Below are 57,671 nucleotides of genomic sequence, written 5' to 3'. Positions count from 1 at the left end.
GGCGCTAAAAGATGAAGGTCGTTACGAACGCTTAACCGCGGGCTACCTTCCTGAAGCGGAAATCGTTTTTCTCGATGAGATCTGGAAAGCCGGTCCGGCAATCCTCAATACCTTGCTGACCGCCATTAACGAACGTCATTTTCGCAACGGCGCGCACGAAGAGAAAATCCCTATGCGTCTGCTGGTGGCGGCCTCCAACGAACTGCCGGAAGCAGACAGCAGCCTGGAAGCGCTGTACGACCGTATGCTGATCCGCCTCTGGTTGGACAAAGTGCAGGATAAAGCCAACTTTCGTTCCCTGCTGATCGGCCAACATAACGAAAGCGAAAACCCGGTTCCCGCCTCGCTACAGGTGAGCGATGAAGAGTATTACCGGTGGCAGAAGGACATTGGCGCCATTACGCTGCCCGATCATGTTTTTGAGCTGATTTTTACACTGCGCCAGCAACTGGATAATCTGCCGAATGCGCCCTACGTCTCAGACCGCCGCTGGAAAAAAGCCATTCGTCTGTTACAGGCCAGCGCTTTCTTTAGCGGACGCGACGCTGTCGCCCCTATTGATCTCATCCTGCTGAAGGATTGCCTGTGGTATGACGCCCAGAGCCTGAACCTGATGCAACAGCAGCTCGAAATATTGATGACCGGGCACGCCTGGCAACAGCAGGCAATGCTGACGCGCCTCGGCGGTATCGTTCAGCGACGCATTCAGTTGCAGCAGCAGCAAAGCGATAAAACCGCTTTTACGGTGCTGCGTCAGGGGGGCATGTTCAGTCGCCGTCCGCATTACGATTTGCCAGCCGAGGTTACCGCAGCAAACCTGACGCTGCTCCTGCAAAAACCGCTGAAACTGCACGATATGGAAGTGATCCATATCGCTTTTGAACGCAGTGCGCTGGAGCAATGGCTGGCGAAAGGGGGCGAGATCCGCGGCAAACTCAACGGGATCGGATTTGCCCAGACGTTGAATATGGAAGTCGATAGCGCCCAGCATCTGGTGGTACGTGATGTCAGTTTACAGGGCACGCGACTGGCACTTCCTGGTTCATCGGAAGAGGCCATGCCAGGCGAGATTAAGCAGCAACTGGAAGAGCTGGAAAACGACTGGCGTCAGCAGCATACCCGCTTTAGCGAGCAACAAAAGTGCCTGTTTATTCATAGCGACTGGTTAGGTCGTATCGAGGCCAGCCTTCAGGATGTGGGTGAGCAGATCCGCCAGGCGCAACAATGCTGACACTGGATACGCTCAATGTCATGTTAGCCGTCAGTGAAGAGGGGATGATCGAAGAGATGATCCTCGCGCTGCTGGCCTCGCCACAGCTGGCGGTTTTTTTTGAAAAATTCCCCCGCCTGAAAGCGGCAATCACCAACGATCTACCGCGCTGGCGCGAAGCGCTACGCAGTCGGTTAAAGGACGCGCGCGTTCCGCCGGAGCTGACGGAAGAGGTGATGTGTTATCAGCAAAGCCAGCTCCTCTCCACCCCGCAGTTTATCGTCCAGCTACCACAAATACTGACACTTTTGCACCGCCTGCACTCACCGTATGGCGGACAGGCACAGCAACTGGTGGACAGCAACGCCATATTCACTCCCGCCCTGCACACGCTCTTTTTGCAGCGCTGGCGCTTAAGTCTGGTGGTGCAGGCCACCACGCTCAATCAACAGTTGCTTGAAGAAGAACGTGAGCAACTGCTCAGTGAAGTTCAGGAACGAATGACCCTGAGCGGTCAACTGGATCCGGTTCTGGCGGAAAACGAGACCGCTGCAGGTCGGCTGTGGGATATGAGCGCAGGCCAGCTCAGACGGGGTGATTATCAGTTGATCGTGAAGTACGGTGATTTCCTGAGCGAACAGCCAGAGCTGATGCGGCTGGCTGAGCAACTGGGCCGCTCCAGAGAAGCCAAATCCGTCCCGCGAAAAGATGCACCGATGGAGACCTTTCGCACGCTGGTGCGCGAGCCTGCAACGGTACCCGAGCAGGTTGACGGTATACAGCAGAGTGACGATATTTTACGTCTGTTGCCGCCGGAACTGGCCACGCTCGGCATAACGGAACTGGAGTATGAGTTCTACCGGCGGCTGGTGGAAAAGCAGTTGCTCACTTATCGTCTACACGGTGAAGCCTGGCGCGAGAAGGTAACCGAGCGACCTGTAATTCATCAGGATTTCGACGAACAGCCACGCGGACCGTTCATTGTGTGTGTAGACGCCTCCGGTTCGATGGGCGGCTTTAATGAACAGTGCGCGAAGGCCTTTTGCCTGGCCTTAATGCGCATCGCCCTTGCCGATAACCGTCGCTGCTTCATTATGTTGTTTTCCACGGAAGTGGTGCGCTACGAGCTTTCCGGTCCGCAAGGTATTGAGCAAGCTATCCGCTTTCTGAGCCAACGATTTCGCGGCGGTACGGACATCGCCAGCTGTTTTCGCGCCATTATTGAACGCATGCAGGGACGGGAATGGTTTGATGCTGATGCGGTGGTGATTTCAGATTTTATCGCCCAGCGCTTGCCTGACGACGTGGTAAGTAAAGTCGGGGAGTTACAGCGTGTCCATCAGCATCGCTTTCATGCGGTGGCAATGTCAGCACATGGCAAACCCGGCATCATGCGCATTTTCGATCATATCTGGCGCTTTGATACCGGGATGCGAAGCCGCCTGCTCAGACGCTGGCGGCGATAAGATTACAGCAAAGAGGCAACGCTTTCACGAACCTGTGCGGGCCATACGCCGCACTGAACCTGGCCAATGTGCGGCAGTTGCAGCAGCAGCATGGTTAAACGCGACTGGCCAATGCCACCGCCAATAGTCTGCGGCATTTCACCACGCAGCAGCGCCTGGTGCCATTCCAGACTCAGGCGATCTTCATCACCGGTCAGCCGAAGTTGATGTTTCAGCGCATCGGCATCGACACGGATCCCCATGGAAGAAAGCTCGAACGCATCTTCCAGCACCGGGTTCCAGACCAGGATGTCGCCGTTCAGACCGGCATACCCCAGTTCGGATGCAGAACTCCAGTCATCATAGTCCGGCGCACGAACGTCATGGCGGTGACCGTCGCTGAGCTTGCCGCCAATCCCCACCAGGAAGACCGCACCTAACTCTTTGGCGATCGCACGTTCACGACCTTTTGCATCAAGACCCGGATAACGGCTCAGTAATTTCTGGCTGTGAACAAAGTGGATCTGCTCTGGCAGGAACGGTGCCAGACCAAATTCTTTGCTTACCGCCGCTTCGGTCGCTTTAATTCCCGCCCAGATAGCCTCTACCGTGCTTTTCAGAGTGGAGAATTGACGCTCGCCGTCGCCCATCACGCGTTCCCAGTCCCACTGATCGACATAGACCGAGTGGAGCGGAGAGAGACGATCTTCATCCGGGCGCAGGGCTTTCATGTGCGTGTAGAGCCCTTCGCCCGCGCTGAAGTCGTGTTGTCCCAGAGTTTGACGTTTCCATTTAGCCAGTGAATGAACTACTTCAAACTGGGCATCTGGCAGCGCTTTCACTTTCACCTGCACCGCTTTTTCACAGCCCGACAAGTTATCCTGCGTGCCATCCCCTACACGGCTAAGGATCGGTGCCTGGACTTCAATCAGACCCAGACGCTCCTCCAGTTGACGAGAGAAGTGAGATTTCACGAAGCTAATTTGGCGTTGTTTGGCAATGTAAGCGGTTTTCATTTGTATTACTCCTGCGTCCTGTTGCCTATGATTAAGCAACAGAATGGGGGCAATATTCAATAATCTACAAACAAAAAGCCGCATTCGATTTTGATTCGTTAAAATAAACCGCTAAAATAGAGTGAATCATTAATACACATAAGAAAAACCTATGGAAAATTATCAGATCGACAATCTGGACCGCGGCATTCTGGATGCCTTAATGGAAAATGCCCGTACCGCCTACGCCGAACTGGCGAAACAGTTTGGCGTCAGTCCGGGGACCATTCACGTCCGTGTAGAAAAAATGAAGCAGGCGGGGATCATTACCGGCGCGCGTATTGATGTCAGTCCGAAGCAACTTGGTTACGACGTCGGCTGCTTTATCGGCATCATCCTCAAAAGCGCCAAAGACTACCCTTCGGCGCTGGCCAGACTGGAGAGTCTGGATGAAGTCACCGAGGCGTACTACACCACCGGCCACTACAGCATCTTTATCAAGGTCATGTGTCGGTCGATCGATGCGCTCCAGCATGTACTTATCAACAAGATCCAAACAATTGATGAAATTCAGTCCACCGAGACGTTGATCGTCCTGCAAAACCCTATCATGCGTACCATCAGGCCGTGATCGCCAATTTTAATCCCACATTTTTCCACAGGTAGATCCCAGCTCGTTCACAGCGTACAATGCAGCCTCGTAAGCCTATCCCAGTAGGCGTAGTTGTTGAAATCAGTTTGGCTGCGGCCAGCGCACAGAAACCGGAGCGTACTACAGTACGTGAGGATTTCGAGCACTGCCCGGAGCCAAAATGACGAATAAAATAGCCTAATGGGATAGGCTTTTAAAAGGATGGGCTCGTATGGCTGACATTACTCTTATTAGCGGCAGCACCCTCGGCGGCGCTGAATATGTTGCAGAACACCTGGCTGAAAAGCTGGAAGATGCCGGTTTTTCAACCGAAACACTGCACGGTCCGCTGTTAGACTCTCTGTCTGCAACGGGGATCTGGCTGGTCATTAGCTCCACGCACGGCGCGGGGGACATTCCGGATAACCTTGTTCCTTTATATGAAGATCTTCAGTCGCAAAAACCGGATCTGTCGCAGGTTCGTTTTGGCGCGATCGGTATCGGCAGTCGTGAATATGACACCTTCTGTGGCGCTATCGAGAAGATCGAAGCTGAACTGAAGCTTTCAGGCGCCAAACAGATTGGCGAAACGCTGAAGATCAACATCCTTGAACACGATATTCCGGAAGATCCGGCAGAAGCCTGGCTGGGATCCTGGATTAATTTACTCAAATAAGTGTAAAGATCGTGCGATTAAGTGTGGATAACTCTGTCAGGAACCTTGGATTAACCGGTAGTTATCCAAAGAATAACCGTTGTTCAGTTTTTGAGTTGTGTATAACCCTTCATTTTGATCCCAGCTTATACGGACCAGGATCACCGATCATTCACAGCTAATGATCCTTACCAACGTATTGATCTTAATGCCCGGATCCGGCTTATCCACAGCGAGTGGCGATCCTAATAAGAGATCACAATAGAACAGATCTCTAAATAAAAAGATCTTCTTTTTAATACCCAGGATCCCGGGGTCTTTCTCAAGCCGACAAAGTTGAGTAGAATCCACCGCCCGGGCTTCAATCCATTTTCACACCGCGTTATGCGAGGCAATTACCATGTTTTATCAGGATCCTTTTGACGTCATCATCATTGGCGGGGGTCATGCAGGCACTGAGGCCGCGATGGCCGCAGCGCGTATGGGTCAACAAACCCTGCTTTTGACACACAATATCGACACGTTGGGGCAGATGAGCTGCAACCCGGCGATTGGCGGTATTGGGAAGGGACACCTGGTAAAAGAAGTGGATGCGCTCGGCGGGCTGATGGCAAAAGCGATCGACCAGGCGGGGATCCAGTTTAGGATACTAAACGCGAGCAAAGGGCCCGCGGTCCGCGCCACCCGTGCTCAGGCGGATCGTGTGCTGTATCGTCAGGCGGTGCGTACCGCGCTGGAGAACCAACCGAACCTGATGATTTTCCAGCAGGCGGTTGAAGATCTTATCGTCGAAAACGATCGTGTCGTTGGCGCCGTGACCCAGATGGGGCTGAAGTTCCGCGCCAAAGCCGTGGTGCTGACCGTCGGGACATTCCTCGACGGCAAAATTCATATTGGTCTGGATAATTACAGCGGTGGCCGTGCTGGCGATCCGCCGTCCATTCCACTCTCTCGCCGCCTGCGAGAACTGCCGCTGCGCGTAAGCCGTCTTAAAACCGGCACGCCGCCACGTATCGATGCGCGCACGATTAATTTCAGCGTGCTGGCGCAGCAACATGGCGATAACCCGATGCCGGTCTTCTCGTTCATGGGCAATGCAGCCCAACACCCACAGCAGGTGCCGTGCTATATCACGCACACCAATGAGAAAACCCATGACGTGATCCGCAATAACCTCGATCGTAGCCCGATGTATGCTGGCGTGATCGAAGGGATCGGCCCGCGTTACTGCCCATCGATCGAAGACAAAGTGATGCGCTTTGCCGACAGGAACCAGCACCAGATCTTCCTGGAGCCGGAAGGGCTAACCTCTAACGAAATTTACCCGAACGGGATCTCCACCAGCCTGCCTTTCGACGTGCAGATGCAGATTGTCCGTTCCATGGAAGGGATGGAGAACGCGAAAATCGTCCGTCCGGGTTATGCCATTGAGTACGACTTTTTCGATCCGCGTGACCTGAAACCGACGCTGGAAAGCAAATTCATCCAGGGGCTGTTCTTTGCCGGACAAATTAACGGTACCACTGGCTACGAAGAAGCCGCTGCGCAGGGACTGCTTGCAGGGCTCAACGCTGCACGCCTGTCCGCGGACAAAGAGGGCTGGGCACCGGCGCGTTCTCAGGCCTATCTCGGCGTACTGGTCGACGACTTGTGCACGCTGGGAACCAAAGAGCCGTACCGCATGTTCACCTCGCGCGCTGAATACCGTCTGATGCTGCGTGAAGACAACGCCGATCTGCGTCTGACCGAAATGGGTCGTGAACTGGGGCTGGTGGATGACGCCCGCTGGGCTCGCTTCAACGAGAAGCTGGAGAACATCGAACGTGAACGTCAACGTCTGAAATCCACCTGGGTGACGCCTGCGGCGGAATCAGCCAACGAAGTGAACGCTCACCTTACCGCGCCGCTGTCTCGTGAAGCCAGTGGTGAAGATCTGCTGCGACGTCCGGAAATGACCTATGCGCAGCTCACGACCCTGACCCCTTTTGCACCCGCACTGGAAGACGTGCAGGCCGCTGAGCAGGTAGAAATCCAGGTGAAGTACGAAGGTTATATCGCACGTCAGCAGGATGAGATCGAAAAACAGCTGCGCAATGAAAACACGCTGCTGCCTGCGACGCTGGATTACCGTCAGGTGTCCGGCCTGTCGAACGAAGTGATTGCCAAGCTGAACGATCACAAGCCGGTTTCGATCGGTCAGGCATCGCGTATCTCCGGCGTTACGCCTGCGGCCATCTCCATTCTGCTGGTGTGGCTGAAAAAACAGGGTATGCTGCGCCGCAGCGCTTAATGTGTTGAATATTGCCCGGTAGCGTTTCGCTTACCGGGCTAATTATGTAGAACAGGTAATCACCGTGCTCAACAAACTCTCTCGCCTGCTGGCAGACGCCGGCATTTCACTTACCGATCACCAGAAAAATCAGCTGATTGCGTATGTTGAGATGCTGCACAAATGGAACAAAGCGTACAACCTGACTTCGGTGCGGGATCCCAACGAGATGCTGGTTCGTCACATCCTCGACAGCATTATCGTTGCGCCGCATTTGCAGGGGGAGCGTTTTATTGATGTCGGTACCGGACCGGGATTGCCAGGAATACCGTTGTCCATTGTGCGTCCACAAGCGCATTTCACCCTGCTCGACAGTCTCGGTAAACGCGTGCGTTTCCTGCGTCAGGTCCAGCATGAGCTGAAACTGGATAACATCACGCCGGTACAGAGTCGGGTTGAAGAATTTCCCGCTGAACCGCCGTTTGATGGTGTGATCAGCCGGGCGTTCGCATCACTCAATGACATGGTGAGCTGGTGTCATCACCTGCCAGACGAGAAAGGCCGTTTTTATGCGCTGAAAGGTCAGTTGCCGGAAGATGAGATTGCGTCGCTGCCTGCTGAGTTTTGCGTTGAGGCTGTCATTAAACTCCAGGTACCGCATTTGGAAGGTGAACGCCATTTGGTGGTGATTAAGCCAAACAAAATTTAATATTTATCAAAAAAAATAGAAAAAAATCGGACTTTTTGTTGTTAAAACACTGAGACATTTTTGCTGATATAAGTCGTTACACTTAACGCCACGTTCACTGTCTATTATCAACAGAGCAACGTGGCGTTTTTGGCTAAAGACAAAATTAGTCAACACTGAAAATATCAGGCTGCTAAAAATCCAGGTAGAGAACCACTCCCTGGTGTTGAATTTTTATTAAAAATGTCAATGATTGGTTTTTGAGATGTAATCAGTCGTTTTTAAAAGAGTGAGTGATTTTAGGCTTAAATATCAGAAAGTTGAAAAGGCATCATTTGCCAAGTAAATAAATACCGTCGGGGCGAATATGCTCAATGTGTGATCTGAAGCACGCTTTAACACCAGTGTTTACGCGCTATTTGCAGTTTTGCATGATCGTTCACAGTTTGGCTAAAAGTCATAAATGTGGGCCAGGGAAAAATATTTAAACATTTATTCACCTTTTAGCTACTTATTGTTTGAAATCACGAGGGCGCACCGTATAATTTGACCGCTTTTTGATGCTTGACTCTAAGCCTTAAAGAACGTTTTATACGACACGCGGCATACCTCGAAGGGAGCAGGAGTTAAAAACGTGATGTCTGTGTCGCTCTTGAGTCGAAACGTTGCTCGTAAGCTTCTGTTCATTCAGTTTCTGGCGGTAGTAGCAAGTGGATTGCTGTTCAGCCTCAAAGACCTCTTCTGGGGCACTTCCGCAATATGCGGCGGTATGGCAGTCTTTCTGCCTAACGTGTTGTTTATGATATTTGCCTGGCGTCACCAGGCGCATACACCTGCTAAAGGCCGAGTGGCCTGGACGTTCGCCTTCGGCGAAGCCTTCAAGGTGTTAGCGATGCTGATGTTGCTGGTGGTGGCGCTGGCGGTTTTCAAGGCGGTATTTTTGCCGCTAATAGTTACGTGGGTTTTGGTGCTGGTGGTTCAGATACTGGCGCCGGCTGTAATTAACAACAAAGGGTAAAAGGCATCATGGCTTCAGAAAATATGACGCCGCAGGATTACATAGGACACCACCTGAACAACCTTCAGCTGGACCTGCGTACATTCTCGCTGGTAGATCCGTATAACCCCCCAGCCACCTTCTGGACGATCAATATTGACTCCATGTTTTTCTCGGTGGTGCTGGGTCTGTTGTTCCTGCTTATGTTCCGCAGCGTGGCCAAAAAGGCGACCAGCGGCGTACCAGGTAAGTTTCAGACCGCGATTGAGCTGGTAATCGGCTTTGTGCATGGTAGCGTGAAAGACATGTACCATGGCAAAAGCAAGCTGATTGCACCGCTGGCCCTGACTATCTTCGTCTGGGTATTCCTGATGAACCTGATGGACTTACTGCCAATCGACTTGCTGCCGTACATCGGCGAGCATATCTTCGGTCTGCCTGCACTGCGTGTGGTTCCGTCTGCTGACGTGAACATTACCCTGTCCATGGCGCTCGGCGTATTTATCCTCATTCTGTTCTACAGCATCAAAATGAAAGGCATCGGTGGCTTCACGAAAGAGTTGACGCTGCAGCCGTTCAATCACTGGGCGTTCATCCCTGTCAACTTAATCCTTGAAGGGGTAAGTCTGCTATCTAAACCGGTTTCTCTCGGTCTGCGACTGTTCGGCAACATGTATGCCGGTGAGCTGATTTTCATTCTGATTGCTGGTCTGTTGCCGTGGTGGTCACAGTGGATCCTGAATGTGCCCTGGGCCATTTTCCACATCCTGATTATTACGCTGCAAGCCTTCATCTTCATGGTTCTGACGATTGTCTATCTGTCGATGGCGTCTGAAGAGCATTAATTTACCAACACTACTACGTTTTAACTGAAACAAACTGGAGACTGTCATGGAAAACCTGAATATGGATCTGCTGTACATGGCTGCCGCTGTGATGATGGGTCTGGCGGCAATCGGTGCTGCGATCGGTATCGGCATCCTCGGGGGTAAATTCCTGGAAGGCGCAGCGCGTCAACCTGATCTGATTCCTCTGCTGCGTACTCAGTTCTTTATCGTTATGGGTCTGGTGGATGCTATCCCGATGATCGCTGTAGGTCTGGGTCTGTACGTGATGTTCGCTGTCGCGTAGTAAGCGTTGCTTGAATTAAGAGCAATATCAGAACGTTAACTAAATAGAGGCATTGTGCTGTGAATCTTAACGCAACAATCCTCGGCCAGGCCATCGCGTTTGTCCTGTTTGTTCTGTTCTGCATGAAGTATGTATGGCCGCCGTTAATGGCTGCCATCGAGAAGCGTCAAAAAGAAATTGCTGACGGTCTCGCTTCTGCTGAACGCGCACACAAGGATCTTGACCTTGCAAAGGCCAGCGCGACCGACCAGCTGAAAAAAGCGAAGGCGGAAGCTCAGGTAATCATCGAGCAGGCGAACAAACGTCGCGCTCAGATCCTGGACGAAGCCAAAACGGAAGCAGAGCAGGAACGTACTAAAATCGTGGCCCAGGCGCAGGCGGAAATTGATGCCGAGCGTAAACGTGCCCGTGAAGAGCTGCGTAAGCAAGTTGCTATCCTGGCTGTTGCTGGCGCCGAGAAGATCATCGAACGTTCCGTGGATGAAGCTGCTAACAGCGACATCGTGGATAAACTTGTCGCTGAACTGTAAGGAGGGAGGGGCTGATGTCTGAATTTATTACGGTAGCTCGCCCCTACGCCAAAGCAGCTTTTGACTTTGCCGTTGAACACCAATGTGTAGAGCGCTGGCAGGACATGCTGGCGTTTGCCGCTGAGGTGACTAAGAACGAACAAATGGCAGAGCTTCTCTCTGGCGCGCTGGCGCCGGAAACGCTCGCTAAGTCGTTTATCGCAGTTTGCGGTGAGCAACTGGACGAAAACGGTCAGAACCTGATTAAGGTGATGGCTGAAAATAACCGTCTGAACGCGCTCCCGGATGTTCTTGAGCAGTTTATTCACCTGCGTGCCGCGAGTGAGTCTATCTCTGAGGTAGAAGTCACGTCCGCGAACGAACTGAGTGAAGAACAGCTTGCGAAGATTAGTGCTGCGATGGAAAAACGTCTGTCACGCAAAGTTAAGCTGAATTGCAAAATCGATAAGTCTGTAATGGCGGGCGTAATCATCCGTGCGGGTGATATGGTCATTGATGGCAGCGTACGCGGCCGTCTTGAACGCCTTGCAGACGTCTTGCAGTCTTAAGGGGACTGGAGCATGCAACTGAATTCCACCGAAATCAGCGAACTGATCAAGCAGCGCATTGCTCAGTTCAATGTTGTGAGTGAAGCTCACAACGAAGGTACTATTGTTTCTGTAAGTGACGGTGTTATCCGCATTCACGGCCTGGCCGATTGTATGCAGGGTGAGATGATTTCCCTGCCGGGTAACCGTTACGCTATCGCACTGAACCTGGAGCGCGACTCCGTGGGTGCAGTGGTGATGGGTCCATACGCTGACCTCGCCGAAGGCATGAAGGTTAAGTGTACTGGGCGTATTCTGGAAGTTCCGGTTGGCCGTGGCCTGCTGGGTCGTGTGGTGAACACGCTGGGTTCTCCGATTGACGGTAAAGGTCCGGTTGATAACGATGGCTTCTCGCCAATCGAAGTTATCGCACCGGGCGTAATCGAACGTCAGTCCGTCGATCAGCCGGTGCAGACCGGTTATAAATCCGTTGATGCCATGATCCCAATCGGTCGTGGTCAGCGTGAGTTGATCATCGGTGACCGTCAGACCGGTAAAACCGCGATGGCAATCGATGCCATCATCAACCAGCGTGACTCCGGCATCAAATGTGTGTACGTGGCTATCGGCCAGAAAGCGTCCACTATTTCTAACGTGGTTCGTAAGCTGGAAGAACACGGTGCACTTGCCAACACCATTGTTGTGGTGGCGACCGCGTCTGAATCTGCTGCACTGCAATACCTGGCGCCGTATGCCGGTTGTGCAATGGGCGAATACTTCCGTGACCGCGGTGAAGATGCTCTGATCGTTTATGATGACCTGTCTAAACAGGCTGTTGCTTACCGTCAGGTTTCCCTGCTGCTCCGTCGTCCGCCAGGACGTGAAGCCTTCCCGGGTGACGTATTCTACCTCCACTCCCGTCTGCTGGAGCGCGCATCCCGCGTTAACGCGGAATACGTTGAGAAATTCACCAATGGTGAAGTGAAAGGTAAAACCGGCTCCCTGACCGCTCTGCCGATTATCGAAACCCAGGCGGGTGACGTTTCTGCGTTCGTTCCGACCAACGTAATTTCTATTACCGATGGTCAGATCTTCCTGGAAACCAACCTGTTCAACTCCGGTATTCGTCCGGCTGTTAACCCGGGTATCTCCGTATCTCGTGTAGGTGGCGCAGCGCAGACCAAGATCATCAAGAAACTGTCCGGTGGTATTCGTACCGCGCTGGCACAGTATCGTGAACTGGCAGCGTTTTCTCAGTTCGCTTCCGACCTGGATGAAGCTACTCGTAAGCAGCTGAGCCACGGTCAGAAAGTAACTGAACTGCTGAAGCAGAAACAGTATGCCCCAATGTCTGTTGCACAACAGGGCGTGGTGCTGTTTGCGGCTGAACGCGGTTACCTCGAAGATGTGGAACTGGCGAAAATCGGTAGCTTCGAAGCCGCTCTGCTGGCTTACGTCGACCGTGATCACGCTCCGCTGATGCAAGAGATTAACCAGTCCGGTGGCTATAACGACGAAATCGAAGGCAAGCTGAAAGCTATCCTCGATTCCTTCAAAGCAACCCAGTCCTGGTAACGTCTGGCGGCTTGTCTTAGGACAGGCCGCAAGGCATTGAGGAGAAGCTCATGGCCGGCGCAAAAGAGATACGTAGTAAGATCGCAAGCGTCCAGAACACGCAGAAGATCACTAAAGCGATGGAGATGGTCGCCGCTTCCAAAATGCGTAAATCGCAGGATCGCATGGCGGCCAGCCGTCCTTATGCAGAGACCATGCGCAAAGTGATTGGTCACCTTGCGAATGGTAATCTGGAATATAAGCACCCGTACCTGGAAGAACGCGACGTTAAACGCGTGGGCTACCTGGTGGTGTCGACTGACCGTGGTCTGTGCGGTGGCTTGAACATTAACCTGTTCAAAAAGCTGCTGGCGGATATGAAAACATGGTCCGATAAAGGCGTTCAGTGCGATATCGCAATGATCGGCTCTAAGGGCGTGTCTTTCTTTAATTCCGTTGGTGGTAACGTGGTTGCTCAGGTAACCGGTATGGGGGATAACCCTTCCCTGTCCGAACTGATCGGTCCGGTTAAAGTGATGCTGCAGGCCTACGATGAAGGTCGTCTGGACAGACTGTACGTTGTCAGCAACAAATTTATCAACACCATGTCTCAGGTTCCGACTCTCACTCAACTGCTGCCATTACCGGCATCAGAAGATGAAGAGTTAAAACAAAAAGCCTGGGATTACCTGTATGAACCCGATCCGAAACCGCTGCTGGATACCCTGCTGCGTCGTTACGTTGAGTCTCAGGTTTATCAGGGCGTGGTAGAAAACCTGGCCAGCGAGCAGGCCGCACGTATGGTGGCGATGAAAGCCGCGACCGACAATGGCGGCAGCCTGATTAAAGAGCTGCAGTTGGTATACAACAAAGCTCGTCAGGCCAGCATTACTCAGGAACTCACCGAAATCGTCGGTGGTGCATCCGCGGTATAACCAGGTTAATTCGTAGAGGATTCAAGATGGCTACTGGAAAAATTGTCCAGGTAATCGGCGCCGTGGTTGACGTCGAATTCCCTCAGGATGCCGTACCGCGCGTGTACGATGCTCTTGAGGTTATGAATGGTAAAGAGAGTCTGGTGCTGGAAGTTCAGCAGCAGCTCGGCGGCGGTATCGTACGTACCATCGCAATGGGTTCTTCCGACGGTCTGCGTCGTGGTCTGGAAGTGAAAGACCTCGAGCACCCGATCGAAGTCCCGGTAGGTAAAGCAACCCTGGGTCGTATCATGAACGTCCTGGGTCACCCGATCGACATGAAAGGCGATATCGGTGAAGAAGAGCGTTGGGCTATCCACCGCGCAGCGCCGTCCTATGAAGAGCTGTCCAGCTCTCAGGAACTGCTGGAAACCGGTATCAAAGTTATCGACTTGATGTGTCCGTTTGCGAAGGGCGGTAAAGTCGGTCTGTTCGGTGGTGCGGGTGTAGGTAAAACCGTAAACATGATGGAGCTCATCCGTAACATCGCGATCGAGCACTCCGGTTACTCTGTGTTTGCGGGCGTAGGTGAACGTACTCGTGAGGGTAACGACTTCTACCACGAAATGACCGACTCCAACGTTCTGGATAAAGTATCCCTGGTATATGGCCAGATGAACGAGCCGCCGGGAAACCGTCTGCGCGTTGCGCTGACCGGTCTGACCATGGCAGAGAAATTCCGTGACGAAGGTCGTGACGTACTGCTGTTTGTCGATAACATCTATCGTTACACCCTGGCCGGTACGGAAGTTTCCGCACTGCTGGGCCGTATGCCATCAGCGGTAGGTTACCAGCCGACCCTGGCGGAAGAGATGGGTGTTCTGCAGGAACGTATCACCTCTACCAAAACCGGTTCTATTACCTCCGTTCAGGCGGTATATGTACCTGCGGATGACTTGACTGACCCGTCACCAGCCACCACCTTTGCTCACTTAGATGCAACCGTGGTACTGAGCCGTCAGATCGCGTCTCTGGGTATCTACCCGGCCGTTGACCCGCTGGATTCCACCAGCCGTCAGCTGGATCCACTGGTGGTTGGTCAGGAACACTACGACACCGCGCGTGGCGTACAGTCCCTGCTGCAACGTTATCAGGAACTGAAAGACATCATCGCCATCCTGGGTATGGATGAACTGTCTGAAGAAGACAAACTGGTGGTAGCACGTGCGCGTAAGATCCAGCGCTTCCTGTCCCAGCCGTTCTTCGTTGCGGAAGTATTCACCGGTTCTCCGGGTAAATACGTTTCCCTGAAAGACACCATCCGTGGCTTTAAAGGCATCATGGAAGGCGAGTATGACCACCTGCCAGAGCAGGCGTTCTACATGGTTGGTTCTATCGACGAAGCCGTAGAAAAAGCCAAAAAACTTTAACGCCTTAATCGGAGGGTGATATGGCAATGACTTACCACCTGGACGTCGTCAGCGCAGAGCAACAAATGTTCTCTGGTCTGGTCGAGAAAATCCAGGTAACGGGTAGTGAAGGTGAACTGGGGATTTTCCCTGGGCATGCCCCACTGCTCACCGCCATTAAGCCTGGTATGATCCGCATCGTTAAACAGTTCGGTCATGAAGAGTTTATCTACCTGTCTGGCGGCATTCTCGAAGTGCAACCTGGCAGCGTGACCGTACTGGCTGATACCGCGATTCGCGGGCAGGATCTCGATGAAGCGAGAGCCCTGGAAGCGAAACGTAAGGCTGAAGAGCATATTAAGAGCTCTCATGGTGACGTGGATTACGCTCAGGCATCAGCGGAACTGGCCAAAGCGATCGCGAAACTGCGCGTTATCGAGTTGACCAAAAAAGCGATGTAACACCGGGTTGAAAAACAAAAACCAGTCTGATTTCAGGCTGGTTTTTTTTTGCCTGCTATTTTTGTACTGTTGCGTCATCTTTCTTTATGGATCAAAAAAAGAGCAAAAACATTGGCCTGGCGTGTTAATCACGGTATCAGGTGACTTTTCAGAAGACAAAAGCCGCAGCAATGGACGAAAATGTCTCTATCTCCGTTGGGGAAAACTCGCGATTGTGCGTTTTATCCTCTGCCCATTTCACGATGAAAAAAATGTAGTATTTTCAACGTGAAACGGTATAAATTCGTTCTCAAATTACAGTCAGGACGCGTATGTTGAATAAAGCGATGAGCGTAGTGATCCTTGCCGCAGGCAAAGGCACACGTATGTATTCCGATCTTCCAAAAGTACTGCATACCCTTGCCGGGAAATCGATGGTTCAGCATGTCATTGATGTTGCTAATGAATTAGGTTCATCACAGGTGCACCTCGTTTACGGCCACGGTGGCGAACTGCTTAAAAAAAGCCTGAAAGAAGACAACCTGAACTGGGTGTTGCAGGCGGAGCAGTTGGGCACAGGCCACGCTATGCAGCAGGCAGCGCCTTTCTTTGGCGATGATGAAGACATTTTAATGCTCTACGGCGACGTCCCGCTGATCTCGATTGAAACCTTACAGCGCCTGCGCGATGCTAAACCCCAGGGGGGGATTGGTCTGCTCACGGTTAAGCTGGACGATCCGAGCGGCTATGGTCGTATCACGCGTGAAAATGGCAAAGTGACCGGTATCGTTGAGCATAAAGATGCCAGCGATGAACAGCGTCAGATCCAGGAAATCAATACCGGGATACTGATTGCAAACGGCGCTGACATGAAGCGCTGGCTGTCTAAACTGACCAATAACAATGCACAGGGTGAATACTACATCACCGATATCATTGCGCTGGCTTATCAGGAAGGTCGTGAAATCGCGGCAGTTCATCCCGATCGTCTGAGTGAAGTTGAAGGTGTAAACAACCGTCTGCAACTTTCCCGTCTGGAACGCGTTTATCAGTCCGAGCAAGCGGAAAAACTGCTGCTGGCGGGCGTGATGCTGCGCGATCCGGCGCGTTTTGACCTGCGCGGTACGCTCGCTCACGGGCGAGATGTCGAAATTGATACTAACGTTATCATCGAAGGTCACGTCACGCTTGGTCATCGCGTGAAGATTGGGACGGGTTGCGTCATTAAAAACAGCGTCATTGGCGATGACTGTGAAATCAGTCCGTACAGCGTGGTGGAAGATGCCCATCTGGACGCGGCATGCACTATTGGGCCGTTCGCTCGTTTGCGTCCTGGTGCACAGCTGATGGAAGGTGCTCACGTGGGCAACTTCGTTGAGATGAAGAAAGCGCGTCTCGGTAAAGGCTCGAAAGCCGGTCACCTGACCTATCTGGGCGATGCGGAAATTGGCGATAACGTGAATATTGGCGCAGGTACGATCACCTGCAACTACGATGGCGCGAACAAGTTTAAAACCATCATTGGCGATGATGTGTTTGTCGGATCCGATACCCAGCTGGTGGCACCGGTGACCGTGGGTAATGGGGTGACCATTGCAGCGGGGACCACCGTCACCCGTGACGTCGCTGATAATGAACTGGTCATCAGCCGTGTGCCACAGGTGCATAAGCAGGGCTGGAAGCGTCCGGTGAAGAAAAAGTAACAATAAGGCGGGTGGCGCTACGCTTACCCGCCCTACGATTGAGTAGGCCTGATAAGGCGTAGCCGTCATCAGGCAAACCCGGGAGAGGAAGTAAACATATACCTCCCGCCCAAAAGCAGTACCTATAAAAATAACCCCACTCTCTACAAGGCTCGGGGCGCCCGAAAAACGGGCATACAGGTCGAAAGACAACGACAGGCATAATGCCTTGATTCGGAATAAAAAAATATGTGTGGAATTGTTGGCGCTATCGCGCAACGTGATGTAGCTGAAATCCTTCTTGAAGGTTTACGTCGTCTGGAATACCGCGGTTACGACTCTGCTGGTCTGGCCGTGGTGGACGCAGAAGGGCATATGACCCGTCTGCGTCGTCTGGGTAAAGTACAGATGCTGTCTCAGGCTGCGGAAGAACATCCGCTGCACGGTGGCACCGGTATTGCTCACACCCGTTGGGCTACGCATGGCGAACCTTCGGAAGCAAACGCGCATCCGCATGTTTCTGAACACATTGTGGTGGTGCATAACGGCATCATCGAAAACCATGAACCGCTGCGTGAAGAACTGAAAGCGCGCGGCTATACCTTCGTTTCAGAAACAGACACCGAAGTGATTGCTCACTTAGTGCACTGGGAACTGGAACAGGGCGGTACACTGCGTGATGCCGTGCTGCGCACCATCCCGCAACTGCGCGGTGCGTACGGTACGGTTATCATGGATACCCGTCATCCGGATACGTTGCTGGCTGCGCGTTCGGGTAGTCCGCTGGTTATCGGTCTGGGTATGGGCGAGAACTTTATCGCCTCCGATCAGTTGGCGCTGCTGCCGGTAACCCGTCGCTTTATCTTCCTTGAAGAAGGCGATATTGCGGAAGTGACCCGTCGTTCTGTCGCGATTTTTGATAAAACTGGCGCGGACGTGAAACGTCAGGACATTGAATCTAATCTGCAATATGACGCGGGTGATAAAGGTATCTATCGCCACTACATGCAGAAAGAGATCTACGAACAGCCGAACGCGATTAAAAACACTCTGACCGGGCGCATTAGCCACGGCGAAGTAGATTTAAGCGAACTTGGATCGAAGGCCAACGAGCTGTTGTCTCAGGTTGAGCATATCCAGATCATCGCGTGTGGGACGTCCTATAACTCCGGGATGGTTTCTCGCTACTGGTTTGAATCGCTGGCCGGTATTCCGTGCGACGTTGAAATCGCCTCAGAATTCCGTTACCGCAAATCAGCAGTACGCCGTAACAGCCTGATGATCACCCTGTCTCAGTCTGGCGAAACGGCAGATACGCTGGCTGGCCTGCGTTTGTCGAAAGAGCTGGGCTATCTGGGCTCGCTCGCCATCTGTAACGTTCCGGGATCTTCTCTGGTGCGTGAATCGGATCTGGCGATGATGACCAACGCCGGCACGGAAATCGGCGTGGCGTCAACGAAAGCGTTTACCACTCAGTTAACCGTTCTGCTGATGCTGGTGGCGAAACTGGCGCGCCTGAAAGGTCTGGATGCGTCCATTGAGCATGACATCGTTCATGGTCTGCAGGCGCTGCCGAGCCGTATCGAGCAAATGCTTTCTCAGGACAAGCGCATTGAAGCGTTGGCTGAAGATTTCTCTGACAAACATCACGCTCTGTTCCTGGGCCGTGGCGATCAGTATCCGATCGCGCTGGAAGGCGCGTTGAAGCTGAAAGAGATCTCCTACATTCACGCAGAAGCCTATGCGGCAGGTGAGCTGAAACACGGCCCACTGGCGCTGATTGATGCCGATATGCCGGTTATCGTTGTTGCCCCGAACAACGAACTGCTGGAAAAACTGAAGTCCAACATCGAAGAAGTGCGCGCCCGTGGTGGCCAGCTGTATGTCTTCGCCGATCAGGACGCCGGTTTTGCCAGCAGCGACAATATGCATATCATTGAGATGCCGCATGTAGAAGAGGTGATTGCACCGATCTTCTACACCGTGCCGCTACAACTGCTGGCCTATCACGTGGCGCTGATTAAAGGCACCGACGTAGATCAGCCGCGTAACCTGGCTAAATCGGTTACCGTCGAGTAAAACGTTCATGCCCTGCGAAAGCGGGGCATTTTTTTCACTTCCGCTCTGTTTTTAATCAATTCTCCTGCCGTTTTAATGTGACAAATCGTCATCTTCAGCTACTTTTTTCAGTGTCACAGAAATAAAATTTTCCTGAAAAGCTATTGTCATAGTGTTAGTTAACTTTATGATAAATAGTAAAAAAATGATTTATATTTAACTTAAATTTTCATTGTCATAAAACTGTCATATTTCGTACATTTAACTGTCACCTGTTTGTCCTATTTTGCTCATCGTAGCCACTTAACAATGATTTACGAAAATCTTGCAGGAGACATTATGAAAGTTATGCGTACCACTGTCGCAACTGTTGTCGCCGCGACCTTATCTATGAGCGCTTTCTCTGCGTTAGCAGCAGCAAGTCTGACAGGTGCAGGTGCAACTTTTCCTGCGCCGGTGTATGCCAAATGGGCTGATACTTATCAGAAAGAGACCGGTAGTAAAGTCAACTACCAGGGTATCGGCTCCTCCGGTGGTGTTAAACAAATTACAGCGAATACCGTTGATTTCGGTGCCTCTGATGCGCCGCTGTCTGACGAAAAACTGAATCAGGAAGGCCTGTTCCAGTTCCCGACCGTTATTGGCGGCGTGGTACTGGCGGTGAACATCCCGGGTCTGAAGTCTGGCGAACTGGTGCTGGATGGTAAAACGCTGGGTGACATCTACCTGGGTAAAATTAAGAAGTGGGATGATGAAGCCATCACCAAACTGAACCCGGGCGTGAAATTGCCTTCTCAGAACATCGCCGTCGTGCGTCGTGCTGATGGTTCCGGTACCTCCTTCGTCTTCACCAGCTATCTGGCAAAAGTCAACGAAGAGTGGAAGACCAAAGTGGGCGCAGGCTCTACCGTTAACTGGCCGACAGGCCTCGGCGGTAAAGGTAACGACGGTATCGCCGCGTTCGTACAGCGTCTGCCAGGCTCCATCGGTTACGTTGAATACGCTTACGCTAAGCAGAACAACCTGGCGTATACCAAGCTGATTTCAGCTGATGGCAAACCGGTTAGCCCGACCGAAGAGAACTTCGCCAACGCCGCGAAAGGTGCTGACTGGAGCAAATCCTTCGCGCAGGATCTGACGAACCAGAAAGGTGACGGTGCGTGGCCAATTACTTCCACCACTTTCATCCTGGTTCACAAAGAGCAGAAGAAACCTGAGCAGGGTGCTGAAGTGCTGAAATTCTTCGACTGGGCATACAAAAATGGCGGCAAACAGGCTAATGACCTGGATTACGCCAGCCTGCCGGACAGCGTGGTTGAGCAGATCCGTGCGGCATGGAAGACCAATGTGAAAGACAGCAGCGGTAAAGCGCTGTACTAACAGAATATCTTTGACGAATTGGCGGATGGCGCTACGCTTATCCGCCCTACAGTTGTGAATGTAGGTCCGCTTTGTAGGCCGGATAAGCGTAGCGCCATCCGGCTGGGGCAACTTCGTAAACGCGTTTAATGGAAAGAGTGATTTATGGCTGCAACCAAGCCTGCTTTTAACCCGCCGGGTAAAAAGGGTGACAAAATCTTCAGCGCGCTGGTAAAACTGGCTGCGCTGATTGTGCTATTGATGTTGGGTGGCATTATTGTCTCTCTGATCATCTCCTCCTGGCCCAGCATTGAGAAATTTGGTTTCTCATTCCTCTGGACGAAAGACTGGGACGCGCCAAACGACATCTACGGTGCGCTGGTACCGATCTACGGTACGCTGGTCACCTCCTTTATCGCACTGCTGATCGCCGTTCCGGTGAGCTTCGGCATTGCCCTGTTTTTGACGGAACTTGCGCCTGGCTGGCTGCGTCGCCCGCTGGGCATCGCAATTGAACTGCTGGCGGCTATCCCGAGTATCGTATACGGCATGTGGGGCCTGTTTATCTTTGCGCCGTTGTTTGCGACTTATTTCCAGGAACCGGTCGGGAATATCCTTTCCAACATTCCGTTTGTTGGCGCGCTGTTCTCCGGCCCGGCGTTTGGTATCGGTATTCTGGCGGCAGGGGTGATCCTCGCCATCATGATAATTCCCTACATTGCGGCGGTAATGCGTGATGTGTTCGAACAAACGCCGGTGATGATGAAAGAGTCTGCCTACGGTATCGGCTGCACCACCTGGGAGGTTATCTGGCGCATCGTACTGCCGTTCACCAAAAATGGGGTGATTGGCGGCATCATGCTGGGGCTGGGTCGTGCTCTGGGTGAAACGATGGCGGTCACCTTTATCATCGGTAATACCTACCAGCTCGACAGCGCGTCGCTGTATATGCCTGGTAACAGCATTACCTCGGCGCTGGCGAATGAATTTGCGGAAGCGGAATCCGGTCTGCACGTTGCGGCGTTGATGGAACTGGGGCTGATTCTGTTTGTGATTACCTTCATCGTGCTGGCAGCGTCTAAGTTTATGATTTTGCGCCTTGCGAAGAACGAGGGGGCACGCTAATGGCTACGCTTGAAATGCAAACCACCGCAGCGCTGGCGGAATCCCGCCGCAAAATGCAGGCGCGTCGCCGGATGAAAAACCGTATCGCGCTGACGCTCTCAATGGCGACGATGGCGTTTGGCCTGTTCTGGCTCGTCTGGATACTGATGTCCACGATTACCCGCGGTATCGACGGAATGTCGCTGGCGCTGTTCACCGAAATGACGCCGCCGCCGAACACGACGGGTGGCGGTCTGGCGAATGCCCTGGCGGGCAGTGGTTTGTTGATCCTCTGGGCGACCGTGTTTGGTACGCCGTTGGGCATCATGGCCGGGATTTATCTGGCGGAATATGGTCGTAAATCGTGGCTGGCGGAAGTGATTCGTTTCATCAACGATATTCTGCTTTCCGCCCCGTCTATTGTGGTTGGTCTGTTCGTGTACACCATCGTGGTGGCGCAGATGGAGCATTTCTCCGGCTGGGCGGGCGTAATCGCGCTGGCGCTGCTGCAGGTGCCTATCGTGATTCGAACCACCGAGAACATGTTGAAACTGGTGCCGGACAGCCTGCGTGAAGCGGCTTATGCGCTGGGGACGCCGAAGTGGAAAATGATCTCCGCGATTACGTTGAAAGCGTCTGTTTCCGGGATTATGACCGGTATCCTGCTGGCGATTGCGCGTATCGCGGGTGAAACCGCCCCGCTGCTGTTTACTGCGCTCTCCAACCAGTTCTGGAGTACCGACATGATGCAGCCGATCGCCAACCTGCCGGTCACCATCTTTAAATTTGCGATGAGCCCGTTTGCTGAATGGCAGCAACTGGCGTGGGCCGGGGTGCTGATCATTACGCTGTGCGTACTGCTGCTGAACATTCTGGCACGCGTTATTTTCGCCAAGAGTAAACACGGTTAAAAACTGCCGGATGGCGGCACAAATGCCTTATCCGGCCTACCTCTTCGTAGGCCTGATAAGCGCAGCGCCATCAGGCATGATGAATAAGGAATAGATTGAAATGAGTATGGTTGATACTGCTCCGGGTAAGATTCAGGTTCGTGATTTGAACTTCTACTACGGCAAATTCCATGCCCTGAAGAACATCAACCTGGATATCGCGAAGAATCAGGTGACGGCGTTTATCGGGCCCTCTGGCTGCGGTAAATCGACGCTGCTGCGTACGTTCAACAAGATGTTTGAACTGTATCCGGAACAGCGTGCGGAAGGTGAAATTCTGCTGGATGGTGACAATATCCTCACCAACACCCAGGATATCGCTCTGCTGCGTGCCAAAGTTGGGATGGTATTCCAGAAGCCGACGCCGTTCCCGATGTCTATCTACGACAACATCGCTTTTGGCGTGCGTCTGTTTGAGAAGCTGTCCCGTGCGGATATGGATGAGCGCGTGCAGTGGGCGTTGACCAAGGCCGCACTGTGGAATGAAACCAAAGATAAATTGCACCAGAGCGGGTACTCTCTCTCCGGTGGTCAGCAGCAGCGTCTGTGCATCGCGCGGGGTATCGCCATTCGCCCGGAAGTCTTGCTGCTGGATGAGCCATGTTCAGCGCTGGATCCTATCTCAACGGGTCGTATCGAAGAGCTGATTACTGAGCTGAAACAGGATTACACCGTGGTGATCGTGACCCACAACATGCAGCAGGCTGCGCGTTGTTCCGACCATACGGCGTTTATGTACCTGGGCGAGTTGATTGAGTTCAGCAACACGGACGACCTGTTCACTAAGCCCGCGAAGAAACAAACCGAAGATTACATTACTGGCCGCTACGGTTGATATGCCCGGGCATCTGGAGAAATGATGGACAATTTAAACCTTAATAAACACATTTCCGGTCAGTTCAACGCCGAACTGGAAAGCATCCGCACTCAGGTAATGACGATGGGCGGCATGGTTGAGCAGCAGCTTTCTGATGCTATTACCGCGATGCACAATCAGGACAGCGAGCTGGCGAAACGCGTTGTTGATGGCGATAAGCACGTCAACATGATGGAAGTGGCGATCGATGAAGCCTGTGTTCGCATCATCGCCAAGCGTCAGCCCACGGCGAGCGACCTGCGTCTGGTGATGGCTATCATCAAAACCATCGCCGAGCTGGAGCGTATTGGCGACGTGGCGGATAAAATTTGTCGTACTGCGCTGGAGAAATTCTCCCAGCAGCACCAGCCGCTGTTGGTGAGCCTGGAGTCACTGGGTCGTCATACCATACAGATGCTGCACGACGTGCTGGATGCGTTTGCGCGTATGGATCTGGACGAAGCGGTTCGTATCTACCGTGAAGACAAGAAAGTTGACCAGGAATACGAAGGGATCGTACGTCAACTGATGACCTATATGATGGAAGATTCGCGTACGATTCCCAGCGTGCTGACCGCGTTGTTCTGCGCACGCTCTATTGAGCGTATTGGCGACCGCTGCCAGAATATCTGCGAATACATTTTTTACTTCGTGAAGGGTCAGGATTTCCGCCACGTGGGTGGCGATGAGCTGGATAAGCTGCTGGCGGGTAAAGATCCGAAAGAGTGATTTTTTTGGCGGGTGGCGCTTCGCTTACCCGCCCTACAAAACCATGGATCCTGTAGGCCGGATAAGCGCGAACGCCATCCGGCTTTTTTATTATCGCGTAATATTCCACCCGCGCGCCTTCCACAACGCTGGCAACTGTTCCAGGCTGGTAAAGGTTGTCACTTTCGGATGATCGATCGGTTTGTTATGCGGATCGGCGCAGAAGTAGAACACTTCCATTCCTGCATCAATTCCTGACTGTGCACCCGCAGAAGAGTCGTCTACCAGAATGCAGTTCTGTGCGTTAACGTTCATGGCTTTTGCCGCATGGAACATCAGCGCCGGATCGGGCTTCCAGCGTTGAATATCGTAACCGCTGTACAGCTTGTCCGGGAAATGGTGCAGCATGCCCAGTTTACCCAGCGAGTGCTGCATTTTGCTGACCGGACCGTTAGAGACCACGCACATCGGCACCGTCATGCTGTCCAGCAGTGTATTCGCACCAGGGATCACTTCCAGCTCTGAGTCGAACAGGCGTGCGACCTCGGCGCGGTAGACGGGTTCTAAGTCGGCTTTTGCCAACGTCACCCCATGTTCCTCATTTATGATATCAATGATTTCGTAGAGTTTTACGCCCTTAAAGCGTTTAAAAGTTTCTTCGAGATCGAGGGTGATACCGAATTCCTGGAACATTGCGACATACGCGCGGGAACAGATCACTTCACTGTCGACCAGCGTACCGTCACAGTCGAAAAATACCGCTTCAATTCCGGACATGCCTTTCCCTTTTCACTAGTTTAACGTTTACGTACTGCCTGATTGTGCAACGCAATCGTTGCCGTATAAGCAAATGCAATGAAAAAAACATCTCACAATCACCCCCTATTGTCGCATTTTGGTATAGGATAGCGACGAATTTTCCCTCCTTGTTTGGAAATTGATAATGAGTCAACAACACACAACCCAGACGTCTGGTCAGGGGATGCTGGAACGCGTGTTTAAACTGCGCGAACATGGCACGACGGCACGGACCGAAGTGATAGCCGGTTTTACCACCTTCCTGACGATGGTTTACATCGTTTTTGTTAACCCGCAAATTCTGGGCGTGGCTGGCATGGACACCAGCGCCGTCTTTGTGACCACCTGTCTGATTGCCGCGTTTGGCAGCATTTTGATGGGTCTGTTTGCTAATCTGCCGGTGGCGCTGGCGCCCGCGATGGGGCTGAATGCGTTCTTTGCCTTCGTTGTGGTCGGCGCGATGGGTCTGTCGTGGCAGGTCGGTATGGGGGCGATTTTCTGGGGCGCCGTCGGTCTGCTGCTGCTGACTATCTTCCGCGTGCGTTACTGGATGATTGCCAATATTCCGGTCAGTCTGCGTGTGGGTATTACCAGTGGTATCGGTTTATTCATCGGCATGATGGGTCTGAAAAACGCAGGCGTGATCGTCGCGAATCCTGAAACGCTGGTGAGCATCGGTAATCTGACCTCCCACAGCGTACTGTTGGGCGTGCTCGGTTTCTTTATCATCGCTATCCTGGCGTCACGTAACATTCACGCTGCCGTGCTGGTGTCTATCATCGTCACCACGCTGTTGGGCTGGATGCTGGGTGATGTGCACTATAACGGTATTGTCTCTGCGCCGCCGAGCGTCTCGTCGGTGATTGGGCATGTCGATCTGGCAGGCTCGTTTAACATCGGTCTGGCTGGGGTGATTTTCTCTTTCATGCTGGTTAACCTGTTTGACTCCTCCGGGACACTGATCGGCGTGACTGACAAAGCCGGTCTGGCGGATGAAAAAGGGAAATTCCCGCGCATGAAACAGGCGCTGTTTGTTGATAGCGTCTCCTCCGTGACCGGGGCATTTATCGGTACCTCTTCCGTCACCGCTTATATCGAGTCCTCTTCCGGCGTTTCTGTCGGTGGGCGCACCGGCCTGACCGCTGTGATCGTGGGTTTGCTGTTCCTGTTGGTTATCTTCCTGTCGCCGCTGGCGGGGATGGTGCCGGGCTATGCGGCTGCAGGTGCGCTGATTTACGTTGGCGTGTTAATGACCTCCAGCCTGGCGCGCGTGAAGTGGGATGACCTTACTGAATCTGTGCCGGCGTTTATCACTGCCGTGATGATGCCATTCAGCTTCTCAATTACTGAAGGGATCGCGCTGGGCTTTATCTCTTACTGCGTGATGAAAATTGGTACCGGTCGTCTGCGCGATCTGAGCCCGTGCGTGGTGGTTGTGGCGCTGTTGTTTGTGCTGAAGATTGTGTTTATCGACGCACACTAACTTCTTGCCGTTGCCGTTGCCGTTGCCGGATGACGCTGCGCTTATCCGGCCTATAAATTGCGATCGTAGGCCGGATGGTTTTACGCCTTCACGCGCTGGATGTAGTTTGTGGTGTCAGGTAGCGCTACGCCTACCTGACCTACAGGAGAGTGTCGGCCCGGTAAGCGCTAGCGCCAGCGGGCTTTTTATTAGGCTTTAACCCGCTGGATATAGTCGCCAAACGCGGTGAGCTGGCCAGTCAGATGGTCCAGGGTACTCTGATCGATCACTTCACCCGTCTGCGGGTCCACTTTGTTCTGAATCACACCGCCCATAAATTCGGGCTTGTTCATCACCATCGCATCCAGGAAGACCAGAATCTGGCGCAGGTGATACTGGCAGCGTGCACCGCCAATCGCCCCCATTGAACTGGTCTGGATAAGCACCGGTTTGCCGGAAAGTGGCTGATCGGGCAGGCGCGACAGCCAGTCGATGGCGTTTTTCAGACCACCCGGCACCGAGTAGTTATATTCAGGAGTGACGATAACCACGCCATCGGCATTGCGAATTTGTTCAGCCAGTGCTTCGACGCTTGCCGGAAAACCTTCTTCCTGTTGCACGTCGGCATCGTAAAGTGGGATATCACCGATAGACGGTAACGCACTCACTTCCATCCCCGCCGGGGCTATTTTCGGCAGCGTACGGGCAACCATACCGTTAAATGAACCTTTGCGCAGGCTTCCCAGTAACGTAACAACATTCAACGTTTCAGACATGGTAACTCCATCAGTTATGCGTATAAGACGTCGCAGCAGATAATTGCGCGAATCGCATCAGACGACCCGTTGGCGCATTCGCACGGGTCTGGATATCAGGCAGGCTTTTCCAGCCCTGCTTACCATCAAACTCCCAAAGCTGAAGTTTATCAATGCCTGGTGTAACCGCAACCGACCATACCAGCAGGTCTTCGGCATCACAGATGGCTTCAATCTGGGTAACATGTGCACATTTCAGACGCCCGGCACCCGGTAGTAGCTGCAGCTCGCGCGGATCGTCATTGCGGACGTCCCCCGTCAGTTTCAGGACGCTCTGACGCAAGGTGATCATCTGTGCACGCGCTTCGTCCGGATCGTTTTGCTTGCTGATCCACAGATTTTCAATGCTGGAAAAGGCCGGGACCTCAACGGAATGGGGGCTGATGAATCCTCGGGTAGCGCGCTGGAGTTCCATATCCAGTCCACATTCCCCTTCGGTTGTCAGCGTCACGCCGACCATATTGCCAGCATAGGCGATGGAAAAACTCGGCAAATTTTTATCGCGAAACGCCGGCTTACCTTTGGCTTTGTATACGATTTCCGGTAACTCGAGCGTGCCATACAGCATAAACATCAGCTCGGCGAGAAGGCCTCGGGATGCCAGAAAACGGGTCTGGCGATGTGTTGGCAGTCTTCGTGCTTCATGATGGCAGGATGACGGGAGACGCATAGAAATCAGGTGTCCCTCCGTCAGGATCCCTCTGGCAAAATGGGTCGCCATTTTTCTCTCCATGATTAATGGTCGTTGATAATGACGAGAGTAACATTTACTCGGTTTATAGACAGAGTAAATCGCCAAAAAGTACGACTGAATCAGCCTCCCTTACGCGCATTTACATTTCCTGGTGCATATTGGCTGTTTTTGCGTCAGGACCGGTCGTGATACAGGGCGTTGATGTTCTCTCTTAACCAGATGAATCTCGGGCTATGGCTGCTGCGGTTGTGCCAGAGTGGGGAAAAGGTATCAACCGTTTTTCCAGCACGCGGCATTGAATGGCAGAGGATGGGCGACAAGGGGGGCTTGGTGGAGTTGGTTATGGTGATGACAGTCGTGTGGATCAACTCGTGTTTCGCTAGAGAGGTATCCACAAAGGTGAGGATCACTGACACGTTTCCCCATGGTGAGTGAGAGGTGTCATGCATGGGCGGGCACGTCTCTTTCAAATAGCAATTTCCTGAAAGGACATACCGCCTTGAATGAGGCGGCATGTCAGCCTGGAGATACAGCGAGTTAACTGAATCGGGGTAAGAGGTGGAAGACGTTGCCAAACCAGCAAACAATGACTGCTACGCCGAACAGGATAACGATGGTTGGAATGATGAGGCCGCCCCAGACGGTAAACATTTTATTGGGAAATTTCTTCCGGGCTTTCAGAGCCAGTACCGCAGGGATGATCACCGCCCATATCGTTGCGCACAGCCCTGCACCGCCGATGCCATAGATAAAACCGTTCGGGAAGATTAAGTATAAAAGCGCCGGAGGCAGGAAGGTTAACAAGACGGTTTTAAAACGACCCACTGATGAATTGTCGAATTTGAACAGATCCGCAAGATAGTCAAATAGCCCCAAAGTCACGCCAAAAAAGGAGCTGGCAACGGCCAGGTTTGAAAAAACCAGCAGACAAAATTCGATGATTCCGCTTTGTCTGGTACCGAGGAATGACTTCACTAATGAGTCAACATTACCACCTGAGGCGATGATCTCACTGAAGCTTTCCCGTGAAATGTTACCCATGGTGCAATACAACCAGAATAGATAAATCACCAACGCCAGCAAAGAACCAAAGACAATGCTTTTTATTAATTTATCTTTTCTCTTGCCATAGCAGATGATCAGGCTGGGAATGTTTCCGTGAAAGCCAAATGATGCCAGACATACCGGTAGCGCCATAAAAATATAGGGGAAATAGGAGGCGTCGTTTTGGGCCTGGCCTGCCGTATCCCGCAATATAGAAAAATCGACCTGGAAGAAAAACGATCCAAAAACGATTATAAAAGAGATGATTTTAATTCCCAGGAACAGGGAGGTGATTCGGCTGGCTGCCAGTGAACTGATCCACAGCACGCTGGCGACAAAAATGGCGGTACAGATCCCGACAATTCTGGGGTTAACGCGATATCCCATATTCATTGAGATCGTTTCACTAATGATGGCACCATTTGCAGATATATAGGCGTAAGTGAGAATATAGAGAACAAAGGCGACTGTAAATCCACTCACAATGTTCCATTTATTGCCAATAAGATCTTTGGTGATAGTGTTAAAACTGGATCCGACGGGGTAATTTAAATTTGCCTCTAATAACAAGAGTCCAGAATGCAACATTGAAAACCAGGCGATGATTAAGATAAACGCCCCCCAAAAAAACCATGCACCCGACAAATCAACGGGGAGAGCAAACATCCCCCCGCCAATCACCGTGCCGGCTATAACCATAATTCCCCAAAAGGAGGAATGTTTAGCGTTCGAATTTTCTTCCATGATGCCTCATTAATTATAGTGAGCCTATAACATTTTAATTATGCAACAATGTAAAGGAAGTGGATTTATCGCTGGGGTGGTTATTATCGTATAACCACCCATAATATTTATAATTAAACTTCTTTCAGTTTAGCGGTGAAATGACGTAATACTTTAGGTTCGTAAGTGAAGGTTAGCCCTTTAATGTTCACTGCATTTTCTTTGACATGCTCAAAGGCTTCGATAATGAAGTCCATATGAGATTGGGTATATGTCGCCCTGGGGATAGTTAAACGCAGGAGCTCAGCCGGACAAGGTAGCTGCTTACCAGTTTTAGGATCTCTGCCTAATAAGAATGACCCGATTTCAACGGCCCGAATACCGGCCACTCTATAAAGTTCGCAAGCGAGAGCCTGAGCCGGGAACTGTTCTGCCGGAATGTGCGGCAATAATTTACCCGCATCCACAAATGCCGCATGTCCGCCAGCCTGTTGGCAGGTGACACCAATCGCTTCGAGGCCATCGACCAAATATTGTACCTGTGCGATACGATAGGCCAGCCAGTCCTGATTCATGCCATCAACCAGGCCCACCGCAAGACGCTCCATTGCCCCACCTTCCAGACCACCGTAAGTTGGGAAGCCTTCCTGTACGACGCACAGGGTTCTGCACTCGGTATAAACGTCAAAATAGCGGTCGTCTTTAACGCACAGTAAGCCACCCATCGGCACCATCGCATCTTTTTTCGCGGACATTGCCAGCATATCGGCATATTTGTAGGTTTCGCGGGTAATTTCTTCGATGCTCCAGTCCCTGTATTCTGCTTCGCGTTTCTGGATAAAATAAGCATTCTCGGCAAAACGTGCGGAGTCCATCACCACCGGAATATCATATTTTTTAGCGATATTATACATGGCTTTCAGGTTGGCTAATGAAACAGGTTGCCCACCCGCAGAGTTGCTTGTGATGGTCGCCACAATATACGGTACGTTGTTTGCGCCAACTTCCTGAATGCCGCGCTCTAATCCATCGAGATCAAAATTTCCCTTAAAGTCGTAACGAACGCCGGTATCAAAAGCCTCTTTGATATACACGTTGCGTACGGTGCAGCCGTTGATTTGACTGTGTCCCTGGGTGGTGTCGAAGAAGTAGTTGGAGAATGCCACCATTTTACTTCTGTCTAACCCTTTTTCCTGCTCACGCTTTTTGATTAATACTGGAATATAAATTTGCTCTGCACCGCGGCCCTGATGCGTTGGAATAGTATATTGATAGCCGAAAATGGTTTTCACTGCTTCAGACAGCGCATAATAACTGCGACTGCCGCTGTAAGCTTCATCTCCACGCAACATTGCAGCTTGCATATTCTGTGTCACTGCGCCAGTACCACTATCGGTTAGCAGGTCAATAAAGACATCTTCACTATCCAACAGAAAAGGGTTCATTCCTGATTTAATGATTGCGTTATCCCGATGATCTCTGGTTGTACGTTTTACCGGTTCAATAACACGAATACGGAAGGGTTCTGGTAAATGTTTAAAGTTATCCATGACATAATCCTTTAATTTATTTGACGGTATTGAATCAATACGTCGACATACGGGCATATATATGCCCGGCACAATTCATTCCACATTTATTTCAGCCATGACTGTCTTTTCGTTTTAAAAAACGAACAGGCATACGTGGCGTTGCGATATGCAACCACAATGAGGAATTGAGTTATGTTTGAAATGTGCCAAATGAACAGACTACGAATAGCCTATGCTCTGGCAAAATAAAGGCAGGGAAACTTAAGGGTGGTGATTGACAATTTTATTGTCAACATTAAACCATTTTGAAATGATGTATGAACTTAAGATAATCATGATGAGTTATCCTCTTTAGACACAAGGCTACATTATGGTAATGAAAATATTTGTCTATGAGAGAATAATTTAACTGTGATAAAAATCACAGTTAAATTAAAATCGAATTAATTAAGGATCATTCAATAAAATCCTAATTACAATATTACGTTAACGATTCACCGAACGCGCGATACGCGTATAGGTATGCCTGACGCCACGAATCGCTACGCTATAGGCCAGGATATTTTCTGGCAATGCCATCCCCATATAGCCGGTATCGCCAATATGATGGAGATCTGCCCCCGCCATCTTACTCATCAGGGCTATCTGGCGAATCGTACTGACGTCTGCGCCCTCCTGAGAGGTGCCGATTGCCGTCATTGCCAGCGCACCGTGCGCGTGCGCACACGCGATCAGCGACTCTACCTTTTGCTGGCTCATGCCAGGCACGGTTCCCGGAGCCGGTATGAGCACAATATCTGCGCCTTGCTCCGCAAATGCGGCGACGTCACTTTCGCTGATAATCGCGCTGCCGCTCTCACGCACGATGCCTGCACCGTGCATTTTACCGGTGATGATAATGGCGCGGTCACCCGCGGCTTCGCGGATCGCTTTCACGGCTTTTCCCAGAGAGTGATTGCTGACGCCGTTATTGGGATTTCCCGTCAGTACCAGGATCTTCGCCCCCATCTCGACCAGTTTGCGGGCATTCTCTGCGGTTGCGGCACGGCCTGGCTTCATCTTCCAGATGTCATCATGCGCAATGGCAAACTCAGGATCAACGGCCTCCAGGTTGACGCCAATGATGCGACCGGTCAGGCGCTGCAGTTCATGCAACGTCTGATCCGGTGCAGTACCGGCAGGCATTCCCTGGATCAACGGTGCTTCGCTATCGAACATGTTAATCAGCAGAATGTCCGCCCCCTGCGACGCGGCAAGTTCGGCATTGGTGACGTTATTGAGCAGCGGTTGGGTAATGGCGATAGTTTCACTGACCAGGATGCGGCCTTCACTGGCGCGGATTGCATACAGCAGCGCGGTTTTGTCCATGCACGCGAAATCTGACGCCGTGCAGTCAAGTAAACGTTTATGTTCCATAAAAAGGGATCCTCTTATAAAACGATAACGCCCCGAATTAACCGTCGATTAATTCGGGGCTACGGGATTACTTACCGATACAGAAGCTGGAGAAAATCCGTCCCAGCAGATCGTCGGAGGTAAACTCACCGGTTATCTCACTTAAGCTTTGCTGCGCCAGACGTAGCTCTTCAGCCAGTAGTTCACCCGCCCACGCGCCTAACAGTTGAGCTTTGCCCTGCTGGAGATGCTCAGCGGCTTCTGCCAGCGCCTGCAGGTGACGACGACGGGCCAGGAAACCGCCTTCCATATTGGTATCGAAACCCATGCTCTGTTTGAGATGGTTACGCAGCACGTCCACGCCTTCACCGGTACGTGCCGAAAGGCGAACCAGTGAGTGACCATTCACCTCGCTGATACCCAGCGGCTCGCCGGTGATATCCGCTTTGTTACGTACCACGGTAATCGGCAGTTTTGACGGCAAACGGGCGATGAAGTCCGGCCAGATATCAGTCGGGTCAACGGCATCCGTGGTAGTACCATCCACCATGAACAGTACGCGATCCGCCTGCTCAATTTCCTGCCAGGCACGCTCAATACCGATACGTTCGACTTCGTCGCTGGCCTCTCGCAGACCGGCTGTGTCGATAATGTGCAGTGGCATGCCGTCGATATGGATGTGTTCACGCAGCACGTCGCGCGTGGTACCGGCGATGTCGGTAACAATGGCGGCTTCACGGCCCGCCAGCGCGTTCAGAAGGCTCGATTTTCCGGCATTAGGGCGTCCGGCAATAACCACCTTCATTCCTTCACGCAGTAGGCTCCCCTGACGCGCTTCAGCGCGGACGGCATCGAGGTCGGCAATCACGCCATTCAACTGCGCTTCGATTTTGCCATCGGACAGGAAGTCTATCTCTTCATCCGGAAAGTCGATGGCCGCTTCAACATAGATGCGCAGGTGAGTGAGTGCTTCCACCAGATGGTTAACGCGGGCGGAAAACGCCCCCTGTAACGAGTTCAACGCCGAGCGCGCGGCCTGCTCTGAGCTGGCGTCAATCAGGTCGGCAATTGCCTCCGCCTGGGCTAAGTCGAGCTTATCATTGAGAAACGCGCGTTCAGAGAACTCGCCGGGTCGGGCAATACGCAGACCCGGCAGCGTCAGAATACGTTTTAACAGCAGGTCGAGAATGACCGGCCCGCCGTGTCCCTGCAACTCCAGTACGTCCTCGCCGGTAAACGAGTTAGGGCCGGGAAACCACAGGGCGATCCCCTGGTCCAGCGCAGTACCGTCGGCATCTTTAAACGGCAGATAGTCGGCGTAACGAGGTTTGGGCAGCTTGCCCAGAACGGCTTCGGCTACCTCACGCGCCTTCAGGCCGGAGATACGCAGAATACCAACACCACCGCGTCCCGGTGGGGTTGCCTGGGCGACGATAGTGTCGTTATGGCTCATGATAGTTCTCTTCGTAAATGTAAAAAAGGCGGTCTGATGACCGCCCTTTTTTACTGTTCCTTCCGCCGGGTGGCGCTTCGCTTACCCGGCCTACAACCGAATCAGGATTTTTTCTTCTCGCGGCTATGCAGACCACGTTTTTCCAGACCACGGTAAATCAGCTGCTGCTGAATAATGGTCACCAGGTTGCTGACGATGTAGTACAGCACCAGACCTGACGGGAACCACAGGAAGAACACGGTGAAGATGACCGGCATAAAGGTCATGATCTTCTGCTGCATCGGGTCGGTCACGGTGGTCGGCGACATCTTCTGGATGAAGAACATCGTTACACCCATCAGGATCGGCAGGATGTAGTACGGGTCCTGTGCAGATAAGTCATGGATCCACAAGGCAAACGGCGCATGACGCAGTTCCACGGAGCCCATCAGCATGTAGTACAACGCCAGGAAGATAGGCATCTGGATGATCAGCGGGAAGCAGCCACCCAGTGGGTTAACCTTCTCAGCCTTGTACAGTGCCATCATCTCCTGACTCTGACGCTGTTTGTCATCGCCCAGACGCTCACGCATTGCCTGAATCTTCGGCTGCAGCATACGCATCTTCGCCATGGAGGTGTACTGCGCTTTGGTCAGCGGGTACATGATGCCACGAACGATAAAGGTGATGATGATAATGGAGAAGCCCCAGTTACCGACGAAGCTATGGATCCATTTCAGCAGTTTAAACAGCGGCTGAGAGATGAACCACAACCAACCGTAATCTACGGTCAGATCCAGGTGCGGTGCAACGGCCGCCATTTTATCCTGAATTTCCGGGCCAACCCACAGGGTGCTGGTCATTGCGCCAGACTGGCCTGGCTGAACCAGTACCGGCTGAGATTTATAGCCGATAGCGGCAATGCCGTTGCCCAGGTTCGCGGTGTAGAAGTTGTTGGTACCGTCGTTACGTGGCACCCATGCCGTTGCAAAATACTGTTGCAGCATCGCGACCCAACCGTCTTTCGCATTGACGTTCAGGTTTTCGTTATCCGCGATGGTGTCAAATTTGTATTTTTCATATTTCTCATCTGGCGTGGAGTACGCTGCGCCACGGAAAGTATGCAGTGCGAAGTTGCTGCTTCCGGTGTCACGATGAGACGGCAGATTGATGGATTGCTTCAACTGACCAAAGGTGGCGATCTCCAGCGGTTTCTCGCTGGCGTTCTGCACGCTGTAGTTCACGTTAACCGCATAGTCACCACGTTTGAGGACAAACGTTTTGGTAAAGGTATTACCCGCGGCATCCGTATAGGTCATCGGGATCTGCAGCTCGTTCTGACCATCAGCCAGTACAAAGGCGTCTTTTTCGACGTTGTACAGCGGACGTGGACCGTTAGCCGGGTTATCCGGGCCGTCACGACCTGTCAGACCGCTCTGAGCCTGATAGATAAACTGCGGCGTAGTTTCCAGCAGTTGGAACGGTTCGCTGGAACCGAGTTCTTTCGGGTAAGCTGGCAGCAGGGCCTGTTCCACATCACCACCACGGGTGTTGATGGTCAGATCAAGCACGTCAGTCTTAACCGTAATCAGTTTCCCCTGGCCACTGGCCGGTACGCCCTGGTCGGCGGCGCTACCCGCTGCGGTGGTCGTTGTCTGCGTGGTCTGTTGGGTCTGAGGTTGAGGATTTTTATCCTGCTCCCAGGCTTGCCAGATCATGAAAGACACGAACAGCAAAGCGATGACTAAAAGATTGCGTTGCGAATCCATCGTTAGTGTTCTCTGGTATCAAATGGTCCGGGCGGGACGGGATCGTCACCACCAGGGTGTAAAGGGTGGCATTTTAATACGCGTTTCACCGTCAACCAACTGCCTTTTATCACTCCAAACCTGCGCAATGCCTCAATTCCGTAGCTTGAACACGTTGGAGTGAAACGGCAATGCGGCCCAAGCAGCGGACTGATCAGGCGTTGATAGACCCGGATTAGGGCTATCAGGACCCGCGAGCCAGGCGACAGTGGCGGCGCCATAATTTTTCCAACGCTTCCGAGAGAGCACGGTTATCGAGGTCAGCAACCCCTTTTTTCGCCACCACCACGAAGTCCATTGCTGGCAACTCGTGTTGACGCAGACGAAAGCTTTCACGCGTCAGACGTTTAATCCGATTGCGTTCATGAGCGCGTCGAACGTTTTTCTTGGCGACGGTAAGACCGATACGGGGATGCCCCAGCGAATTCAGGCGGCCGAGGATGGTGATTTGCGGCGTGCCAGCCCGTTGTGGCTGCTGGAAGACGAATGTGAAATGATTGGGAGTTAACAAACGTAACTCCCTGGGAAATGCGAGCTTAACCACTCAGGGGTTAGCTTTATTACTTGGAAACGGTCAGACGAGCGCGGCCTTTAGCACGACGACGTGCCAGAACCTGACGACCATTTTTAGTAGCCATACGAGCACGGAAGCCGTGAGAACGGTTGCGCTTCAGTACAGACGGTTGAAAAGTGCGTTTCATGGCGATTTCTACCTAAACTTGAATAAATTCACTGACTTTTGCGTATACCCGAACGAGTTTCGAACGACTTACGCCACAGTGTGGGTGATTAAAGAGGCCGGATTGTAATAATTGTACACTCCGGAGTCAATTCTCTTTGCTTAAATCCCTGCCTTTTTCCGCACCTTTTCGCGTGAAAATCAGGCAGCGTTGACACCGTGTTACGGGCATCGCGCGACGGGGGAAAGATTATACGGCCTGATGAACAAAGCGCAAGGATCGCTCGGGATCTTTATGAGATCGTTTTAGCAGTATAGCGTCTTTACTCATTAATTTTTCCAATATGCGGGCGAAATCGTGCAGCACTTCTCCAGGATCGTTTACACTTATCCGGTCCTGTGAAGGCCTGTGGATAAATCAGGAAGAATCTGTGAGAAACAGAAGATCTCTTGCTCAGTTTACGCTATGATCCGCGGTCCCGATCGTTTCAAAGGATCCTGATCGGGTTAAAATTGCAGATAGCAATTCGCACGTCACCCTTTGCATAGGGTCTAGTCGATGTGCGTCAACAATCAATGAATGTTTCAGCCTTTGTCATTTATCGACTTTTGTTCGAGTGGAGTCCGCCGTGTCACTTTCGCTTTGGCAGCAGTGTCTTGCCCGATTGCAGGATGAGTTACCAGCCACAGAATTCAGTATGTGGATACGCCCTTTGCAGGCGGAACTGAGCGATAACACGCTGGCTTTGTATGCGCCAAACCGTTTTGTGCTCGATTGGGTAAGAGACAAGTACCTTAACAATATCAATGGGCTGCTGAATAACTTCTGCGGTGCAGATGCTCCGCAGCTGCGTTTTGAGGTCGGGACGAAACCCGTCAGTCAGACGCTGAGGACGCCCGTGCACAACAATGTTTCCGCACCGGCTCAGGTGACGCATCAGGTGCAGCCACAGCGCGCAGCGCCTGTTTCGACGCGTTCGGGCTGGGACAATGTGCCCGCGCCAGCAGAACCGACCTATCGCTCTAACGTCAACGTCAAACACACGTTTGATAATTTCGTTGAAGGTAAATCTAACCAGCTGGCACGCGCTGCGGCGCGTCAGGTGGCGGACAACCCAGGCGGCGCCTATAACCCGCTGTTCCTTTACGGCGGCACCGGTCTGGGTAAAACCCACCTGTTGCACGCGGTGGGAAACGGTATTATGGCGCGCAAGCCCAATGCCAAAGTGGTGTATATGCACTCCGAGCGCTTTGTACAGGACATGGTAAAAGCCCTGCAAAACAACGCGATCGAAGAGTTTAAACGCTATTACCGTTCCGTCGACGCCCTGCTCATCGATGACATCCAGTTCTTTGCCAATAAAGAACGATCCCAGGAAGAGTTTTTCCACACCTTTAACGCCCTTCTCGAAGGCAATCAGCAGATCATTTTGACCTCGGATCGCTATCCAAAAGAGATCAACGGTGTTGAGGATCGTCTGAAATCCCGCTTCGGCTGGGGGCTGACGGTAGCGATCGAACCGCCAGAACTGGAAACCCGTGTGGCGATCCTGATGAAAAAAGCCGACGAGAATGACATTCGTCTGCCGGGGGAAGTGGCCTTCTTTATTGCCAAGCGGCTACGCTCTAACGTGCGTGAGCTGGAAGGGGCGCTGAACCGAGTGATTGCCAACGCTAACTTTACCGGTCGGGCGATTACTATCGACTTCGTTCGCGAAGCGCTGCGCGATCTGCTGGCGTTGCAGGAAAAACTGGTCACTATCGACAATATTCAGAAGACGGTGGCGGAGTATTACAAAATCAAAATTGCGGATTTGCTGTCCAAGCGTCGTTCTCGCTCGGTAGCGCGTCCGCGTCAGATGGCCATGGCACTGGCGAAAGAACTCACTAACCACAGTCTGCCGGAAATTGGCGACGCGTTTGGTGGGCGCGACCACACTACGGTGCTTCATGCCTGCCGTAAGATTGAGCAGTTGCGTGAAGAAAGCCATGATATTAAAGAAGATTTCTCAAACTTAATCAGAACATTATCTTCGTGACGCTATGAAATTTACCGTTGAACGTGAACATTTATTAAAGCCGCTTCAGCAGGTCAGCGGCCCGCTGGGTGGTCGTCCTACACTGCCTATTCTCGGCAACCTGTTGCTGCAGGTAGCTGACGGTGCGCTTTCGCTGACGGGTACCGATCTTGAAATGGAAATGGTGGCCCGCGTTGCGTTGATTCAGCCGCATGAGCCTGGCGCAACCACTGTCCCGGCGCGGAAGTTCTTTGATATCTGCCGTGGCCTGCCGGAAGGCGCAGAAATTGCTGTCCAACTGGAAGGCGATCGCATGCTGGTGCGTTCAGGTCGCAGCCGTTTTTCGCTTTCCACGCTGCCTGCCGCCGACTTCCCGAATCTGGATGACTGGCAGAGTGAGGTAGAATTTACCCTGCCGCAGGCAACGATGAAGCGCCTGATTGAAGCTACCCAGTTCTCTATGGCGCATCAGGACGTACGTTACTACTTAAATGGCATGCTGTTTGAGACCGAAGGCGAAGAGTTGCGTACCGTGGCGACCGATGGTCACCGCCTGGCGGTCTGCTCTATGCCTATCGGCCAATCGCTGCCCAGCCATTCGGTGATCGTGCCGCGTAAAGGTGTGATTGAACTGATGCGTATGCTCGACGGCGGCGATAACCCGCTGCGCGTGCAGATTGGCAGCAACAATATCCGCGCGCACGTTGGCGACTTTATCTTTACTTCTAAGCTGGTGGACGGTCGCTTCCCGGATTACCGTCGCGTTCTGCCGAAAAATCCGGATAAACATCTGGAAGCCGGCTGCGATATCCTCAAGCAGGCTTTTGCCCGCGCGGCGATCCTCTCGAACGAGAAATTCCGCGGCGTGCGTCTGTATGTGAGCGAAAATCAGCTCAAAATCACCGCGAATAACCCGGAGCAGGAAGAAGCCGAAGAGATTCTGGACGTCACCTATCCGGGAACCGAAATGGAGATCGGCTTTAACGTCAGCTACGTGCTGGATGTTCTGAATGCGCTGAAGTGCGAAAACGTGCGCATCATGTTGACCGACTCTGTTTCCAGCGTACAGATTGAAGATGCGGCATCACAAAGCGCGGCTTATGTTGTTATGCCAATGCGCTTGTAGTATTTGAAAGGGGCTGGTTTACTTGCCATTTCATCTCCCGGCAGTGCTCAAAATGCTCACGTACTTCGCGTACGCTCCGCTTTTTGCGCACTGACGGCAGACGCGCCCCTTGAATGATGATGAGCTGATATGTCGCTATCCCGACTTCTAATCAAAGATTTCCGCAATATCGAAAATGCGGATCTCGCGTTATCCCCCGGCTTTAATTTCCTGGTTGGCGCTAACGGCAGCGGTAAAACCAGCGTTCTGGAAGCTATCTATACGCTCGGCCACGGTCGTGCGTTTCGCAGTTTGCAGATTGGTCGCGTCATTCGCCACGAGCAGGAGTCGTTCGTGCTTCACGGGCGGTTGCAGGGCGAAGAGCGGGAAACATCGATTGGGTTAACGAAAGATAAGCTGGGTGACAGCAAAGTGCGCATTGACGGTACCGATGGTCACAAGGTGGCGGAACTGGCGCTATTGATGCCGATGCAACTGATCACCCCCGAGGGGTTTACTTTACTCAACGGCGGCCCCAAATACAGAAGAGCATTCCTCGATTGGGGATGCTTTCACAATGAAGCCGGATTTTTCACCGCCTGGAGCAACCTTAAGCGCTTGCTCAGGCAGCGCAATGCGGCGCTGCGCCAGGTGAGTCGTTACGAGCAACTGCGTCCGTGGGATAAAGAACTGATCCCACTGGCGGAACAAATCAGCACCTGGCGCGCGGAGTACAGCGCCGGTATCGCGCAGGATATGGCGGATACCTGCCAGCAGTTTCTTCCTGAATTTTCTCTCTCCTTCTCTTTCCAGCGCGGCTGGGAGAAAGAGACGGATTATGCCGAGGTGCTGGAACGCGGTTTTGAACGCGACCGCATGTTGACCTACACCGCGCATGGCCCGCATAAAGCGGATTTCCGCATACGCGCCGACGGTGCGCCGGTGGAAGATACCTTATCGCGTGGGCAGTTAAAGCTGCTAATGTGCGCCTTACGTCTGGCGCAAGGGGAGTTCCTCACCCGTGAGAGCGGGCGACGGTGTCTCTACCTGATAGATGATTTTGCCTCTGAACTTGATGATGCGCGTCGTGGACTGCTGGCCAGTCGATTAAAAGCGACACAATCTCAGGTCTTTGTCAGCGCAATCAGTGCTGAACACGTTCTGGACATGTCGGACAAAAATTCGAAGATGTTCACCGTGGAAAAGGGTAAAATAACGGATTAACCCAAGTTTAAATGAGCGAGAAACGTTGATGTCGAATTCTTATGACTCCCCCAGTATCAAAGTCCTGAAAGGACTGGATGCGGTGCGTAAGCGCCCGGGTATGTATATCGGCGATACGGATGACGGCACCGGTTTGCACCACATGGTATTCGAGGTGGTAGATAACGCTATCGACGAAGCGCTCGCGGGTCACTGTAAAGATATTATTGTCACCATCCATGCCGACAACTCTGTCTCCGTACAGGATGATGGACGCGGTATCCCGACCGGTATTCACCCGGAAGAGGGCGTATCGGCGGCGGAAGTGATCATGACCGTTCTGCACGCAGGCGGTAAATTCGACGATAACTCCTATAAAGTGTCCGGCGGTCTGCACGGTGTGGGTGTCTCCGTAGTGAACGCCCTGTCGCAGAAACTGGAACTGGTTATCCAGCGCGATAACAAAATCCACCGTCAGATCTACGAGCACGGCGTCCCGCAGGCACCGCTTGCTGTGACCGGCGATACCGATAAAACCGGTACGATGGTGCGTTTCTGGCCGAGCTATGAAACCTTTACTAACGTCATTGAGTTCGAATACGAGATTCTGGCGAAGCGTCTGCGCGAGCTGTCGTTCCTGAACTCTGGCGTCTCCATTCGCCTGAAAGACAAGCGCGATGGTAAAGAAGACCATTTCCATTATGAAGGCGGCATCAAGGCGTTCGTTGAGTATCTGAACAAGAACAAAACGCCGATCCACCCGAATATCTTCTATTTCTCCACCGAAAAAGACGGCATCGGCGTGGAAGTCGCGCTGCAGTGGAACGACGGTTTCCAGGAAAACATCTACTGCTTTACCAACAACATTCCTCAGCGTGACGGCGGTACGCACCTTGCTGGCTTCCGTGCGGCGATGACCCGTACCCTGAACGCCTACATGGACAAAGAAGGCTACAGCAAAAAGGCGAAAGTCAGCGCCACCGGTGATGACGCCCGTGAAGGTCTGATTGCCGTGGTGTCTGTGAAGGTACCGGATCCGAAATTCTCCTCCCAGACCAAAGATAAGCTGGTCTCCTCTGAGGTGAAAACGGCGGTAGAACAGCAGATGAACGAACTGCTGAGCGAATACCTGCTGGAAAATCCGTCTGACGCCAAAATCGTGGTCGGCAAAATTATCGATGCGGCCCGTGCCCGTGAAGCGGCTCGTCGCGCGCGTGAAATGACGCGTCGTAAAGGGGCTCTGGATCTGGCGGGTCTGCCGGGCAAGCTGGCGGACTGTCAGGAACGCGACCCGGCGCTGTCTGAATTGTACCTTGTGGAAGGGGACTCCGCGGGCGGCTCTGCAAAACAGGGGCGTAACCGTAAGAACCAGGCGATTCTGCCGCTGAAGGGTAAAATCCTCAACGTAGAGAAAGCGCGCTTCGACAAGATGCTCTCTTCCCAGGAAGTGGCGACGCTTATCACCGCGCTCGGTTGTGGTATTGGTCGTGACGAGTACAACCCGGATAAATTGCGCTATCACAGCATCATCATCATGACCGATGCGGACGTCGATGGCTCGCACATCCGTACGCTGCTGTTGACTTTCTTCTATCGTCAGATGCCGGAAATTGTGGAACGCGGCCACGTGTACATTGCCCAGCCACCGCTGTACAAGGTGAAAAAAGGCAAACAGGAACAGTACATTAAAGACGATGAAGCGATGGACCAGTACCAGATCTCCATCGCGCTGGATGGCGCAACGCTGCACATCAACGCCAGCGCGCCGGCACTGTCTGGCGAAGCGTTAGAAAAACTGGTTTCTGAGTACAATACTACGCAGAAAATGATTGGTCGTATGGAGCGTCGCTTCCCGAAAGCGCTGCTGAAAGAGCTGGTTTATCAGCCGACGCTGACCGAAGCCAACCTGGCTGACGAGCAGACAGTGACCCGTTGGGTGAACACACTGATTACTGAGCTGAACGAGAAAGAACAGCACGGTAGCCAGTGGAAGTTCGATATCCAGCACAATACGGAACAGAATCTGTTTGAACCGATCGTTCGCGTGCGTACCCATGGTGTGGACACCGATTACGCGCTGGATCATGAGTTTGTGACTGGTGCTGAATACCGTCGTATTTGCACACTCGGCGAGAAACTGCGTGGCCTGATCGAAGACGACGCGTTTATTGAACGTGGCGAACGTCGTCAACCGGTTACCAGCTTCGAGCAGGCGCTGGACTGGCTGGTGAAAGAGTCACGTCGCGGCCTTGCGATCCAGCGTTATAAAGGTCTGGGCGAGATGAACCCGGATCAGCTGTGGGAAACCACCATGGATCCGGAAAGTCGTCGTATGCTGCGCGTTACCGTGAAGGATGCGATTGCTGCCGACCAGCTGTTCACCACGTTGATGGGCGACGCCGTTGAACCGCGTCGTGCCTTCATCGAAGAGAACGCCCTGAAAGCGGCAAATATCGATATTTAATCCATGCCTGTAGGCCGGATAAGGCGGTTTTACGCCGCCATCCGGCAAGATTCTGCGTTATGCCTGATGGCGCGTTGCTTATCAGGCCGACAATCGATCGTCAAAAGGGGAATCCTGATTCCCCTTCCTATCCCCCTTTATCCCCGACTCTTTTACTGTTTTTTGAGCGGAATCGCGTTAGCATGAGTCAGGACTCATTTAATGCGGGGAATTCATGGCTATCAAACTCATTGCTATCGATATGGATGGCACTCTTCTGCTGCCCGATCACACCATTTCACCCGCGGTTAAACGTGCGATTGCCGCCGCCCGTGAAAAAGGGGTCAACGTGGTGCTGACCACCGGTCGTCCGTATGCTGGCGTGCACAGCTATCTGAAAGAACTGCATATGGAGCAGCCCGGCGATTACTGTATCACCTACAACGGTGCGCTGGTGCAGAAGGCTGGCGATGGCAGTACCGTTGCGCAAACTGCGCTGAGCTATGACGACTACCGCTACCTGGAAAAACTCTCCCGCGAGGTGGGTTCGCACTTTCACGCGCTGGATCGTACCACGCTGTATACTGCGAACCGCGATATCAGCTACTACACCGTGCATGAATCCTATGTCGCGACCATTCCTCTGGTGTTCTGTGAAGCGGAGAAGATGGATCCGCAAACGCAGTTCCTGAAAGTGATGATGATTGATGAACCCGCGATCCTCGATCGGGCCATCGCCCGTATTCCGGCGGAAGTGAAAGAGAAGTATACCGTGCTGAAAAGTGCGCCGTACTTCCTCGAAATCCTCGACAAACGCGTCAATAAAGGCACTGGTGTGAAATCGCTGGCGGATGCGCTGGGTATCAAACCGGAGGAGATTATGGCGATTGGCGATCAGGAAAACGACATTGCGATGATCGAGTACGCTGGTCTTGGTGTGGCTATGGATAATGCCATTCCCTCGGTGAAAGAGGTTGCCAACTTTGTCACTAAATCGAATCTGGAAGATGGCGTCGCGTATGCCATTGAGCAGCACGTCCTGAAGTAATTCCTCCCGGTTGATTTGCCATAACCCGCGTTGATCGCGGGTTTTTTTATCCTCGTCGTTTACTCCTCATAACATTTTTATTACCGATTGTCGTTTTTGTGATCTAAATTGTAGTACAACACATTTGTGTTGTACTACATTGTGCGCAAAGGAATGGCGAATGACATCACGTTAGTACTACAAAATTGAGGCGAATTTCAGCGATAACGGTAAAGTAGAGGGGATCTTCCAGAGCACAAGGACTCTCCATGACTCTCAATAAAACCGATCGCATTGTCATCACGCTGGGCAAACAGATTGTCAGCGGCAAGTACGTACCGGGTGCGGCGCTCCCTGCGGAAGCGGAGCTGTGTGAGGAGTTTGAAACCTCACGCAACATCATTCGCGAAGTGTTTCGCTCGTTGATGGCGAAGCGGCTGATAGAAATGAAACGTTATCGCGGTGCCTTTGTAACACCGCGGAATCAGTGGAATTACCTCGATACCGACGTACTGCAATGGGTACTGGAAAACGACTACGACCCGCGGTTAATCAGCGCGATGAGCGAAGTCCGAAACCTGGTGGAACCAGCCATTGCTCGCTGGGCAGCGGAACGTGCGACCTCGAGTGATTTGGCTGAAATTGAATCGGCGCTCAATGACATGATCGCCAACAACCAGGACCGGGAGGCCTTTAATGAAGCGGATATCCGCTATCACGAGGCGGTATTGCAGTCGGTGCATAACCCGGTTTTACAACAGCTGAGCGTGGCGATCACCTCGCTTCAGCGAGCAGTATTTGAACGGACCTGGATGGGCGATGAAGCCAACATGCCAAAAACGCTCCAGGAACATAAGGCGCTATTCGATGCGATACGGCACCAGGATAGCAATGCGGCAGAGCAGGCGGCCCTGACCATGATCGCCAGCTCGACACGAAGGTTGAAGGAAATCACATGACATCTCGCTACATCGCTATTGACTGGGGATCGACCAATTTGCGCGCCTGGCTTTATCAGGGCGACAAATGCCTGGAAAGCAGGCATTCAGAAGCGGGCGTTACGCGTCTGAACGGCAGGTCCCCCGAAGCGGTGTTAGCAGATGTCACACAGCACTGGCGCGACAGCGCCACACCGGTGGTGATGGCAGGGATGGTGGGTAGCAACGTCGGCTGGAAGATTGCCCCGTATCTGCCGGTTCCTGCTCATTTCTCTGCCATTGGTGAGCAATTAACCGCCGTTAGCGACAATGTCTGGATCATTCCCGGCTTGTGTGTCTCACGCGATGATAACCACAATGTGATGCGCGGTGAAGAGACACAGCTTCTCGGCGCGCGCACGCTTTCTCCTTCTTCTGTCTATGTGATGCCCGGAACGCACTGTAAATGGGTGCAGGCTGATGCGCAGCAAATCCATGATTTTCGCACCGTAATGACCGGCGAATTACACCATTTGCTGTTGCAACACTCGCTGGTGGGTGCCGGTTTACCGGAGCAGCAGGCTTCTTCTGCCGCATTTACTGCTGGACTTGATCGTGGGATCCGCGCCGCTGCCGTTTTGCCGCAACTTTTTGAGGTCCGCGCCTCTCACGTGCTGGGCCATCTCCCGCGCGAGCAGGTCAGCGAATTTCTCTCCGGCCTGTTGATTGGCGCAGAAGTCGCCAGCATGAGTGAACAATTCGCCGGGTCGCAGTCCATTACTCTCGTCGCAGGTGCAGCGCTGACGTCCCGCTACCAGCAGGCGTTCCACGCCATTGGGCGTAACGTCTGTGCTGTGTCCGGCGATACGGCATTTCAGGCAGGTATAAGGAGCATCGCTCATGCAGTGGCAAACTAATCTCCCTCTCATCGCGATTTTGCGCGGTATAACCCCCGAGGAGGCACTCGCACACGTTGGCGCGGTGATCGACGCTGGATTTGACGCGGTGGAAATTCCGCTCAACTCGCCGCAGTGGGAAAAAAGCATTCCGGCGGTCGTCGACGCGTATGGCGATAAAGCGCTGATTGGCGCAGGTACGGTCTTAAAGCCAGAGCAGGTTGATAGGCTCGCCAAAATGGGTTGCAAACTGATCGTTACGCCGAACATTCAGCCGGAAGTCATTCGTCGTGCCGTGAGTTACGGCATGACCGTCTGTCCCGGCTGCGCGACGGCCTCGGAGGCCTTTACCGCGCTGGACGCCGGCGCGCAGGCGCTGAAAATTTTCCCGTCATCGGCCTTTGGTCCGGACTACATCAAAGCGCTGAAAGCGGTATTGCCCGCCAGTGCTCCGGTCTTCGCCGTGGGCGGCGTGACGCCAGAAAACCTGGCGCAGTGGATAAACGCCGGGTGTGTGGGCGCGGGGTTGGGCAGCGATCTGTATCGTGCCGGACAGTCCGTAGCGCGTACCGCACAGCAGGCGGCGGCATTTGTTAAGGCATATCGAGAGGTAGTGAAATGAAAATAACCAAACTCACCACGTACCGTTTACCTCCGCGTTGGATGTTCCTGAAAATTGAAACCGACGAAGGCGTCGTCGGCTGGGGCGAGCCGGTGATTGAAGGCCGCGCGCGTACCGTTGAAGCGGCGGTACATGAACTGGGTGATTACCTGATTGGTCAGGACCCGGCGCGTATTAACGATTTGTGGCAGGTGATGTACCGCGCAGGCTTCTATCGCGGTGGTCCGATTATGATGAGCGCCATCGCCGGTATCGACCAGGCGCTGTGGGACATCAAAGGTAAAGTGCTGAATGCTCCGGTCTGGCAGTTGATGGGCGGCCTGGTGCGCGACAAAATCAAAGCCTACAGCTGGGTTGGCGGCGATCGTCCTGCGGAAGTGATCGACGGCATTAAGCAGCTGCGCAATATCGGCTTTGACACCTTTAAGCTCAACGGCTGCGAAGAGATGGGGGTGATTGATAACTCGCGGGCGGTCGATCGTGCGGTGAATACCGTGGCGCAAATCCGTGAGGCTTTTGGCAACGAGATTGAGTTTGGTCTGGATTTCCACGGCCGCGTCAGCGCGCCAATGGCGAAAGTGCTGATTAAAGAGCTGGAGCCCTATCGCCCGCTGTTTATTGAAGAGCCGGTACTGGCGGAACAGGCGGAGTACTACCCGAAACTGGCCGAGCAGACCCATATTCCGATCGCCGCGGGTGAACGCATGTTTTCGCGCTTCGAGTTTAAACGGGTGCTGGAAGCGGGCGGGCTGGCGATTTTGCAGCCGGACCTGTCACATGCTGGCGGTATCACGGAATGCTACAAAATTGCCGCGATGGCGGAAGCCTATGACGTGGCGCTGGCTCCGCACTGCCCGCTGGGTCCTATCGCGCTGGCAGCCTGTCTGCACGTCGACTTTGTTTCGCGCAACGCGGTGTTCCAGGAACAAAGCATGGGCATTCACTATAACAAGGGCGCGGAGCTGCTCGACTTTGTGAAAAACAAAGACGATTTCAACATGGAAGGCGGGTTCTTTAAACCGTTGATGAAGCCGGGACTTGGCGTGGATATTGATGAGGCCAAAGTCATTGAGCTGAGTAAAAATGCGCCGGACTGGCGTAATCCGCTGTGGCGTCATGAAGACGGCAGTGTAGCGGAGTGGTAATTCGCCGGATGGCGCTACGCTGATCCGGCCTACCCCCTGTAGGCCCGGTAAGCGCAGCGCCACCGGGCATTAAATTCAACAATAAAAAACACACCCTCTGTAAATGACAGGGCATGGTGAGCGGCTTCGCTATGCCCAAAATCTGGAGACAGATTGCGATGGATATTCCAGTTACTGCTGCAAAAACAGGGCGTCGCCGTTACCTGACGCTGGTTATGATCTTTATTACCGTGGTCATCTGTTATGTCGACCGCGCCAACCTTGCGGTGGCGTCGGCGCATATTCAGGAAGAGTTTGGCATTACGAAAGCAGAAATGGGCTACGTGTTCTCAGCCTTTGCCTGGCTGTATACGCTATGCCAGATCCCGGGGGGCTGGTTCCTTGACCGCGTCGGCTCCCGTCTGACCTATTTTATCGCGATCTTCGGCTGGTCGGTGGCAACCCTCTTCCAGGGGTTCGCTACCGGGTTGATGTCGTTGATTGGTCTGCGTGCAATTACCGGGATATTCGAGGCCCCGGCATTTCCAACGAACAACCGCATGGTGACGAGCTGGTTCCCGGAACAGGAACGCGCTTCCGCCGTGGGTTTTTATACTTCAGGACAGTTTGTCGGCCTGGCGTTCCTGACACCGCTGCTGATCTGGATTCAGGAGATGCTGAGCTGGCACTGGGTGTTCATTGTCACCGGAGGGATCGGCATTATCTGGTCACTTGTCTGGTTTAAGGTGTATCAGCCGCCTCGTCTGACCAAAAGTATCACCAAAGCGGAACTGGACTATATTCGTGACGGCGGCGGCCTGGTGGATGGCGATGCGCCCGTTAAGAAAGAGGCGCGTCAGCCGCTGACCAAAGCAGACTGGAAGCTGGTGTTTCACCGTAAGCTGGTGGGCGTTTATCTGGGCCAGTTTGCCGTCACCTCTACGTTATGGTTCTTCCTGACGTGGTTCCCAAACTACCTGACGCAGGAAAAAGGCATTACCGCGCTGAAGGCGGGCTTTATGACCACCGTTCCGTTCCTGGCGGCATTCTTTGGCGTGCTGCTTTCCGGATGGCTGGCGGATAAATTGGTGAAAAAAGGCCTCTCCCTTGGCGTGGCGCGTAAAACGCCGATTATCTGCGGCCTGTTAATCTCTACCTGCATTATGGGCGCAAATTACACCAACGATCCGGTGTGGATTATGACCCTGATGGCGATAGCGTTCTTCGGCAACGGGTTTGCCTCCATCACCTGGTCGCTGGTCTCTTCGCTGGCGCCAATGCGCCTCATTGGTCTGACCGGAGGCGTGTTCAACTTTGTTGGCGGACTGGGGGGGATTACCGTTCCGCTGGTGATTGGCTACCTTGCGCAAGACTACGGATTTGGCCCTGCACTGGTCTATATCTCTGTCGTTGCTCTGATTGGCGCACTCTCTTACATCCTGTTGGTGGGGGATGTAAAACGCGTGGGTTAATACTCCTTTGCCAGCCCACCAGACGTTGCGGTGGGCTGGTCATCCTGACTGAGCGGGATATGCGCGATACCGCTTCGCATAATCGCGTTTCGCAATATGGGCGCAGTTAAACAGCGACTCTTCAGGATCTTGCCATATAGCTTGCAGCGCAGTTTGCGAGTGGCTTTCCGGTAAGCGCGGTTCATCTCCGGCGCATCTTTTATCAGTACGGACTTGAGGATCTCCGCGCTATCCAGGGCGTAGCTTATCCCTTCCAGTGAACTGGCGCTGATAAATCCGGCCGCCTCGCCAATCAGAAACGCGTTTTCTTCGCCGCAGACGAAATCCGCCCAGCGCGACGGAAAGAGCACGGTACATTTCTCGCTTTTTACCGGTGTGCCGAAGCGGAATTGAAACGCAGTCATTCTCTCTTTCAGCGCTTCGAAGCGCGCCTGGCCATCCTTCATGGGATACGCGCCGCCAAAAATGAAATAACCGTCTTTACTGATACTCCAGGAGTAACAGTCCGTCGCGGCGTTATCGAAAATGCAGGCGTAAAACGGGACCGGATGACGTTCCGCGAACCACTGCTGGATGGCGACATATTTACGAATCTGATGGTCCGGATAAAGATAACGACGTACCAGAGAATTTGCCCCGTCGGCACCCACCAGATAACGGGCGGTAATCTGCTGCTCCCAACCGTCGGCACGAAAAATCACGTGCCACTTCCCCTCTTCTCGCCAGATTTTTCGACACAGGCTGTCGTGGTACACCTGTACCTCATCCGGGATCAGTGATTTCATCCATAAATCAAAGGCATGACGGTTGATATTGATGTAGCTGCGCTGGTAATTGCGCGTCAACGATGCGTCGGCATCCACCGTTTTAACGCTGAAAATCTGCGGGTTAGCAATGACGTCCACCGGTAGCGTGATCCCATCGCGAATAAACGAACGCTGCGCGTCCGGTGCCAGTAAACCGCCGCAGGGCTTGGTGAACCCCTCGTTGCCGCACTGCCGTTTTTTATCCAGCGCAAGCACGCGCATCCTGCCGCTCAATTTACGTGCCAGCGCTGCGCCGGCCGGGCCGAGACCGATAATCGCTACGTCGAAATGTTCCATCTCTTTGTCCGCAAAAATGAAGATGGCACTACGCTAAAGCCTGAAAGTGAAGTCCTTGTGAAGTATGATTGATGAAATTGTTCTCGACCCGAGCATCTCATGAAGCAAATCACCTTTACGCCGCGTAATCATCAGCTTACCAATACCCGGACCTGGACGCCGGACAGCCACTGGCTGGTTTTTGACGTCCGTCCGTCAGGGGCTTCTTTCACCGGCGAAACCATTGAACGGGTGAATGTTCATACCGGTGAGCTGGAGGTGATTTATCGCGCGACGCTGGGGGCGCACGTCGGCGTGGTAACCGTGCATCCGCAGACCGAGAAATATGTATTTATTCATGGGCCTGAAAACCCGGACGCGACGTGGCAATACGACTTTCATCATCGTCGCGGCGTGATTGCCGAACAGGGAGAAGTGACAAATCTGGACGCGATGGATATCACTTCGCCCTACACGCCGGGTGCACTGCGCGGCGGCAGTCATGTTCACGTTTTCAGCCCGAATGGCGAGTTCGTCAGCTTTACCTACAACGACCATGTGATGCATGAACGCGATCTGGCGCTGGATTTACGTAACGTTGGCGTCGCAGTGCCTTATGGACCGGTAACGGTATCGGCGCAGCACCCAAGAGAGTACAGCGGCAGTCACTGGTGCGTGCTGGTCAGCCAGACGACGCCCGAACCCACGCCTGGCAGCGATGAGATCTCTCGCGCCTATGAAGAGGGCTGGGTGGGGAATCATGCGCTGGCGTTTATCGGCGACACGCTGTCTGAAAACGGCGAGAAAGTGCCTGAACTGTTTCTGGTAGAACTCCCGCAGGATGAGGCGGGCTGGAAAACGCCCGGAGTGACTCCCCTGGAAGGCACCGACGCAACCCTGCCCTCTCCGCCGCGCGGGGTTGTCCAGCGTCGACTGACGTTTACCCATGCACGCCGCTTCCCCGGGCTGACGACTGTCCCGCGCCACTGGGTGCGCTGTAATCCGCAGGCGACGGAGATTGCGTTTCTGATGCGCGATGACGTGGGTATTGTGCAACTGTGGTTGATTTCGACTCAGGGCGGTGAACCCCGCCAGTTGACCCATCACGCTACGGGTATTCAGTCCGCGTTCAACTGGCATCCGACAGGGAAATGGCTGGGATTTGTGCTGGATAATCGCATTGCCTGCTGCGATGCGCACACTGGAGACATTACGTTTTCAACGCAGAACCACGGTACCCCGCCCTCAGCGGATGCCGTGGTTTTCTCGCCTGATGGTCGATTTGTCGCGTGGATGGAAGAGGTAGACGGTTTCCGTCAGTTGTGGATGACAGAAACCGGGCGGTAATCAGGGGGCGGGCATTTTCGCAGGAGGGATTACGGAGTTGGTTATCTGTGTTCTCTCCTCGCTTCTTTCGACACGCGATCTGACCGAATTATCTTTACGGAACAGATCCCACGGCAACAGGAGTGTGTCCATTACTGCAGTAAAGGGCATGTCCAGTATGGCCAGCGATTTAGTACCCCAATTGGTATCGTCATCCCCTATCATAGCGGCGCTGGCGCGGGTGCCAGGATAAGTTCCCTCTTTACCACCGGTATGTGACATTACGCTGGAGCAACCACTCAGTAAAACCATCCCACTGCACATCATCAGCGTTAACAACACATTTCTTATCATGATTTATTCATCTGTTGATCATCGGTGTTTGCCTGATGAGTTATAGCGATCCCTTGCCAGAAATAACATCCTCATCACGTCGCACTGTGGCGGCTATCGCACTTTAACCTTTAGTGCTCTCCCACCCAGTCTATGCAATAGACAGCAAACTGCAAAAAAAGTCCGCCAGGGATGCTTGAAAAGTTCGCAATCAGACCCATTTTGATGGTGTAGACAAATGAAGAACACGCCTGATGGGTGTTCTGACTACCCGGCCTGTCCATGATGGAAGGTCAATGACATTCTCGCTGATTTCAGGAGCTATTGATTATGCGTAACTTTGATTTATCCCCGCTGTACCGTTCTGCTATTGGTTTCGACCGCCTGTTTAACCTGCTGGAAAACAACCAGAGCCAGAGTAATGGCGGCTACCCTCCGTATAACGTTGAGCTGGTAGACGAAAATCATTACCGCATTGCCATTGCCGTTGCCGGTTTCGCAGAAAGTGAGCTGGAAATTACCGCACAGGACAACCTGCTGGTGGTGAAAGGCGCGCATGCGGACGAGCAAAAAGAACGGACTTACCTTTACCAGGGCATCGCGGAACGCAACTTTGAGCGTAAGTTCCAGTTAGCTGAGAACATCCATGTTCGCGGCGCGAATCTGGTCAATGGTCTGCTGTACATCGATCTCGAGCGCGTAATTCCGGAAGCGAACAAACCGCGCCGTATCGAAATCAATTAATTCTGTCGGGCCGCGCTGCGCGGCCTGTTATCCCAGGCTTGCCGACAGGGAGCCGATGCGAATCTACGGATTTGCAGATATCACTCGCTTCTTAGAAGGAGATTATAATTATGCGTAACTACGATTTATCCCCACTGCTGCGTCAATGGATCGGTTTTGACAAACTGGCCAACGCGTTACAAAACACCGGTGAAAGCCAGAGCTTCCCACCCTATAACATTGAAAAAAGTGACGATAATCACTATCGCATTACGCTTGCGCTGGCTGGTTTCCGTCAGGAAGACCTGGATATTCAGTTGGAAGGCACCCGCCTGACCGTTAAGGGCACGCCGCAGCAGCCTGAAAAAGAGACCAAATGGTTGCATCAGGGACTGGTCACCCAGTCGTTCAGCCTGAGCTTTACCCTGGCTGAAAACATGGAGGTTTCCGGCGCGACATTTACCAACGGGTTGTTGCATATCGATTTAACCCGTAATGTCCCGGAAACCGTTGCACCGCAACGTATCGCTATCAGCGAACGCCCCGCATTAAATAGCTAATTTAGCTCCTTGCCTTTGCCCCGCCAGAAATGACGGGGCTTTTTTGTGCGCGAAGACAACATCGGATTCGGGTAGTGATGCCATTGCCTGAAGAAAGCATTCAGCAACTTCAGGTTTTGATGAGGAAAAAGGGGGGGGAACGCCCATCAGAAGGGCGCTTTAGCGTCGTTTCAGCATCAGAATGTGCGCCAGCCTGCATATATGCCTGAACGGTTCAGTCATAATCCACTTAAATAGAAATGTTATTCACAGGGAACAAAAAAATGAGTGATATAGCATTGACGGTCAGCGTTCTGGCGTTGGTGGCGGTTGTCGGATTATGGATCGGCAATATCAAGGTGCGGGGTGTCGGCTTTGGCATCGGCGGCGTGTTATTCGGCGGTATCATCGTCGGCCACTTCGTTGATCAGGCTGGGGTGACGCTGAGCGGTGATATGCTGCACTTCATCCAGGAATTTGGCCTGATTCTTTTTGTTTACACCATTGGGATTCAGGTTGGACCGGGGTTCTTTGCCTCGCTGCGGGTTTCTGGTCTGCGTCTCAACCTGTTTGCGATTCTGATCGTCATCATGGGTGGGCTGGTCACCGCAATCCTGCATAAAGTTTTCGCCATTCCGCTGCCGGTGGTGCTGGGGATTTTCTCCGGTGCGGTCACCAATACCCCGGCACTGGGTGCCGGACAACAAATCCTGCGCGATCTGGGCACACCAATGGAACTGGTTGACCAGATGGGGATGAGCTACGCGATGGCGTATCCATTTGGGATTTGCGGTATTTTGCTGACCATGTGGCTGATGCGAATGATATTTCGTGTGAATGTGGAAGCAGAAGCGCGGGAGCATGAATCGACGCTCACTAACGGGCATTCGTTGATTCAGACTATCAATATCCGCGTTGAGAACCCCAACCTGAACAATATGGCGATTCAGGATGTGCCTATCCTCAACAGCGATAAAATTATCTGTTCACGACTGAAGCGTGAAGAGACGCTGATGGTGCCGTCGCCGGGAACCGTGATCCAGATGGGCGACCTTTTGCACCTGGTGGGGCAACCGGGCGATCTGCACAACGCGCAACTGGTGATTGGTCAGGAGGTGGATACGTCACTGTCGACCCGGGGAACCGATTTGCGCGTCGAACGCGTCGTGGTCACCAACGAAAAAGTGCTCGGCAAACGTATCCGCGATTTGCACTTTAAAGAGCGTTACGACGTGGTGATTTCTCGACTGAACCGTGCGGGCGTTGAACTGGTAGCCAGTAGCGATGCCAGTCTGCAGTTTGGTGACATCCTCAATCTGGTGGGACGACCGACCTCGATTGATGCGGTTGCCAATGTTGTGGGTAACGCCCAGCAAAAACTGCAGCAGGTGCAGATGCTGCCAGTGTTTATCGGTATCGGTCTGGGGGTGTTGCTTGGATCCATTCCGCTCTTTGTTCCCGGCTTCCCGGTGGCGTTAAAGCTGGGCCTGGCGGGCGGGCCGCTGATTATGGCATTGATTCTGGGGCGTATTGGTAGCATTGGTAAGCTGTACTGGTTTATGCCGCCGAGCGCGAACCTGGCGTTACGTGAACTGGGAATTGTGCTGTTCCTTGCCGTGGTGGGACTGAAATCGGGTGGTGACTTTATCGATACGCTGACCCGGGGGGATGGTCTGAGCTGGGTGGGCTACGGTATTTTTATTACTGCTATACCGCTTATCACCGTAGGTTTACTGGCTCGTATTTTCGCCAAAATGAATTACCTGACGCTGTGCGGGATGTTGGCCGGTTCGATGACCGATCCGCCGGCGCTGGCATTTGCTAATAACCTGCATGCCACCAGCGGCGCGGCGGCGCTGTCGTATGCGACGGTGTATCCGTTGGTGATGTTCCTGCGCATTATCACCCCGCAGTTGCTGGCGGTGATTTTCTGGGGAATGGGCTAATCTCAGGCTGAGTCCGGGTGGACGCGCCGTAAATGGTAGTCCACCTGATACTCGCTGGCGTTTCTGAACATCACCGAATAATTCAAAAACTCTCCGCTATCGCTGTATGACAGTGACGTAATCCGTAACAGCGGTGTCTGCTCCGGCACATTCATTTGGGTTGAAAGCTGTTTATCCGCAAGTACAGGTGACAGACTTTCATAATTACCGCTGATCGTGATCCCACACTCTTTCTCAATGTAATCGAATTTTGATCCCTCAAGATGGGCAAGCGAAAGATTGCGAAAGAGTTTTACCGGCATATAACTGTCTTCCAGCATTAAGGGCTTACCCTCAACATAGCGTACGCGGCGTGAAAAATAGATGCGTTCGTTTATCTGAATGCGTAGCTGGCTGGCAATCGCCGGTGGCGCAGGCATGACTTCGAAAACCAGCACCTGACTGGTCACCTCTTTCCCCTGTCGCTTCAGTACTTCCGCCAGCCCGGTCAGGTTGGAGGTTTCATGATGGACATCTTTGCGCGCCACGTAGGTTCCGCTACCGTGACGGCGCACGACTAAACCCCACTCCACCAGCACGTCAATCGCTTTACGGATCGTCATTCGCGAGACCGCAAACTCGACGGCGAGCTTTTTTTCACCCGGCAACGGACTTCCGATGTTGTAATCAGAAGAATTTAAGCGAATTCGTAGTCGTTCTGCTATCGATTTATAGATCACCACCAGACCTCTTTTTCCCTTTAAACACCGTAGTCAAAACGTTCAGATGTCTAATTTTTATTTAAAAAGTAGACCTCATTGATGAAATTAAAACCATGAAAGCGATCACGAATCGTCGCGGCATGTCATGTCCTGAGGATCGCAACTTTCTATTCTCGTGTCAGGCCAGCAATCACTACAAAAAAGGCCTCTCCCTACTGGCTGTTATATGAGGATGTGAAAATGCTCAGTCAAATACAACGTTTTGGTGGCGCGATGTTCACCCCGGTACTGCTCTTTCCTTTTGCCGGTATTGTGGTGGGTATTGCAATCATGCTCCGTAACCCACTTTTTGTGGGGGAAGCGCTCACCGATCCCAACAGTCTTTTTGCACAAATCGTCACCATTATTGAAGAAGGCGGATGGGCGGTGTTCCGCAATATGCCGTTGATTTTCGCCGTCGGTTTGCCTATTGGTCTGGCAAAACAGGCCCAGGGACGTGCCTGCCTCGCAGTACTGGTCAGCTTCCTGACATGGAATTACTTTATCAATGCGATGGGGATGACCTGGGGCCATTTTTTTGGTGTCGATTTTAGTGTAGACCCGACAGCGGGTAGCGGTTTGACCATGATGGCCGGGATTAAAACGCTTGATACCAGCATTATTGGCGCCATTGCCATTTCAGGTATTGTCACCGCGCTCCATAACCGTTTTTTTGATAAACCACTGCCTGTATTTCTGGGGATTTTCCAGGGAACCTCATTTGTCGTCATCATTGCTTTTCTGGTGATGATTCCCTGCGCCTGGCTAACTCTACTGGGGTGGCCAAAAGTACAAATGGGCATCGAATCACTGCAGGCGTTTTTACGTTCTGCCGGAGCCCTTGGTGTATGGGTCTATATTTTCCTCGAACGCATCCTTATCCCAACTGGTTTACACCACTTTGTCTATGGTCCGTTCATTTTTGGTCCGGCAGTGGTGGAAAGTGGCATTCAGGTCTACTGGGCTCAGCATTTGCAGGAATTCAGTCAGAGTACTGAACCGCTGAAAACCCTGTTCCCGGAAGGTGGCTTTGCGCTACACGGTAATTCTAAAGTCTTTGGTTCAGTAGGGATTGCGCTGGCGCTCTACTTTACCGCCACCCCAGAAAACCGTGTAAAAGTGGCCGGTTTACTTATCCCTGCGACGCTAACAGCCATGCTGGTGGGGATTACCGAACCACTGGAATTTACCTTCCTGTTTATCTCGCCGTTACTTTTTGCCGTGCACGCGGTGCTGGCAGCCTCGATGGCGACAGTCATGTACATGTGCGGCGTGGTGGGCAACTTTGGTGGTGGTCTGTTGGATCAGTTCCTGCCACAGAACTGGATACCGATGTTCCATAACCATGCGTCAATGATGTTTATCCAGATTGCCGTTGGCATCTGTTTTACGGCCCTCTACTTCGTCATCTTTCGTGCGCTGATCCTGCGTTTCAACCTGAAAACACCGGGTCGTGAAGAGAGCGAGATCAAACTCTACAGCAAAGCGGATTACCAGGCCGCGCGCGGTAAAACCAGCGCCGCGGCCGCTTCTGATAACCCATTGGGTCAGGCTGCCGGTTTGCTACAGGCGCTCGGTGGCGCAGCCAACATTGAAAGTATTAACAACTGTGCCACCCGGTTACGTATCGCACTGATTGACATGGCAAAAACTCAAAGTGA

At 52.8% G+C, this 57,671-nt stretch carries 55 protein-coding genes and 1 other annotated feature (2 of these 56 running past the window's edge); of the genes, 38 read left to right on the top strand and 17 right to left on the bottom strand.

The window, feature by feature from the left end; all coding sequences use genetic code 11:
- Together ravA and viaA are read left to right on the top strand one after the other, a co-directional pair.
- Positions 1-1,231, top strand: partial view of an ATPase RavA gene (ravA, locus tag QQZ17_RS13565; RefSeq protein WP_152400859.1) — the 3' portion only. Its footprint begins 266 nt before the window's first position; only the last 1,231 of its 1,497 coding nucleotides appear in the window; its start codon lies beyond the left edge, outside the window; the stop codon is at positions 1,229-1,231.
- Positions 1,225-2,676 (top strand): ATPase RavA stimulator ViaA, encoded by a 1,452-nt coding sequence (viaA, locus tag QQZ17_RS13560; protein WP_152400857.1) that lies wholly within the window; start codon positions 1,225-1,227, stop codon positions 2,674-2,676. Before ravA ends, viaA begins: the two co-directional genes overlap by 7 nt.
- A 2-nt stretch (positions 2,677-2,678) precedes the next feature.
- Here viaA and asnA read toward each other — a convergent pair whose 3' ends face one another.
- Positions 2,679-3,671, bottom strand: coding sequence for an aspartate--ammonia ligase (gene asnA / locus QQZ17_RS13555; RefSeq protein ID WP_152400855.1), 993 nt, complete (start codon positions 3,669-3,671; stop codon positions 2,679-2,681).
- A gap of 151 nt (positions 3,672-3,822) precedes the next feature.
- Between asnA and asnC the strand changes: the two genes are divergently transcribed.
- The 20 genes from asnC (at position 3,823) to phoU (ending at position 24,133) form a co-directional block, all read left to right on the top strand.
- A complete protein-coding gene (asnC, locus tag QQZ17_RS13550; protein WP_152400853.1) occupies positions 3,823-4,281 on the top strand; it encodes a transcriptional regulator AsnC in 459 nt (152 codons plus the stop codon).
- A gap of 232 nt (positions 4,282-4,513) precedes the next feature.
- Positions 4,514-4,957 carry an FMN-binding protein MioC gene (gene mioC, locus QQZ17_RS13545; RefSeq protein WP_152400850.1) on the top strand — a complete coding sequence of 148 codons (444 nt, stop codon included), beginning with the start codon at positions 4,514-4,516 and terminating at the stop codon, positions 4,955-4,957.
- 379 nt (positions 4,958-5,336) lie between these two features.
- Positions 5,337-7,226 carry a tRNA uridine-5-carboxymethylaminomethyl(34) synthesis enzyme MnmG gene (mnmG, locus tag QQZ17_RS13540; protein ID WP_152400848.1) on the top strand — a complete coding sequence of 630 codons (1,890 nt, stop codon included), beginning with the start codon at positions 5,337-5,339 and terminating at the stop codon, positions 7,224-7,226.
- Positions 7,227-7,290: 64 nt separating this feature from the next.
- Entirely contained in the window at positions 7,291-7,914 is a 624-nt protein-coding gene (rsmG, locus tag QQZ17_RS13535) for a 16S rRNA (guanine(527)-N(7))-methyltransferase RsmG (protein WP_152400846.1), read from the top strand.
- 616 nt (positions 7,915-8,530) lie between these two features.
- A complete protein-coding gene (atpI, locus tag QQZ17_RS13530) occupies positions 8,531-8,911 on the top strand; it encodes a F0F1 ATP synthase subunit I (protein WP_152400844.1) in 381 nt (126 codons plus the stop codon).
- Between the two features lie 8 nt (positions 8,912-8,919).
- A complete protein-coding gene (gene atpB, locus QQZ17_RS13525) occupies positions 8,920-9,735 on the top strand; it encodes a F0F1 ATP synthase subunit A (protein WP_152400842.1) in 816 nt (271 codons plus the stop codon).
- Positions 9,736-9,781: 46 nt separating this feature from the next.
- Positions 9,782-10,021, top strand: a complete 240-nt coding sequence (gene atpE, locus QQZ17_RS13520; protein WP_000429386.1) for a F0F1 ATP synthase subunit C — start codon at positions 9,782-9,784, stop codon at positions 10,019-10,021.
- 59 nt (positions 10,022-10,080) lie between these two features.
- A complete protein-coding gene (atpF, locus tag QQZ17_RS13515; RefSeq protein ID WP_003827022.1) occupies positions 10,081-10,551 on the top strand; it encodes a F0F1 ATP synthase subunit B in 471 nt (156 codons plus the stop codon).
- A gap of 14 nt (positions 10,552-10,565) precedes the next feature.
- Complete coding sequence (gene atpH / locus QQZ17_RS13510; RefSeq protein WP_152400840.1) at positions 10,566-11,099, top strand: F0F1 ATP synthase subunit delta; 534 nt, start codon at positions 10,566-10,568, stop codon at positions 11,097-11,099.
- 12 nt (positions 11,100-11,111) lie between these two features.
- Positions 11,112-12,653, top strand: coding sequence for a F0F1 ATP synthase subunit alpha (atpA, locus tag QQZ17_RS13505; RefSeq protein WP_042323559.1), 1,542 nt, complete (start codon positions 11,112-11,114; stop codon positions 12,651-12,653).
- Positions 12,654-12,703: 50 nt separating this feature from the next.
- A complete protein-coding gene (gene atpG / locus QQZ17_RS13500; protein ID WP_005121458.1) occupies positions 12,704-13,567 on the top strand; it encodes a F0F1 ATP synthase subunit gamma in 864 nt (287 codons plus the stop codon).
- Positions 13,568-13,593: 26 nt separating this feature from the next.
- On the top strand, positions 13,594-14,976 hold the full coding sequence (gene atpD / locus QQZ17_RS13495) for a F0F1 ATP synthase subunit beta (RefSeq protein ID WP_003023806.1): 1,383 nt from the start codon (positions 13,594-13,596) through the stop codon (positions 14,974-14,976).
- A 20-nt stretch (positions 14,977-14,996) separates the two neighbouring features.
- Positions 14,997-15,416 (top strand): F0F1 ATP synthase subunit epsilon, encoded by a 420-nt coding sequence (locus QQZ17_RS13490; RefSeq protein ID WP_003023809.1) that lies wholly within the window; start codon positions 14,997-14,999, stop codon positions 15,414-15,416.
- Positions 15,417-15,727: 311 nt separating this feature from the next.
- Entirely contained in the window at positions 15,728-17,098 is a 1,371-nt protein-coding gene (glmU, locus tag QQZ17_RS13485; protein WP_152400838.1) for a bifunctional UDP-N-acetylglucosamine diphosphorylase/glucosamine-1-phosphate N-acetyltransferase GlmU, read from the top strand.
- Positions 17,099-17,326: 228 nt separating this feature from the next.
- Positions 17,327-19,156 carry a glutamine--fructose-6-phosphate transaminase (isomerizing) gene (glmS, locus tag QQZ17_RS13480; protein WP_152400837.1) on the top strand — a complete coding sequence of 610 codons (1,830 nt, stop codon included), beginning with the start codon at positions 17,327-17,329 and terminating at the stop codon, positions 19,154-19,156.
- A gap of 318 nt (positions 19,157-19,474) precedes the next feature.
- Entirely contained in the window at positions 19,475-20,515 is a 1,041-nt protein-coding gene (pstS, locus tag QQZ17_RS13475; RefSeq protein WP_152400835.1) for a phosphate ABC transporter substrate-binding protein PstS, read from the top strand.
- Between the two features lie 144 nt (positions 20,516-20,659).
- Positions 20,660-21,619 (top strand): phosphate ABC transporter permease PstC, encoded by a 960-nt coding sequence (gene pstC / locus QQZ17_RS13470; protein WP_042323550.1) that lies wholly within the window; start codon positions 20,660-20,662, stop codon positions 21,617-21,619.
- Positions 21,619-22,509 carry a phosphate ABC transporter permease PstA gene (pstA, locus tag QQZ17_RS13465; protein WP_152400834.1) on the top strand — a complete coding sequence of 297 codons (891 nt, stop codon included), beginning with the start codon at positions 21,619-21,621 and terminating at the stop codon, positions 22,507-22,509. Before pstC ends, pstA begins: the two co-directional genes overlap by 1 nt.
- A 100-nt stretch (positions 22,510-22,609) precedes the next feature.
- Positions 22,610-23,383: a phosphate ABC transporter ATP-binding protein PstB gene (gene pstB / locus QQZ17_RS13460; protein ID WP_042998747.1), complete on the top strand. Its 774-nt coding sequence runs from the start codon at positions 22,610-22,612 to the stop codon at positions 23,381-23,383.
- 24 nt (positions 23,384-23,407) lie between these two features.
- A complete protein-coding gene (phoU, locus tag QQZ17_RS13455; protein WP_042998746.1) occupies positions 23,408-24,133 on the top strand; it encodes a phosphate signaling complex protein PhoU in 726 nt (241 codons plus the stop codon).
- Positions 24,134-24,223: 90 nt separating this feature from the next.
- Here the strand turns inward: phoU and yieH are convergent, their stop codons facing one another.
- On the bottom strand, positions 24,224-24,889 hold the full coding sequence (yieH, locus tag QQZ17_RS13450; RefSeq protein ID WP_152400832.1) for a 6-phosphogluconate phosphatase: 666 nt from the start codon (positions 24,887-24,889) through the stop codon (positions 24,224-24,226).
- 166 nt (positions 24,890-25,055) lie between these two features.
- Between yieH and adeP the strand changes: the two genes are divergently transcribed.
- Positions 25,056-26,393 carry an adenine permease AdeP gene (gene adeP, locus QQZ17_RS13445; protein ID WP_152400830.1) on the top strand — a complete coding sequence of 446 codons (1,338 nt, stop codon included), beginning with the start codon at positions 25,056-25,058 and terminating at the stop codon, positions 26,391-26,393.
- A 188-nt stretch (positions 26,394-26,581) separates the two neighbouring features.
- Here adeP and QQZ17_RS13440 read toward each other — a convergent pair whose 3' ends face one another.
- From QQZ17_RS13440 to QQZ17_RS26420, 12 genes are all read right to left on the bottom strand, one after another.
- Positions 26,582-27,148: an NADPH-dependent FMN reductase gene (locus tag QQZ17_RS13440; protein ID WP_152400829.1), complete on the bottom strand. Its 567-nt coding sequence runs from the start codon at positions 27,146-27,148 to the stop codon at positions 26,582-26,584.
- 10 nt (positions 27,149-27,158) lie between these two features.
- Positions 27,159-27,908, bottom strand: coding sequence for a 4'-phosphopantetheinyl transferase family protein (locus tag QQZ17_RS13435; RefSeq protein ID WP_178828375.1), 750 nt, complete (start codon positions 27,906-27,908; stop codon positions 27,159-27,161).
- Positions 27,909-28,418: 510 nt separating this feature from the next.
- Positions 28,419-29,669 carry a low affinity tryptophan permease TnaB gene (tnaB, locus tag QQZ17_RS13430; RefSeq protein ID WP_152400827.1) on the bottom strand — a complete coding sequence of 417 codons (1,251 nt, stop codon included), beginning with the start codon at positions 29,667-29,669 and terminating at the stop codon, positions 28,419-28,421.
- 113 nt (positions 29,670-29,782) lie between these two features.
- Positions 29,783-31,198 (bottom strand): tryptophanase, encoded by a 1,416-nt coding sequence (gene tnaA / locus QQZ17_RS13425; RefSeq protein WP_152400824.1) that lies wholly within the window; start codon positions 31,196-31,198, stop codon positions 29,783-29,785.
- Positions 31,199-31,441: 243 nt separating this feature from the next.
- The gene (tnaC, locus tag QQZ17_RS26425; RefSeq protein ID WP_152406224.1) at positions 31,442-31,516 is read right to left on the bottom strand and encodes a tryptophanase leader peptide; all 75 of its coding nucleotides are present in this window, start codon (positions 31,514-31,516) and stop codon (positions 31,442-31,444) included.
- A gap of 150 nt (positions 31,517-31,666) precedes the next feature.
- Positions 31,667-32,596, bottom strand: a complete 930-nt coding sequence (locus QQZ17_RS13420; protein ID WP_152400822.1) for a DUF7916 family protein — start codon at positions 32,594-32,596, stop codon at positions 31,667-31,669.
- Positions 32,597-32,663: 67 nt separating this feature from the next.
- Positions 32,664-34,028: a tRNA uridine-5-carboxymethylaminomethyl(34) synthesis GTPase MnmE gene (mnmE, locus tag QQZ17_RS13415; protein ID WP_152400820.1), complete on the bottom strand. Its 1,365-nt coding sequence runs from the start codon at positions 34,026-34,028 to the stop codon at positions 32,664-32,666.
- Between the two features lie 101 nt (positions 34,029-34,129).
- Positions 34,130-35,776, bottom strand: a complete 1,647-nt coding sequence (gene yidC, locus QQZ17_RS13410) for a membrane protein insertase YidC (RefSeq protein WP_152400817.1) — start codon at positions 35,774-35,776, stop codon at positions 34,130-34,132.
- A gap of 2 nt (positions 35,777-35,778) precedes the next feature.
- On the bottom strand, positions 35,779-36,036 hold the full coding sequence (gene yidD, locus QQZ17_RS13405; protein ID WP_001307474.1) for a membrane protein insertion efficiency factor YidD: 258 nt from the start codon (positions 36,034-36,036) through the stop codon (positions 35,779-35,781).
- Positions 36,000-36,359 (bottom strand): ribonuclease P protein component, encoded by a 360-nt coding sequence (gene rnpA / locus QQZ17_RS13400; RefSeq protein WP_042287256.1) that lies wholly within the window; start codon positions 36,357-36,359, stop codon positions 36,000-36,002. Before rnpA ends, yidD begins: the two co-directional genes overlap by 37 nt.
- Positions 36,360-36,375: 16 nt before the next feature.
- The gene (gene rpmH / locus QQZ17_RS13395; RefSeq protein WP_000831330.1) at positions 36,376-36,516 is read right to left on the bottom strand and encodes a 50S ribosomal protein L34; all 141 of its coding nucleotides are present in this window, start codon (positions 36,514-36,516) and stop codon (positions 36,376-36,378) included.
- A gap of 228 nt (positions 36,517-36,744) precedes the next feature.
- Complete coding sequence (locus QQZ17_RS26420; RefSeq protein WP_419762346.1) at positions 36,745-36,825, bottom strand: hypothetical protein; 81 nt, start codon at positions 36,823-36,825, stop codon at positions 36,745-36,747.
- 298 nt (positions 36,826-37,123) lie between these two features.
- Here QQZ17_RS26420 and dnaA point away from each other — a divergent pair, with 298 nt between their 5' ends.
- From dnaA to QQZ17_RS13345, 10 genes are all read left to right on the top strand, one after another.
- Positions 37,124-38,533 (top strand): chromosomal replication initiator protein DnaA, encoded by a 1,410-nt coding sequence (gene dnaA / locus QQZ17_RS13390; RefSeq protein ID WP_152400815.1) that lies wholly within the window; start codon positions 37,124-37,126, stop codon positions 38,531-38,533.
- A 4-nt stretch (positions 38,534-38,537) separates the two neighbouring features.
- On the top strand, positions 38,538-39,638 hold the full coding sequence (dnaN, locus tag QQZ17_RS13385; RefSeq protein ID WP_152400813.1) for a DNA polymerase III subunit beta: 1,101 nt from the start codon (positions 38,538-38,540) through the stop codon (positions 39,636-39,638).
- 129 nt (positions 39,639-39,767) lie between these two features.
- On the top strand, positions 39,768-40,841 hold the full coding sequence (gene recF, locus QQZ17_RS13380) for a DNA replication/repair protein RecF (RefSeq protein WP_152400811.1): 1,074 nt from the start codon (positions 39,768-39,770) through the stop codon (positions 40,839-40,841).
- Between the two features lie 28 nt (positions 40,842-40,869).
- Positions 40,870-43,284: a DNA topoisomerase (ATP-hydrolyzing) subunit B gene (gene gyrB, locus QQZ17_RS13375; RefSeq protein WP_284554137.1), complete on the top strand. Its 2,415-nt coding sequence runs from the start codon at positions 40,870-40,872 to the stop codon at positions 43,282-43,284.
- Between the two features lie 214 nt (positions 43,285-43,498).
- The gene (gene yidA / locus QQZ17_RS13370) at positions 43,499-44,311 is read left to right on the top strand and encodes a sugar-phosphatase (protein WP_152400806.1); all 813 of its coding nucleotides are present in this window, start codon (positions 43,499-43,501) and stop codon (positions 44,309-44,311) included.
- A gap of 248 nt (positions 44,312-44,559) precedes the next feature.
- Positions 44,560-45,249 carry a D-galactonate utilization transcriptional regulator DgoR gene (dgoR, locus tag QQZ17_RS13365; protein WP_042323516.1) on the top strand — a complete coding sequence of 230 codons (690 nt, stop codon included), beginning with the start codon at positions 44,560-44,562 and terminating at the stop codon, positions 45,247-45,249.
- Complete coding sequence (locus tag QQZ17_RS13360; RefSeq protein ID WP_152400804.1) at positions 45,246-46,124, top strand: 2-dehydro-3-deoxygalactonokinase; 879 nt, start codon at positions 45,246-45,248, stop codon at positions 46,122-46,124. Before dgoR ends, QQZ17_RS13360 begins: the two co-directional genes overlap by 4 nt.
- The gene (locus QQZ17_RS13355) at positions 46,108-46,725 is read left to right on the top strand and encodes a 2-dehydro-3-deoxy-6-phosphogalactonate aldolase (protein ID WP_152400803.1); all 618 of its coding nucleotides are present in this window, start codon (positions 46,108-46,110) and stop codon (positions 46,723-46,725) included. The genes QQZ17_RS13360 and QQZ17_RS13355 overlap by 17 nt, the downstream gene beginning before the upstream one ends.
- Complete coding sequence (gene dgoD / locus QQZ17_RS13350; RefSeq protein WP_152400801.1) at positions 46,722-47,870, top strand: galactonate dehydratase; 1,149 nt, start codon at positions 46,722-46,724, stop codon at positions 47,868-47,870. Before QQZ17_RS13355 ends, dgoD begins: the two co-directional genes overlap by 4 nt.
- 113 nt (positions 47,871-47,983) lie before the next feature.
- Positions 47,984-49,321, top strand: a complete 1,338-nt coding sequence (locus QQZ17_RS13345) for an MFS transporter (protein WP_152400798.1) — start codon at positions 47,984-47,986, stop codon at positions 49,319-49,321.
- On the opposite strand, the gene cbrA is transcribed toward QQZ17_RS13345, so the two are convergent.
- Complete coding sequence (cbrA, locus tag QQZ17_RS13340; RefSeq protein WP_152400796.1) at positions 49,318-50,424, bottom strand: colicin M resistance lipid reductase CbrA; 1,107 nt, start codon at positions 50,422-50,424, stop codon at positions 49,318-49,320. The two genes, QQZ17_RS13345 and cbrA, sit on opposite strands and share 4 nt — an antisense overlap.
- A gap of 99 nt (positions 50,425-50,523) precedes the next feature.
- Here cbrA and QQZ17_RS13335 point away from each other — a divergent pair, with 99 nt between their 5' ends.
- Positions 50,524-51,750 (top strand): DUF3748 domain-containing protein, encoded by a 1,227-nt coding sequence (locus QQZ17_RS13335; RefSeq protein ID WP_152400794.1) that lies wholly within the window; start codon positions 50,524-50,526, stop codon positions 51,748-51,750.
- On the opposite strand, the gene QQZ17_RS13330 is transcribed toward QQZ17_RS13335, so the two are convergent.
- Complete coding sequence (locus QQZ17_RS13330; protein ID WP_152400793.1) at positions 51,751-52,083, bottom strand: YceK/YidQ family lipoprotein; 333 nt, start codon at positions 52,081-52,083, stop codon at positions 51,751-51,753.
- Between the two features lie 241 nt (positions 52,084-52,324).
- Positions 52,325-52,399 (top strand) — a sequence feature (ROSE (Repression Of Heat Shock gene Expression) occurs in the 5'-region of heat shock genes and acts as an RNA thermometer to modulate expression.).
- Here QQZ17_RS13330 and ibpA point away from each other — a divergent pair.
- The 3 genes from ibpA to QQZ17_RS13315 all read left to right on the top strand — a co-directional run bounded on the left by ibpA (position 52,393) and on the right by QQZ17_RS13315 (position 55,270).
- The gene (gene ibpA / locus QQZ17_RS13325; protein ID WP_006687722.1) at positions 52,393-52,806 is read left to right on the top strand and encodes a small heat shock chaperone IbpA; all 414 of its coding nucleotides are present in this window, start codon (positions 52,393-52,395) and stop codon (positions 52,804-52,806) included. (Overlaps the previous feature by 7 nt.)
- Before the next feature lie 110 nt (positions 52,807-52,916).
- The gene (ibpB, locus tag QQZ17_RS13320; RefSeq protein ID WP_152400791.1) at positions 52,917-53,345 is read left to right on the top strand and encodes a small heat shock chaperone IbpB; all 429 of its coding nucleotides are present in this window, start codon (positions 52,917-52,919) and stop codon (positions 53,343-53,345) included.
- Between the two features lie 263 nt (positions 53,346-53,608).
- Positions 53,609-55,270: a putative transporter gene (locus QQZ17_RS13315; protein ID WP_152400788.1), complete on the top strand. Its 1,662-nt coding sequence runs from the start codon at positions 53,609-53,611 to the stop codon at positions 55,268-55,270.
- 2 nt (positions 55,271-55,272) lie between these two features.
- Here QQZ17_RS13315 and QQZ17_RS13310 read toward each other — a convergent pair whose 3' ends face one another.
- On the bottom strand, positions 55,273-55,989 hold the full coding sequence (locus QQZ17_RS13310; RefSeq protein WP_152406223.1) for a GntR family transcriptional regulator: 717 nt from the start codon (positions 55,987-55,989) through the stop codon (positions 55,273-55,275).
- 222 nt (positions 55,990-56,211) lie between these two features.
- Here QQZ17_RS13310 and QQZ17_RS13305 point away from each other — a divergent pair, with 222 nt between their 5' ends.
- A protein-coding gene (locus QQZ17_RS13305) for an alpha-glucoside-specific PTS transporter subunit IIBC (protein ID WP_152400786.1) crosses the window boundary here: on the top strand, positions 56,212-57,671 show its 5' portion. The gene runs 163 nt beyond the window's last position; 1,460 of the gene's 1,623 nt are visible here — the first part of the coding sequence; the start codon lies at positions 56,212-56,214; the stop codon falls past the right edge of the window.

This window comes from Citrobacter sp. T1.2D-1 (assembly GCF_950098555.1).
GTDB lineage: Bacteria > Pseudomonadota > Gammaproteobacteria > Enterobacterales > Enterobacteriaceae > Citrobacter_A > Citrobacter_A telavivensis.
This window is presented reverse-complemented; position numbering and strand designations above follow the sequence as displayed.

Excerpts from the sequence above, each read along its gene's own strand:
- viaA (WP_152400857.1), top strand. The coding sequence starts at position 1,225 with ATGCTGACACTGGATACGCTCAATGTCATGTTAGCCGTCAGTGAAGAG.
- asnA (WP_152400855.1), bottom strand. The coding sequence starts at position 3,671 with ATGAAAACCGCTTACATTGCCAAACAACGCCAAATTAGCTTCGTGAAA.
- asnC (WP_152400853.1), top strand. The coding sequence starts at position 3,823 with ATGGAAAATTATCAGATCGACAATCTGGACCGCGGCATTCTGGATGCC.
- mioC (WP_152400850.1), top strand. The coding sequence starts at position 4,514 with ATGGCTGACATTACTCTTATTAGCGGCAGCACCCTCGGCGGCGCTGAA.
- mnmG (WP_152400848.1), top strand. The coding sequence starts at position 5,337 with ATGTTTTATCAGGATCCTTTTGACGTCATCATCATTGGCGGGGGTCAT.
- atpI (WP_152400844.1), top strand. The coding sequence starts at position 8,531 with ATGTCTGTGTCGCTCTTGAGTCGAAACGTTGCTCGTAAGCTTCTGTTC.
- atpB (WP_152400842.1), top strand. The coding sequence starts at position 8,920 with ATGGCTTCAGAAAATATGACGCCGCAGGATTACATAGGACACCACCTG.
- atpE (WP_000429386.1), top strand. The coding sequence starts at position 9,782 with ATGGAAAACCTGAATATGGATCTGCTGTACATGGCTGCCGCTGTGATG.
- atpH (WP_152400840.1), top strand. The coding sequence starts at position 10,566 with ATGTCTGAATTTATTACGGTAGCTCGCCCCTACGCCAAAGCAGCTTTT.
- atpA (WP_042323559.1), top strand. The coding sequence starts at position 11,112 with ATGCAACTGAATTCCACCGAAATCAGCGAACTGATCAAGCAGCGCATT.
- atpG (WP_005121458.1), top strand. The coding sequence starts at position 12,704 with ATGGCCGGCGCAAAAGAGATACGTAGTAAGATCGCAAGCGTCCAGAAC.
- atpD (WP_003023806.1), top strand. The coding sequence starts at position 13,594 with ATGGCTACTGGAAAAATTGTCCAGGTAATCGGCGCCGTGGTTGACGTC.
- QQZ17_RS13490 (WP_003023809.1), top strand. The coding sequence starts at position 14,997 with ATGGCAATGACTTACCACCTGGACGTCGTCAGCGCAGAGCAACAAATG.
- glmU (WP_152400838.1), top strand. The coding sequence starts at position 15,728 with ATGTTGAATAAAGCGATGAGCGTAGTGATCCTTGCCGCAGGCAAAGGC.
- glmS (WP_152400837.1), top strand. The coding sequence starts at position 17,327 with ATGTGTGGAATTGTTGGCGCTATCGCGCAACGTGATGTAGCTGAAATC.
- pstS (WP_152400835.1), top strand. The coding sequence starts at position 19,475 with ATGAAAGTTATGCGTACCACTGTCGCAACTGTTGTCGCCGCGACCTTA.
- pstC (WP_042323550.1), top strand. The coding sequence starts at position 20,660 with ATGGCTGCAACCAAGCCTGCTTTTAACCCGCCGGGTAAAAAGGGTGAC.
- pstA (WP_152400834.1), top strand. The coding sequence starts at position 21,619 with ATGGCTACGCTTGAAATGCAAACCACCGCAGCGCTGGCGGAATCCCGC.
- pstB (WP_042998747.1), top strand. The coding sequence starts at position 22,610 with ATGAGTATGGTTGATACTGCTCCGGGTAAGATTCAGGTTCGTGATTTG.
- phoU (WP_042998746.1), top strand. The coding sequence starts at position 23,408 with ATGGACAATTTAAACCTTAATAAACACATTTCCGGTCAGTTCAACGCC.
- yieH (WP_152400832.1), bottom strand. The coding sequence starts at position 24,889 with ATGTCCGGAATTGAAGCGGTATTTTTCGACTGTGACGGTACGCTGGTC.
- adeP (WP_152400830.1), top strand. The coding sequence starts at position 25,056 with ATGAGTCAACAACACACAACCCAGACGTCTGGTCAGGGGATGCTGGAA.
- QQZ17_RS13440 (WP_152400829.1), bottom strand. The coding sequence starts at position 27,148 with ATGTCTGAAACGTTGAATGTTGTTACGTTACTGGGAAGCCTGCGCAAA.
- QQZ17_RS13435 (WP_178828375.1), bottom strand. The coding sequence starts at position 27,908 with ATGGCGACCCATTTTGCCAGAGGGATCCTGACGGAGGGACACCTGATT.
- tnaB (WP_152400827.1), bottom strand. The coding sequence starts at position 29,669 with ATGGAAGAAAATTCGAACGCTAAACATTCCTCCTTTTGGGGAATTATG.
- tnaA (WP_152400824.1), bottom strand. The coding sequence starts at position 31,198 with ATGGATAACTTTAAACATTTACCAGAACCCTTCCGTATTCGTGTTATT.
- QQZ17_RS13420 (WP_152400822.1), bottom strand. The coding sequence starts at position 32,596 with ATGGAACATAAACGTTTACTTGACTGCACGGCGTCAGATTTCGCGTGC.
- mnmE (WP_152400820.1), bottom strand. The coding sequence starts at position 34,028 with ATGAGCCATAACGACACTATCGTCGCCCAGGCAACCCCACCGGGACGC.
- yidC (WP_152400817.1), bottom strand. The coding sequence starts at position 35,776 with ATGGATTCGCAACGCAATCTTTTAGTCATCGCTTTGCTGTTCGTGTCT.
- yidD (WP_001307474.1), bottom strand. The coding sequence starts at position 36,036 with ATGGCGCCGCCACTGTCGCCTGGCTCGCGGGTCCTGATAGCCCTAATC.
- rpmH (WP_000831330.1), bottom strand. The coding sequence starts at position 36,516 with ATGAAACGCACTTTTCAACCGTCTGTACTGAAGCGCAACCGTTCTCAC.
- QQZ17_RS26420 (WP_419762346.1), bottom strand. The coding sequence starts at position 36,825 with ATGAGTAAAGACGCTATACTGCTAAAACGATCTCATAAAGATCCCGAG.
- dnaN (WP_152400813.1), top strand. The coding sequence starts at position 38,538 with ATGAAATTTACCGTTGAACGTGAACATTTATTAAAGCCGCTTCAGCAG.
- recF (WP_152400811.1), top strand. The coding sequence starts at position 39,768 with ATGTCGCTATCCCGACTTCTAATCAAAGATTTCCGCAATATCGAAAAT.
- gyrB (WP_284554137.1), top strand. The coding sequence starts at position 40,870 with ATGTCGAATTCTTATGACTCCCCCAGTATCAAAGTCCTGAAAGGACTG.
- yidA (WP_152400806.1), top strand. The coding sequence starts at position 43,499 with ATGGCTATCAAACTCATTGCTATCGATATGGATGGCACTCTTCTGCTG.
- dgoR (WP_042323516.1), top strand. The coding sequence starts at position 44,560 with ATGACTCTCAATAAAACCGATCGCATTGTCATCACGCTGGGCAAACAG.
- QQZ17_RS13360 (WP_152400804.1), top strand. The coding sequence starts at position 45,246 with ATGACATCTCGCTACATCGCTATTGACTGGGGATCGACCAATTTGCGC.
- QQZ17_RS13355 (WP_152400803.1), top strand. The coding sequence starts at position 46,108 with ATGCAGTGGCAAACTAATCTCCCTCTCATCGCGATTTTGCGCGGTATA.
- dgoD (WP_152400801.1), top strand. The coding sequence starts at position 46,722 with ATGAAAATAACCAAACTCACCACGTACCGTTTACCTCCGCGTTGGATG.
- QQZ17_RS13345 (WP_152400798.1), top strand. The coding sequence starts at position 47,984 with ATGGTGAGCGGCTTCGCTATGCCCAAAATCTGGAGACAGATTGCGATG.
- cbrA (WP_152400796.1), bottom strand. The coding sequence starts at position 50,424 with ATGGAACATTTCGACGTAGCGATTATCGGTCTCGGCCCGGCCGGCGCA.
- QQZ17_RS13335 (WP_152400794.1), top strand. The coding sequence starts at position 50,524 with ATGAAGCAAATCACCTTTACGCCGCGTAATCATCAGCTTACCAATACC.
- QQZ17_RS13330 (WP_152400793.1), bottom strand. The coding sequence starts at position 52,083 with ATGATAAGAAATGTGTTGTTAACGCTGATGATGTGCAGTGGGATGGTT.
- ibpA (WP_006687722.1), top strand. The coding sequence starts at position 52,393 with ATGCGTAACTTTGATTTATCCCCGCTGTACCGTTCTGCTATTGGTTTC.
- ibpB (WP_152400791.1), top strand. The coding sequence starts at position 52,917 with ATGCGTAACTACGATTTATCCCCACTGCTGCGTCAATGGATCGGTTTT.
- QQZ17_RS13315 (WP_152400788.1), top strand. The coding sequence starts at position 53,609 with ATGAGTGATATAGCATTGACGGTCAGCGTTCTGGCGTTGGTGGCGGTT.